Source organism: Streptomyces sp. NPDC088194 (assembly GCF_040702025.1).
Lineage (GTDB): Bacteria > Actinomycetota > Actinomycetes > Streptomycetales > Streptomycetaceae > Actinacidiphila.
Genome location: NZ_JBFBIV010000031.1, coordinates 56,801 through 102,022, shown reverse-complemented (window position 1 = coordinate 102,022; position 45,222 = coordinate 56,801). Strand labels below are relative to the sequence as shown.

The 45,222-nt window shown below is 73.3% G+C and carries 39 protein-coding genes and 2 pseudogenes; 19 read left to right on the top strand and 22 right to left on the bottom strand.

The window, feature by feature from the left end:
• Positions 1-101 precede the first annotated feature (101 nt).
• The 5 genes from AB0399_RS19295 to AB0399_RS19275 all read right to left on the bottom strand — a co-directional run bounded on the left by AB0399_RS19295 (position 102) and on the right by AB0399_RS19275 (position 4,238).
• A complete protein-coding gene (locus tag AB0399_RS19295) occupies positions 102-1,010 on the bottom strand; it encodes a helix-turn-helix transcriptional regulator (RefSeq protein WP_329372071.1) in 909 nt (302 codons plus the stop codon).
• A 101-nt stretch (positions 1,011-1,111) separates the two neighbouring features.
• A complete protein-coding gene (locus AB0399_RS19290; protein WP_329372069.1) occupies positions 1,112-1,369 on the bottom strand; it encodes a DUF397 domain-containing protein in 258 nt (85 codons plus the stop codon).
• Positions 1,370-1,527: 158 nt separating this feature from the next.
• On the bottom strand, positions 1,528-1,989 hold the full coding sequence (locus tag AB0399_RS19285; protein ID WP_329372067.1) for an MmcQ/YjbR family DNA-binding protein: 462 nt from the start codon (positions 1,987-1,989) through the stop codon (positions 1,528-1,530).
• Positions 1,990-2,114: 125 nt separating this feature from the next.
• A complete protein-coding gene (locus AB0399_RS19280) occupies positions 2,115-3,320 on the bottom strand; it encodes a chitinase (protein ID WP_366412121.1) in 1,206 nt (401 codons plus the stop codon).
• Positions 3,321-3,521: 201 nt separating this feature from the next.
• On the bottom strand, positions 3,522-4,238 hold the full coding sequence (locus tag AB0399_RS19275) for a beta-glucanase (protein ID WP_329372063.1): 717 nt from the start codon (positions 4,236-4,238) through the stop codon (positions 3,522-3,524).
• A gap of 276 nt (positions 4,239-4,514) precedes the next feature.
• On the opposite strand from AB0399_RS19275, the gene AB0399_RS19270 reads away from it, so the two are divergent.
• Positions 4,515-6,584: a SpoIIE family protein phosphatase gene (locus AB0399_RS19270; protein WP_366412120.1), complete on the top strand. Its 2,070-nt coding sequence runs from the start codon at positions 4,515-4,517 to the stop codon at positions 6,582-6,584.
• A 131-nt stretch (positions 6,585-6,715) separates the two neighbouring features.
• Here the strand turns inward: AB0399_RS19270 and AB0399_RS19265 are convergent, their stop codons facing one another.
• Positions 6,716-7,021, bottom strand: coding sequence for a hypothetical protein (locus AB0399_RS19265; RefSeq protein ID WP_328461017.1), 306 nt, complete (start codon positions 7,019-7,021; stop codon positions 6,716-6,718).
• A 286-nt stretch (positions 7,022-7,307) separates the two neighbouring features.
• Between AB0399_RS19265 and AB0399_RS19260 the strand changes: the two genes are divergently transcribed.
• From AB0399_RS19260 to AB0399_RS19245, 4 genes are all read left to right on the top strand, one after another.
• Positions 7,308-8,606 carry an extracellular solute-binding protein gene (locus AB0399_RS19260; RefSeq protein ID WP_366412119.1) on the top strand — a complete coding sequence of 433 codons (1,299 nt, stop codon included), beginning with the start codon at positions 7,308-7,310 and terminating at the stop codon, positions 8,604-8,606.
• Between the two features lie 15 nt (positions 8,607-8,621).
• Complete coding sequence (locus AB0399_RS19255) at positions 8,622-9,578, top strand: sugar ABC transporter permease (RefSeq protein WP_329372056.1); 957 nt, start codon at positions 8,622-8,624, stop codon at positions 9,576-9,578.
• A complete protein-coding gene (locus tag AB0399_RS19250; protein ID WP_328461023.1) occupies positions 9,578-10,396 on the top strand; it encodes a carbohydrate ABC transporter permease in 819 nt (272 codons plus the stop codon). The genes AB0399_RS19255 and AB0399_RS19250 overlap by 1 nt, the downstream gene beginning before the upstream one ends.
• Positions 10,397-10,521: 125 nt before the next feature.
• Positions 10,522-12,942, top strand: a complete 2,421-nt coding sequence (locus AB0399_RS19245; RefSeq protein WP_366412128.1) for a glycoside hydrolase family 3 N-terminal domain-containing protein — start codon at positions 10,522-10,524, stop codon at positions 12,940-12,942.
• A 520-nt stretch (positions 12,943-13,462) separates the two neighbouring features.
• Here the strand turns inward: AB0399_RS19245 and AB0399_RS19240 are convergent.
• Positions 13,463-14,227, bottom strand: a complete 765-nt coding sequence (locus tag AB0399_RS19240; protein WP_366412118.1) for a GNAT family N-acetyltransferase — start codon at positions 14,225-14,227, stop codon at positions 13,463-13,465.
• 932 nt (positions 14,228-15,159) lie between these two features.
• On the opposite strand from AB0399_RS19240, the pseudogene AB0399_RS19235 reads away from it, so the two are divergent.
• Both AB0399_RS19235 and AB0399_RS19230 read left to right on the top strand, forming a co-directional pair.
• Positions 15,160-16,054 (top strand): annotated as a pseudogene (locus tag AB0399_RS19235) (discoidin domain-containing protein); the annotation flags it as partial.
• A gap of 30 nt (positions 16,055-16,084) precedes the next feature.
• The gene (locus tag AB0399_RS19230; protein ID WP_366412127.1) at positions 16,085-18,232 is read left to right on the top strand and encodes a glycoside hydrolase family 3 C-terminal domain-containing protein; all 2,148 of its coding nucleotides are present in this window, start codon (positions 16,085-16,087) and stop codon (positions 18,230-18,232) included.
• Between the two features lie 134 nt (positions 18,233-18,366).
• Here the strand turns inward: AB0399_RS19230 and AB0399_RS19225 are convergent, their stop codons facing one another.
• Together AB0399_RS19225 and AB0399_RS19220 are read right to left on the bottom strand one after the other, a co-directional pair.
• Positions 18,367-18,966 (bottom strand): XRE family transcriptional regulator, encoded by a 600-nt coding sequence (locus AB0399_RS19225; RefSeq protein WP_329372050.1) that lies wholly within the window; start codon positions 18,964-18,966, stop codon positions 18,367-18,369.
• Between the two features lie 84 nt (positions 18,967-19,050).
• Positions 19,051-19,731 carry a maleylpyruvate isomerase N-terminal domain-containing protein gene (locus AB0399_RS19220; RefSeq protein ID WP_366412117.1) on the bottom strand — a complete coding sequence of 227 codons (681 nt, stop codon included), beginning with the start codon at positions 19,729-19,731 and terminating at the stop codon, positions 19,051-19,053.
• Between the two features lie 89 nt (positions 19,732-19,820).
• Between AB0399_RS19220 and AB0399_RS19215 the strand changes: the two genes are divergently transcribed.
• A complete protein-coding gene (locus AB0399_RS19215) occupies positions 19,821-20,498 on the top strand; it encodes an MBL fold metallo-hydrolase (protein ID WP_366412116.1) in 678 nt (225 codons plus the stop codon).
• Positions 20,499-20,551: 53 nt separating this feature from the next.
• On the opposite strand, the gene AB0399_RS19210 is transcribed toward AB0399_RS19215, so the two are convergent.
• Positions 20,552-21,433 (bottom strand): response regulator, encoded by an 882-nt coding sequence (locus AB0399_RS19210; protein WP_329372045.1) that lies wholly within the window; start codon positions 21,431-21,433, stop codon positions 20,552-20,554.
• 412 nt (positions 21,434-21,845) lie between these two features.
• On the opposite strand from AB0399_RS19210, the gene AB0399_RS19205 reads away from it, so the two are divergent.
• A complete protein-coding gene (locus AB0399_RS19205) occupies positions 21,846-23,477 on the top strand; it encodes an ATP-binding protein (RefSeq protein WP_366412126.1) in 1,632 nt (543 codons plus the stop codon).
• Positions 23,474-24,733, top strand: a complete 1,260-nt coding sequence (locus AB0399_RS19200) for a fused response regulator/phosphatase (RefSeq protein WP_366412115.1) — start codon at positions 23,474-23,476, stop codon at positions 24,731-24,733. The genes AB0399_RS19205 and AB0399_RS19200 overlap by 4 nt, the downstream gene beginning before the upstream one ends.
• A 113-nt stretch (positions 24,734-24,846) precedes the next feature.
• On the opposite strand, the pseudogene AB0399_RS19195 reads toward AB0399_RS19200, so the two are convergent.
• Positions 24,847-24,993 (bottom strand): annotated as a pseudogene (locus AB0399_RS19195) (crosslink repair DNA glycosylase YcaQ family protein); the annotation flags it as partial.
• 316 nt (positions 24,994-25,309) lie between these two features.
• On the opposite strand from AB0399_RS19195, the gene AB0399_RS19190 reads away from it, so the two are divergent.
• Positions 25,310-26,437, top strand: a complete 1,128-nt coding sequence (locus AB0399_RS19190; RefSeq protein ID WP_366412114.1) for a peptidoglycan bridge formation glycyltransferase FemA/FemB family protein — start codon at positions 25,310-25,312, stop codon at positions 26,435-26,437.
• Positions 26,438-26,533: 96 nt separating this feature from the next.
• Here AB0399_RS19190 and AB0399_RS19185 read toward each other — a convergent pair whose 3' ends face one another.
• The 3 genes from AB0399_RS19185 to AB0399_RS19175 form a co-directional block, all read right to left on the bottom strand.
• Complete coding sequence (locus tag AB0399_RS19185) at positions 26,534-27,739, bottom strand: sialidase family protein (protein WP_366412113.1); 1,206 nt, start codon at positions 27,737-27,739, stop codon at positions 26,534-26,536.
• Between the two features lie 204 nt (positions 27,740-27,943).
• A complete protein-coding gene (locus AB0399_RS19180) occupies positions 27,944-28,861 on the bottom strand; it encodes a dihydrodipicolinate synthase family protein (protein ID WP_329372034.1) in 918 nt (305 codons plus the stop codon).
• On the bottom strand, positions 28,861-30,456 hold the full coding sequence (locus tag AB0399_RS19175; protein ID WP_366412112.1) for a sialate:H+ symport family MFS transporter: 1,596 nt from the start codon (positions 30,454-30,456) through the stop codon (positions 28,861-28,863). Before AB0399_RS19175 ends, AB0399_RS19180 begins: the two co-directional genes overlap by 1 nt.
• 84 nt (positions 30,457-30,540) lie before the next feature.
• Here AB0399_RS19175 and AB0399_RS19170 point away from each other — a divergent pair, with 84 nt between their 5' ends.
• The 4 genes from AB0399_RS19170 to AB0399_RS19155 all read left to right on the top strand — a co-directional run bounded on the left by AB0399_RS19170 (position 30,541) and on the right by AB0399_RS19155 (position 33,839).
• On the top strand, positions 30,541-31,287 hold the full coding sequence (locus AB0399_RS19170; protein ID WP_329372031.1) for a FadR/GntR family transcriptional regulator: 747 nt from the start codon (positions 30,541-30,543) through the stop codon (positions 31,285-31,287).
• A gap of 57 nt (positions 31,288-31,344) precedes the next feature.
• Complete coding sequence (locus tag AB0399_RS19165) at positions 31,345-31,980, top strand: hypothetical protein (RefSeq protein WP_329372030.1); 636 nt, start codon at positions 31,345-31,347, stop codon at positions 31,978-31,980.
• Positions 31,981-32,123: 143 nt separating this feature from the next.
• A complete protein-coding gene (locus tag AB0399_RS19160) occupies positions 32,124-33,293 on the top strand; it encodes a substrate-binding domain-containing protein (protein WP_366412111.1) in 1,170 nt (389 codons plus the stop codon).
• A 60-nt stretch (positions 33,294-33,353) separates the two neighbouring features.
• Entirely contained in the window at positions 33,354-33,839 is a 486-nt protein-coding gene (locus tag AB0399_RS19155) for a GNAT family N-acetyltransferase (RefSeq protein ID WP_366412125.1), read from the top strand.
• On the opposite strand, the gene AB0399_RS19150 is transcribed toward AB0399_RS19155, so the two are convergent.
• The 3 genes from AB0399_RS19150 to AB0399_RS19140 form a co-directional block, all read right to left on the bottom strand.
• Positions 33,818-34,699, bottom strand: coding sequence for an acyl-CoA thioester hydrolase/BAAT C-terminal domain-containing protein (locus tag AB0399_RS19150; protein ID WP_366412110.1), 882 nt, complete (start codon positions 34,697-34,699; stop codon positions 33,818-33,820). The two genes, AB0399_RS19155 and AB0399_RS19150, sit on opposite strands and share 22 nt — an antisense overlap.
• A 28-nt stretch (positions 34,700-34,727) precedes the next feature.
• On the bottom strand, positions 34,728-35,294 hold the full coding sequence (locus tag AB0399_RS19145) for a sugar O-acetyltransferase (protein WP_366412109.1): 567 nt from the start codon (positions 35,292-35,294) through the stop codon (positions 34,728-34,730).
• 69 nt (positions 35,295-35,363) lie between these two features.
• The gene (locus AB0399_RS19140) at positions 35,364-35,984 is read right to left on the bottom strand and encodes a glyoxalase (RefSeq protein WP_366412108.1); all 621 of its coding nucleotides are present in this window, start codon (positions 35,982-35,984) and stop codon (positions 35,364-35,366) included.
• 176 nt (positions 35,985-36,160) lie between these two features.
• On the opposite strand from AB0399_RS19140, the gene AB0399_RS19135 reads away from it, so the two are divergent.
• Positions 36,161-36,718, top strand: a complete 558-nt coding sequence (locus AB0399_RS19135; RefSeq protein WP_366412107.1) for a MarR family transcriptional regulator — start codon at positions 36,161-36,163, stop codon at positions 36,716-36,718.
• Positions 36,715-38,469 carry an MFS transporter gene (locus AB0399_RS19130; protein WP_366412106.1) on the top strand — a complete coding sequence of 585 codons (1,755 nt, stop codon included), beginning with the start codon at positions 36,715-36,717 and terminating at the stop codon, positions 38,467-38,469. The genes AB0399_RS19135 and AB0399_RS19130 overlap by 4 nt, the downstream gene beginning before the upstream one ends.
• A 38-nt stretch (positions 38,470-38,507) precedes the next feature.
• Here the strand turns inward: AB0399_RS19130 and AB0399_RS19125 are convergent, their stop codons facing one another.
• The 4 genes from AB0399_RS19125 to AB0399_RS19110 form a co-directional block, all read right to left on the bottom strand.
• A complete protein-coding gene (locus tag AB0399_RS19125) occupies positions 38,508-38,885 on the bottom strand; it encodes a DUF427 domain-containing protein (protein WP_328461063.1) in 378 nt (125 codons plus the stop codon).
• Between the two features lie 59 nt (positions 38,886-38,944).
• On the bottom strand, positions 38,945-41,008 hold the full coding sequence (locus tag AB0399_RS19120) for a translation factor GTPase family protein (protein ID WP_366412105.1): 2,064 nt from the start codon (positions 41,006-41,008) through the stop codon (positions 38,945-38,947).
• Between the two features lie 203 nt (positions 41,009-41,211).
• Complete coding sequence (locus AB0399_RS19115) at positions 41,212-42,192, bottom strand: patatin-like phospholipase family protein (protein WP_366412104.1); 981 nt, start codon at positions 42,190-42,192, stop codon at positions 41,212-41,214.
• Positions 42,193-42,327: 135 nt separating this feature from the next.
• The gene (locus AB0399_RS19110) at positions 42,328-42,621 is read right to left on the bottom strand and encodes a hypothetical protein (RefSeq protein ID WP_329372012.1); all 294 of its coding nucleotides are present in this window, start codon (positions 42,619-42,621) and stop codon (positions 42,328-42,330) included.
• 123 nt (positions 42,622-42,744) lie between these two features.
• Here AB0399_RS19110 and AB0399_RS19105 point away from each other — a divergent pair, with 123 nt between their 5' ends.
• Positions 42,745-43,413 carry a helix-turn-helix domain-containing protein gene (locus AB0399_RS19105; protein ID WP_366412103.1) on the top strand — a complete coding sequence of 223 codons (669 nt, stop codon included), beginning with the start codon at positions 42,745-42,747 and terminating at the stop codon, positions 43,411-43,413.
• A 27-nt stretch (positions 43,414-43,440) separates the two neighbouring features.
• On the opposite strand, the gene AB0399_RS19100 is transcribed toward AB0399_RS19105, so the two are convergent.
• A complete protein-coding gene (locus AB0399_RS19100; protein ID WP_366412102.1) occupies positions 43,441-43,947 on the bottom strand; it encodes a hypothetical protein in 507 nt (168 codons plus the stop codon).
• Positions 43,948-44,173: 226 nt separating this feature from the next.
• Between AB0399_RS19100 and AB0399_RS19095 the strand changes: the two genes are divergently transcribed.
• On the top strand, positions 44,174-44,920 hold the full coding sequence (locus AB0399_RS19095) for an FCD domain-containing protein (RefSeq protein ID WP_329372005.1): 747 nt from the start codon (positions 44,174-44,176) through the stop codon (positions 44,918-44,920).
• Positions 44,921-45,222 lie beyond the last annotated feature (302 nt).

Genomic DNA, 45,222 nt, shown 5'->3' with positions numbered 1-45,222 from the left:
AAGGACCTTGGGAGCCAAGGTCCTTGGCGCTCGACGCGTTCCGTCCGCCTGCGCTCTCTCGTTCCGGCCTTCGCTACGGCCGTCGCTCCAGCGTTCGCTCGTCAGCGGAACTTCTTGATGTGGTCCTGGATGCGGCGGACGGTCGCGCGCTGGCCGAGCGAGGCGATCATCAGCCGATCGAAGCCCTTGACGTGCTCGTCGACCTCGTGCTCCTCCTGGAGGTAGAGGCCGCCGCCGGAGCGCTCGATGTAGACGATGTCGGGGAGTTGGCCGTCGGCGAAGTCGAAGATCGTGGTGGTACCGACCTGCACCGGCAGGTTGGGCCGGTTCAACTCCACCAGGTTGAAGCCGATGTCGGGGTCGTCGGCCAGGGATATCAGGTGTTCGAGCTGGCGGCGCATGCCCTCGCGGGAGCCGTACGGGCGGACCAGGGTGACCTCGTCCAGCACGCACAGCAGCTTCTTGCCGGGCGAGCGCATCAGCCGCTGCTGCCGCATCGCGCGCAGCTCGATGATCCGGTCGATGTCCTGCTCGCTCTTGCCGGGCGAGTTGGCCCGGATCAGGGCGCGGGTGTACTCGGCGGTCTGCACCAGGCCCGGCAGTTGGGCGATCTCGTAGCTGCGGATGCGCTGGGCCATGTCCTCCAGGCTGACCAGGGTCTGGAGGGTCTTGGTGGAGACGTCGCTCCACGCGTCCCACCAGCCACGCTCGTTGGCGGCGCGGGCGAGGTCGAGCAGCAGGTCGCGCTCGGACTCGTCCCGCACGCCGTAGACGTCCAGGAGGCGGTGGAGGTCGGCCTCCTTGAAGTCGTGCCGGCCGTTCTCCATCCGGCTGATCTTGGACGCGGAGTGGCCGATCTGTCGCACGACGTCCTCGGCAGTGAGGCCGAGCGCCTGCCGGCGCTGCCTCAGCGTCTCACCGAAGATCATCCGTTGCGCGGTCGGCGCCCGACCGGACAGGTCGTGGACGTTGCGGGCCCCACGCGGACTGCGAGACGGTTGAGCTGGCACGGTCGGTCTCCTTCTCGGGGCGAGGCACCCCGTATGGGTCACCTATCGTGCCGTAGCGCTCACAATGCGGAGGGCCCGACGTCACATCTGGCTGGATCTCGCTACTCGACGGCGAACTCGCCACGGGCGGTACCTGCCACGAACGCGCGTACCGCACTGCGGCTGAAGGTCAGAATCGGACCGTTCCTGTCCTTCGAGTCGCGGATTCCGACCGTTTCCTGGTCGAGTTCCGCTACCTCGACGCAGTTGCTCTCATGGTTGCTGTATGAACTTTTTCGCCAACTCACCACGGTTTCGGCCATGTTCGGCCGAGGCCGCGGAGCAACCTGGCGCTTCGCGCCTTCGTCCCGACCGGTCATCGTTCTCCTCCTCGCAGTGGGGGTGATCGAATTCGGCCGCACGTGCAATTGCACATCGCCCGGCCACCTTTACATGATGGCCGGGCCGCACCGGTTTCATGCGCCGCACGGGCGTACTCCTGCCCCAGGGGGGTCTTTACGGTCAACTCCCGCGCGGCTCAGGGGACGAGCGGTGTCACGGCGGGGGTGAGGAGCGTGAGGCGGTCACGGGTGGCCTTGGGCAGGCCGGCCACGACGCGGGAGTAGGAGTGCGCGACGAGGTCGTCGATCTCGTCCGGGGGGATGGTGCCGTCGAGCGCCACGGTGTTCCAGTGCTTCTTGTTCAGGTGGTAGCCGGGGGTGACGGCCGCGTAGTGGTCCCGCAGGTGCAAGGAGAGCGCCGGGTCGCACTTGAGGGAGACGGACGGCGGGTCGGCGTCGGGGCTGAGGATCGCGAAGACCTTGCCCGCGACCTTGTAGACGTCCACGCCGGGGCCGAACGGGTTCTCCTCGGTGGTCTCGGGCAGTTCGAGGGCGAGCTCGGCGATCGCGTCCGGCTCCACCGGCGGATACGGCGCCGGGGCCGCGGAGGCGTCCGCACCGTCGTCGTCGCCGTGGCCGTCGCGTGCGCTGGTCGCCATCGGTCCGTCCTTCCGGGGTCGGCACTGGGTGCGCGGGTCGGCGCGCGTTCACGCTACAGGGCGGCACCGACACACCGCCCGGACCGCCGCTCCGACCCGGGAGCGGGGGTCCGGGCGGTCCTCGTTCAGCGGCCCTGGAGCGACTTCACGTTGTCCCCGAAGGTCCACCCCTGCGAGCCGTCCCAGTTCAGTGACCAGGTCATCAGGCCCTTGAGCGCCCCGCCGTAGGAGTTCCACGCCTGCCCGACCAGGTCCGGCGCCATGTAGCCGCCGCCCGCGCCGGGTTGCGCGGGCAGGCCGGGCACCTGCTTGTCGTAGGGGACCTTGATGGTGGCGCCCTGGACGGTCAGACCGTTGTTGAGGCAGGTGGTCTGCGCGGTGAAGCCCGCGACCGTGCCGGCCTCGTAGGAGTCGCCGGAACAGCCGTACATGCTGCCGTTGTAGTACTGCATGTTGAGCCACCACAGCTGGCCATTGTCGGCGTACTTCTTCACGATCGGCAGGTAGGCGCCCCAGATGGAGCCGTAGGTGATGCTGCCGCCGGTGACGTAGGCGGTCTCGGGCGCCATGGTCAGACCGAAGCCGGCCGGCATCTGGGAGAGCACGCCGTCGATGATGCGCTCCAGGTTCGCCTGCGACGTGGAGAGGGTGCCGATGTTGCCGCTGTTGGTCAGGCCGGTCTCGATGTCGATGTCGATGCCGTCGAAGTTGTACTCCTTCAGGATCGGCACCACGGTGGCGACGAAGCGGTCCGCGACCGCGCTGGAACTGAGGTCGATGCCCGCGGCGGCGCCGCCGATCGACATCAGGATGGTCGCGCCGGCCGCCTTGGCCTGGCACATCTCGGCGGGCGTGGGCACCTTGACGCCGGTGTCCATGCCGTCCTGCCACAGCACGGTGCCGTCGGAGTCGATGACCGGGAAGGCCGCGTTGATCACGTTGTAGCCGTGCTGGGCGATACGGCTGTCGGTGATCGGTATCCAGCCCATGCCGGGGTGGACGCCGTTGGCGGCGCCGTCCCAGTTCTCCCAGTACCCCTGGAGGACCTTGCCTGCGGGCTTGGGCTTGGTGGCGCAGGTGTCGTCGGCGGGCGCGGCGGCGGCGCGCGTCGACGGGGAAGCGGCGGTGGCGGTCCTGGCGCCTGTGGCGACTGTGGCGGCGGCCCTTTCGGTGGCGGCCTTCGCGGCGGCCGTGCTGACGGTGGCGGTGCGGGTCGGGGTCGAGGTCGGGCTGCTGGCCTGCGTCGCCGCCGCGAGCGGCAGTTGCGCCAGGCAGGCCGCCGCGAGGCCGGCGCCGAGCAGGCGCAGCCGGCGGCCGTGGGTAGCGGGCATGTGTGCTCCTTCTCTCGCCGCGGACCGCGGGTCACCGAGCCGGTGGGGGCGGCCGTGACGGCCCGGGCTTCGGAGTGAGGTGGAGATACCGGTGTGACGCATGGGCATCACGTGGTGGCCCGGATCGTAAAGTGGTCTCGACCACCCGTCAATAGGTCTGGACCAAAGCCGGGTTGGCGGATGCGGGCCGGACCGCTGCGCTCAGCCCCGGCCGCCGCCCGGGCGGCGGACCTCCAGGTCGGTGCACTGCCAGCTCAGTTCGCGCACCCCGGGGCCGGGCGCCGGGTGCCCGTACGCGCCCGCGGAGACGCTGATGCAGACCACCAGCCAGGCACGCCACCGGGTGCCGACGCCCTTCCCGTCGTCGTAGACCGTCCGGCCGTCGACCTGCCAGCGCACGCTGCCGGCGCCGAGGAGGACGTCCAGCCGGAAGGGGCGGCCGGGGGTGACGACGCCGTCGGCGTAGTCGCCGGCGCCGCCGACGTGGTTGGTCAGTTCGAGCAGGTGCGGATTGGTGGAGTGGTACTCGAAGGCGTCGACCTCGCCGTGGCCGGGCTGCGAACGGCCGGTGGACAGGTCGCGCCCCCACGTCCACAGCGCGGGCCAGGCGCCCGGCGTGTCGTCCACGACGCAGGTCGCGGAGAGCTCGTCACCGGGCAGCAGTTCGAAGCCGCCGGGGGCGTACTCCGTGGAGACCAGGTCGGTGTGCCAGAGGCCGGCGCCGGCCGCGCGGGCCCGGAAGACGCCGGCGACGGTGGGGCCGTAGGAGGGGCCGATCTGGTCGAGCTTGTTGTCACCGGGGTTGCGGCCGTCGGGCGGGTAGGCGGAGGTGCGGCCGACCGCCCAGGCCGAGCGGTCGGTGAAGGGGGCGGCGAACACGACGGGCGCCGGGCGCGCCCCGGACGGCGGGACTGTCATGGGTGCACTCCAGGATGGCGGCCATTACTCCCAGTCAACGCCGGTCACGCCCGGTCGGGACAGCGGCGCGTGGACGTGCGTCGCGGGCGCGCTCTCCGCGGGACGCGCCCCCGGCAGCGGGCCGCCGCCCTGCGGTGCGGCGCGGGTGCGGGGAGCATGGTCCCGTCAGAGCATGGGACGTAAGCGTACGATCGGGATCAAACCTACCGAAAAGTGCGGCCATGGCCGGCGAGCGGCGCGCACCCGGCAGGGGCGAACACGAGCGAAAGGGCGCGGATGGGCGGTGAACCGGACAGGCCGGCTCAGGACCGCGACGAGGACGCCGAACTCCGGCAGATCGACGCGCTCAACCGGTTGCGCACGGGTCCCGCGGGGCCCGACGAGCAGGAGCCCGAGGCACCCGACGGCGCCGAGCCTTCCCCCGACCGGCCCGCGCCGGACGCACCCCTGATCGAGTCCGTACCGGCGAGCGGGTCCGAGCGCCCCGGCCCGCGCGACCGCGCGGAGGACGCCGCCGAAGAGGGCGCCGCCGAAGGCCCCGCCCCCGAAGACTCCCCCGACGATTCCGTGGGACACTCCGCCCGCCCCACGGCCGCCGGCTCCCCCGGCACCTCCGGCTCCCCCAGCTCCGGCTCCCCCAGCGCCCGCTCCCGCCACCGCGACGCCCTCCTCGTCGACGCCGGCTCCACCGTCGCCGACGCCGGCTCCCTGGACGAGGCGCTCAAGGCCCTCACCGCCCTGCACGCGCCCGACTTCCCCCTCGACGGCCAGGCCGTCTTCGGCATCAACGGCGACTTCCTCACCAAGCTCGCCACGCTCGGCTTCCGGGCGACCGGCCCCGAGCGGATCTTCCGCATGCCGGTGTCGACGGGCTACCCGGCCGCCGAGGTGGTCCGCACCGGCCGCCCGGTGTTCCTGGCCACGGCCGACGAGTACCGGCGCCGCTTCCCCGTCACCTATCCGCTGACCGCGCCGAAGGGCCGCAGCTCGTGGGCGTTCCTGCCGCTGATGAGCTCGGGGCGGCTGAGCGGGGTGTGGCTGGCGGCGTTCCGCTCGCCGGTGGCGTTCACCGAGGACGAGCGGACGCTGCTCACGGTGACCGCGCGGCTGCTGGCCCGGGCCCTGGAGCGCACCCGCACCGGGGAGGCCGAACTCGCGCTCTCCCGCGGCCTGCGCAGCAGCATGGGCCGGGCCGGGCCGGCGATCAAGGGGCTGAGCGTGGCCACCCGCTACGTGCCGACCGGCGGCGGGCTGATGGTGGGGGGCGACTGGTTCGACAGCATCGAACTGCCCAGCGGCCGGCTCGCCCTGGTCATCGGCGACGTGCAGGGCCACGACGTGCACGCGGCGAGCCTGATGACCCAACTGCGCACCGCTGTCCACGCCTACGCCGCCGAGGGGCACGGCCCGGACGCGGTACTCGCGCGCGCCTCCCGGTTCCTCACCGCGCTGGACGAGGACCGCTTCGCGACCTGCATCTACATCGAGGCCGACCCCGACACCGGGTTGCTCCACCTCGCCCGCGCCGGGCACCCGCACCCGGTGCTGCGGATGCCGGACGGCACCTGCATGCTCAAGCACATCCCCGGCGGCCTGCCGCTCGGCCTGATGCCCGGCGACGACGACTACCCGGTGACGCTCATGGAGCTGCACGACCAGGAAGTCCTGATGCTCTGCACGGACGGCCTGATCGAGACCGGCGGGCACGACATGTACAGCGGGTGGGTGCGGGTGCGCGACGCGATGTCGCCGGGGCCGAGCGCGGACCTGGAGGCCATGGCCGATCGGCTGATCACGGCGGTGAACGGCCCGCAGCAGCCCGGTGGCGGCGTCCGGCCCGAGCCGGACCTGCGCCGCGCGGACGCCCGGCCGCGCAACGAGGACGACATCGCGCTGCTGCTGGTGCGCAGGGACTCCGGGCTGGCCAGGCCGGACGTGCGGGAGCGGCGCCTGGTGCTCACCATCGAGCAGGGCCGGGCGGAGAGCCTGTCGCAGGCCCGCGCCGAACTGGAGTCGCTGCTGCACGACTGGGCCCGGCCGGAGCAGGTGGACACGGCCGTGCTGCTCTCTTCGGAGCTGGTCGGCAACGTGCTGATGCACACCGACCAGTCCGCGGCGCTCGTCGCCGTGGTCACCGGGGAGCAGGGTCGGCGCACCCTGAAGGTCGAGGTCACCGACCGCGGCGACGAGTTGCCCCATCAGCGCGCGCCGGGCGAACTGTCCTCCTCAGGACGCGGTCTGGTCCTGCTCGACCTGCTCTCCGACGAGTGGAGCGTGCAGCCGGAGTCCGAGGGCAAGACGGTGTGGTTCGCCCTGCACGAGGACGCCGGCCCGGAAGAGGGCTGACGGCCCGCGCGGTGCGGGCCGTCGCATGATCCGCCCGCGCGGTGCGGGCTGACGCGTGACCTGCCCGCGCGGTGCGGGCTGACGCGTGACCTGCCCGCGCGGTACGCACCCGCGCACCGCCGGGCGGTTCGTCACGCGCCCTTGGGCGGGGTGTCGCCGGAGGCGGGTGTGCCGTAGGGCGGGGGAAGTTCCGCCTGCCGGCCGACCGGGCTGTCCTCGGGGCGGGTCCGTACCGCGCCCGGCAGCTCCGGGGCTTCGGCGGCGGGGGGAAGGTCGGGGGTGAGTAGCGGGTCGTGCGGGTGGTGCGCCGTATGTGCGGCGGGGGCGCCGTACGGGCCGCGGGGAGCGAGCGGGTCAGGGGGGTCGTGCGGGTCGGGCCACTCCGGTCGGTCCCGCCGCCCCCGCTGATGGTCTCTCTGGTCGTCTCCAGAAGTCATGCCCTTCGGGTACCCACCGGCGCTCCCGTAATCGGCCGCCGCCCGCTCCAACCGCTTCGGTTCCGAAACGATCGATCCCGCTGGCTACAGCTTTCGACGCCCCCTCCCGCGGCCGCCCCGCTTCCCACGCACCCCGCGATACCTGTGTGGCGTTACACCCCGACCCACACACCGTAACGCTTTGATAACCGCAGGCCGGAGGGTTGACCGGCTTTCCCACCGCGCTCTAGCGTCTGGGCGGCGCAGAAATTTCGGCATCGCCGCCGAAACATTCGAAAGGCACTCCATGATGAAGCGCGCTCGGTTCTCTCGTGCCGCCGCCGGTGGCGTGGTGCTCGCACTCGGGCTGTCCATGGCGGCATGCGGGGGCAGCAGTTCGGGGTCCGGCTCCGGCCGCATCCACGTCCTGGTCTACGGCGACGCGACGAACAAGGTGGAGAAGCAGATCGTCGCCACCTTCAACAAGACGTCGAAGGTCAAGGCGGTGCTGGATACCATCCCCGGCGCGGACTACCAGCAGAAGCTCCAGACGATCATCACCACCAAGCAGGCCCCCGACATCTTCTACAACTGGGGAGCCGGCAGCATCCAGCCGTTCGTCAAGGCCGGGTTGCTGATGCCGCTGGACAGCTTCATCGCCAAGGACCCGGGGCTGAAGTCCAACTTCCTTCCGTCGGTGTTCAACACGGCGGTCATCGACGGCAAGCCGTACGGCGTCCCGATGCGCGGCACCCAGCCGGTGCTGCTCTTCGACAACAAGAAGGTGCTCGCCGACGCGGGCCTGTCCGAGCCGAAGACCTGGGACGACCTGCTCAACGCCGTCAAGGTGCTCAAGGCCAAGGGCAGGACACCGATCGCGCTGGGCGGCGGCGACCAGTGGCCGACGCAGATGTGGTTCGAGTACATGTACGACCGCATCGCCGGCCCCGGCCTGTTCGAGAAGGCGCTCGGCGGCGACACGAGCGTCTGGAACACCCCCGACAGCCGCAAGGCGCTGACGATGCTCAAGCAGCTCGTGGACGCGGGGGCGTTCGGCGGCAACTACGACTCGGTGAAGTTCAGTGACGGCGGCTCCCCCGCGCTGCTGGCCACCGGCAAGGCCGGCTTCGAGCTGATGGGCTCGTGGGAGTACTCCACCGAGCAGGACGCCAACCCGGACTTCACCAAGAACGACCTCGGCTACGGCCCCTTCCCGAGCGTGCCGGGCGGCAAGGGCAACCCCGACGACGTGGTCGGCAACACCAACAACTTCTACTCGGTGCTGAAGAAGACCAAGTACCCGGACGCCGTCGCCCAGTTCCTCAAGCTCCAGTACTCGGACGAGTTCGTGAAGGCGCACCTGGCCATCGGCAACCTGCCGACCACCACCAACACCCCGAAGTTCCTGGACAGCGCGTCCAACCCGGCCTACCTGAAGTACCAGTTCGACATGGTCAAGCAGGCCCCCTCGTTCCAGCTCTCGTGGGACCAGGCGTACCCGCCGTCGCAGACCACGGCCATCCACACCGCCGTCCAGGAGTTCTTCGACGGCAAGATCAACGCCGACGGCTTCATCAAGGCCATGCAGGGCCTTTCGGCGTCCTGACCCAGGGACCACGCCATGACCACCACCTCGACCGCGCCGCCCGCCGCGCGCGGCGGGCGGGCCACCCGGCCCGCTCGCCGCCCGGCCCGGCGGTCCGGCTCCGCCGTGACCCGCCCGGGCCTTGCCTGGGCGGTCCCCGCCACCTTGTTCTTCGCGCTGTTCGCCATCCTGCCGCTGGTGCTGGTGGCGGTGCTCTCCTTCACCAGCTGGGACGGCCTGGGCGCGCCCGAGTTCGCCGGCCTGGACAACTGGCGCGCGCTGCTGCACGACCACACCATGATCCAGAGCCTGTGGCTGAGCGTCCTGATCACCGTGCTCGGCGTCACCGTGCAGACCCCGCTGAGCATCCTGCTCGGGGTGTGGGCGGCCGGCAAGCAGCGCAACCGCGCCGTGCTGTCGGCGGTGTTCTTCGTCCCGCTGCTGCTGTCGGCGACCGCGGTGTCCGTGCTGTGGCGGGCCCTGCTCGACCCGAACTTCGGGGTGCCCGCACAGGCCCGCTGGCTGTTCGGCAACGGCAACCTGCTGGGCATGCAGTCCGGCGCGATCGGCGTGCTGGTCTTCGTCGGCGCCTGGCAGTACACGCCCTTCCACACCCTCATCTACCAGGGCGCGACCCGCGCCATCCCGCAGGTCCTCTACCAGGCCGCGGCGATCGACGGCGCGGGCACCGTACGGCAGTTCTTCCACATCACGCTGCCGCAACTGCGCAACACCATGATCACCTCGATGATCCTGATGGTGGTCGGCGGCCTGACCACGTTCGACACGGTCCTGATCCTCACCCAGGGCGGCCCCGGCACCGACACCACCATCAGCGCCTACTACATGTACGAACAGGCCTTCAAGAGCTTCGACTTCGGCGGCGGCGCGGCGATCGCGCTGGTCCTGGTGCTGGTCGCCACCGTCATCTCGCTGGTCGTGGTGCGGGTCTCCGGCTACGACCGGATGCGCAGCAGCTCGGAGGGTCTGTGATGAGAAGCCGCCCCAACTTCCTGGCCGGACTCGGCTCGCTGGTCTGGCTGTTCCTGGTCGGCCTGCCGCTGTACGTCATGCTCGCCGCGACCCTGCGCAGCCGCGACGACTACGCCCAGCAGGGCCCGCTGTCCTTCCCGAAGCACTTCACGCTGCACAACTACACGCAGGACTTCTCCAACGGCTTCGGCCGGTACTTCTTCCACACCCTGCTGGTGACCGCCGCGGTGGTGGCCATCGTGGTGCTGCTGGTGCCGCCGCTGTCGTACGCGATCGTGCGCGGCCGCGGCCGGATCACCACCGGCGTCTTCCGGCTGTTCCTGCTCGGCCTCGCGGTGCCCGCGCAGGCGGTCATCGTGCCGATGTTCTACGTCATCAACCGCGCCGGTCTCTACGACAACCTCGCCGGGGTGATCCTGCCGACCGCGGCGTTCTGCCTGCCGGTGAGCGCCCTGGTGCTGACCGGGGTGATGCGCGACATCACCCCCGACCTGTACGAGGCGATGGCGATGGACGGGGCCCCGCAGTGGCGGGTCTTCGTCCAGCTGGTGCTGCCGCTGTCCAAGGGCGGGCTGTCCACGATCGTGGTCTTCTCCGCGCTCCAGGCGTGGAACGGCTTCCTCTTCCCGCTGGTGCTGACCCAGTCCGACTCCTCCAAGGTGGTCACCCTGGGCCTGTACGACTTCCAGACCGAGCACGGCGTGGACATCCCCGGCCTGCTGGCCGCGGTGGTGCTGTCGATGCTGCCGATCCTCATCGTCTACCTGTTCGCCCGCCGTGCCCTGGTGCAGGGGCTGATGGGCGTCGGAGGAAAGTGACCGACACCGTGCCCGAACAGACCGTGCCCAAAGAGACCGCCCCGGGAGACACACCCGCGCCCGTCGCCCGCTGGCGGGACGCCTCCCTGCCGCCCGCGGCCAGGGCCGACGCCCTGATCGCCGAGATGACCCTGCCGGAGAAGGCCGCGCAGCTGTACGGAATCTGGGTGGGCGCCTCCGCCGAAGGCGGCGAAGTCGCCCCCCACCAGCACGAGATGGAGGAACCGGTCGCCCTCGATGAGCTGCTGCCGCACGGCCTGGGCCAGCTCACCCGGCCGTTCGGCACCGCACCGGTCGACCCGGCGCTCGGCGCGCTGTCGCTGCTGCGCACCCAGCGCCGGATCATGGCCGCGGGCCGGTTCGGCATCCCCGCGCTCGCCCACGAGGAGTGCCTCGCGGGCTTCGCCGCCTGGGGCGCCACCGCCTACCCGGTGCCGCTGGCCTGGGGCGCGACCTTCGACCCCGCGCTGGTGCGCACCATGGCCGAGCGGATCGGCCGCGACATGCGGGCGGTCGGCGTGCACCAGGGGCTCGCGCCGGTGCTGGACGTGGTGCGCGACCCGCGCTGGGGCCGGGTCGAGGAGACCATCGGCGAGGACCCGTACCTGGTCGGCACGATCGGCACCGCCTACGTGCGCGGGCTGGAGTCGGCCGGGATCGTCGCCACCCTCAAGCACTTCGCGGGCTACTCCGCCTCCCGCGCGGGCCGCAACCTCGCGCCGGTCGGCATGGGCGGCCGGGAGCGCGCCGACGTCATCCTGCCGCCGTTCGAGATGGCGGTGCGCGAGAGCGGCGTCCGCTCGGTGATGCACGCCTACACCGACACCGACGGCATCCCGTCGGCGGCCGACGAGCAGTTGCTGACCGGGCTGCTCCGCGACACCTGGGGCTTCACCGGGACCGTCGTCGCCGACTACTTCGGCGTCGCCTTCCTCCAGACCCTGCACGGCGTGGCGGGCACCCTCGGGGAGGCGGCCGGCGCGGCGCTCGCGGCGGGCGTGGACGTCGAACTGCCCACCGTCAAGGCGTACGGCGAGCCGCTGCTCAAGGCGGTCGCCGGCGGACGGGTGCCGGAGGCGCTGCTGGACCGGGCGGTGCACCGGGTGCTGGTGCAGAAGGCCCAACTCGGGCTGCTGGACGCGGGATGGGACCCGGTGCCGCAGGTGCTGGCCGGGCGCGTCGACGGGGTGACCGCTCCGGGGCGGGCGCCGGCGCAGGACAGCGCGGAGACGGAGACGGGCGCGGATTCGGATACGGATTCGGGCACGGGTACGGCGGTCGGCGCCGGCGACGTCAACAACCCGGACGCCTCCGTGTCGGCCGCGGGCGCGCTGTACCGGGAGGCGCTGCGCGGCAGCGTGGACCTGGACTCGGCCGCCAACCGGGACATCGCCCGCCGGGTCGCCGAGGAGAGCGTGGTGCTGCTGCGCAACGACGGCACCCTGCCGCTCCACCGGCCGGGCGTGATCGCGGTCATCGGCCCCAACGCCGAGACGCCCACCGCGGTACTCGGCTGCTACGCCTTCCCCATGCACGTCGGGGTCCAGCACCCGGAGGTGCCGGCCGGCATCGAACTGCCCACGCTGCGCGAGGCGTTGGCGGCGCAGTTCACCGACAGCCGGATCGTCGCGGCGGCAGGCTGCGGCGTGGACGACCAGGACACCGGCGGGTTCGCCGAGGCGGTGCGCGCGGCCGCCGAGGCGGACGTGGTGGTACTCGCCCTCGGCGACCGGGCGGGGCTGTTCGGCCGGGGCACCAGCGGCGAGGGCTGCGACGCGGAGTCGCTGGCGCTGCCGGGCGTGCAGCAGCAACTCCTCGACGCGGTCCTGGACACCGGCCGCCCGGTCGTCCTCACCCTGCTCGCCGGACGGCCGTACGCGCTCGGCCGCGCGGTGGACGAGGCAGCCGCCATCGTGCAGGCGTTCTTCCCCGGCGAGGAGGGCACCGCGGCCGTCGCAGCCGTGCTCGCCGGGCAGGTCGAGCCGTCCGGGCGGCTGCCGGTGAGCGTGCCGAGCCGGCCGGGCAGCCAGCCGACCACGTACCTGGCCGCGCGGCTGGGCCGGGCCAGCGAGGTCTCCAACGTCGACCCGACCCCGGCATACGCCTTCGGGCACGGGCTGACGTACACCACCTTCCAGTGGACGGACCTGCGCGTCGCGGAGTTCCAGGCCGGCACCGACGGGGAGGTGCGCTGCTCCTTCACCGTCCGCAACACCGGGCGGCGCGAGGGCACCGAGACGGTCCAGGTCTACCTGCACGACCCGGTCGCCTCCGTGGTACAGCCGCAGCAGCGGCTGGTCGGCTACCGGCGGCTGCGCCTCGCGCCGGGTGCCTCCGCGCGCGTGGAGCTGACCGTGCCCGCCGACCTGGCCGCGTTCACCGGCCGCGACGGCCGCCGCGTGGTGGAACCCGGCACCCTCGAACTGCGCCTGGGCGCCTCCAGTACGGACCTGCGGCTCACCGTCGTCTGCACCCTGACCGGGCCGCCCCGCGTGGTGGACCACACCCGCAGGTTGCACCCGGGCTTCACGGTGGACCGGGGGTAGTCGACAGGCGCGCCGGTGCCCCCTGTCCGTGCCGGGCAGGGGGCACCGGTGTGCCGTGCGACCGCGGGCCAGGCCGGGCCGCCGGCTCGGCAACGTCCGCCCAGCGACCTCGGACCCCAGCGGCGCAGCGCACGCCGGCCGGGCCAGTCGCCGAGGAACTGCCCGGCCCGCACGATCACCACGATGGTCGCGACCGTGATGTACACGATCGGCCGGTCGTTCCGCTGGAAGCCGCAGGTGACCGCGAAGTCGCCCGGCCCTCCGCCGCCGAACAGACCCGCCTGCGCGGACATGTCCACGATGGCGACGAAGGGGGACGTGCAGCCCGGGACGATCGGCCCGAGCGCCTCCGGGACCGGCGCCGTCACCAGGATGCCGATCCGCCGGGTGCCAGGGCGCACTGGCCGCCCGCCGTGCCGCACAAGCGGGTGCGGGAACCGTCGGCTCACGATCTTTGCGTACGGGCTGCGCGCGGCGCCGTCGGAGCCGGCACCGCGCGCGGTTCCCGCAACTCGCCCGCTTACACCTCCAACGCCATGTAGAGCCGCGTGCCCTGCGGGGAGTAGCCGAGCCGCTCGTAGACCCGGCGGGAGCCGTCCCCGGAGTACTCCAACCAGACCGATTCGGCGCCCTGTTCGAACATCGCCGCGGTGAGCGCGGCGGTGACGGCGGCGCCGATGCCGCGGCGGCGGAAGGCGGGCCGGGTGCCGATGCCCGCCAGCTCAGCGGTGCCGACCGCGGGCGCGGAGCAGGAGCCACCGCCCGCGCAACCGCCGTCGGGGGCGCTGACGAACCGCACCGCTCCCCCGTTCTCCTGGGTACGCCGCAACCGGGCGACGCCCTCCGAGGACGCGGCGAACTCCCCCTCGAACGCCTCGGACAGGGCCGCGTCGATCGCCGCGTACTCCTGCTCGGTGGTCGGGGCCGCCACGAGGGGCCCGGTCAGGCTCCCGACGGACGGCGGCATGCTCAGCGCCCCCGGCTCGCAGACCAGGTACTCGTGCACCGCCTCCACGCCGAACCCGGCGGCGCGCAGCGCGGGTTCGACCTCGGGTGCGCGGTCGGGCGCGAACTCCAACCGCGGCTTGAGCCCGCGGTCACGGAACGCGCCGACGAGAGCGGCGACATCCGCCGCGGTCGGCTCGGCGCCGGGCAGCGGGGTGGCGTAGTTGACGTACGGGCTGGAGGTGGCGGGGTCGAAGCCCACGACGAAGCCTCCGACCTCCATCGCCGCAGGGCGGCGGCGGAGGTTGGCGACGGCGAAGTTCTGGACATTGGTGCTCACGATGATGTGACCTCACGAAAACAAACACGGTGGAGCGCTCTCCCGCATGGCGGTGACCGAGCGATCGGCGGTGCCGGCGGGAAGGGCGCGTTGCTGCCTGGCCCGGCGAGGTGCCGGGCGGGCCGTCCCCCGCGCGAGGGCGACCGGCGGTGCGGGAAGCACCGCGGCGAAGGACCGCCGCACGCGAAGCGCGCGGCGCGAACGGAGGCCGCTGCTCGACGGGGAGCAGGAGCGGACCGCTCAGCGCGTACGGCGGCCGCTGCGGGACGCCGGAGCCATGGACTTCATTCCCAACCGTGTGTGAGGACCCGGGACCACAACGGCCGCCGGGCAGGCCCGACTCTGCCACGGCGGCCGCCGGCGGCGCAACGCGATTACCCGCGGGACCCGGATGCGGCCTGCCCCGGCCCGGTCCGGCCCGGTCCGGTGCAGTGCGGGCCGGTCAGGTCCCGCGGTGCCGAAGTGGCCTCGCCGCGCGGCGCTCTCGGCGGGCGGAACGGTGAACGCGGTCCACCCGCACCCGACTTCGGCGTGCGGCGGCGCCCACCCGCCGTACGGCGCCGGCGCCGGCTCCGGCTCCGGCTCCGGCTCCGGCGACGCCACGGCAACAGCACGGCGTGCCCGGCGTGCGCGCCACCGGCACCCGGTCGCGCTGCCGGACCTTGGCCGTACTTTGGTTGTGCCTTTACCGTGCCCGACGTATTGACAGTGGTTCGGGCCCTCCCACAGACTCCCCGGAGAGCGCTCTCCGACCGTGTTCGAGCATGGGCACGGTCCCGTGAGTCCGAGTCATCCCCCCAGCCGCGTGGTGCCGTCGCCCGGCCAAGCGACGGCGCCGCCGCGGCACGAGGCCACCCCCACGTGGAGCTGCCATGCGCTTCCTTTCCCGTCTCCTCGGACGTGCCGGCCGGCACCGACCGGCCGTCGCCGCGATGGCCGCGACGGCCCTGGCGGCCGGCTGCCTGGTCGGCACCACCGGCGGCGCCGCACACGCCGCCGACAGCCTGCTCTCCCAGGGCCGCCCGGCCACCGCCTCCTCCACCGAGAACGCCGGCACCCCGGCCTCCGCGGCGGTCGACGGCGACGGCAACACCCGCTGGTCCAGCGCCGCTTCGGACCCGCAGTGGCTCCAGGTCGACCTGGGCGCCACCGACACCATCAGCTCCGTCACCCTCGACTGGGAGACGGCCTACGGCACGGCGTTCCGCATCCAGGTCTCCGACGACGCGCAGACCTGGACCGACGTCTACTCCACCAGCACCGGGACCGGCGGCGAGCAGACGCTCGCCGTAAACGGTTCCGGCCGCTACGTGCGGATGTACGGCACCGCCCGCGCCACCGGGTACGGCTACTCCCTGTGGGAGTTCAAGGTCTACGGATCGGCCGGCGGCGGGGGCGACGGCGGGACGACCGGCGGTGGCACGGACCCGGGCGGCGGGGACTTCCCCGGCACCGTCGTCTCGGCGTTCAAGCAGGTCACGGCCTCCTCGTACGAGGGCGGCAACGCGCCCGCGGCGGCGCTCGACGGCCGTACCACCACCCGCTGGTCGAGCCTGTACACCGACGACCAGTGGCTCCAGGTCGACCTCGGCGGCACCGCCGCGGTCAGCGGTGTGGTGCTCGACTGGGAGTCGGCGTACGGCACCGGGTACCACATCGACGTGTCGGACAACGGCACCGCGTGGACCCCCCCTCTACACCACCACCTCCGGCAAGGGCGGCATCGAGAAGCTGCCGCTCACCGGTTCCGGCCGCTACATACGGCTGGTCGGCACCGCCCGCGCCACCGGATACGGCTACTCCCTCTGGGAGTTCCAGGTCTACGGCACCGTGGACGACCAGGCGTCCACCCCGCCGATGCTCTCCGGTCCGACCAAACCCCCCGCCACCACCGGCCAGTTCGCGCTGTCCGCACCGGCCGACAAGGCGATGGTCACCAACACCCGCAGGCCGCAGCTGTCCTGGGCGGCGGTCCCGGACGCGGCGCACTACGAGGTGTGGATCAACATCAGCCGCACCGACTACGACTTCACCGCATCGGGCAGCCTGCTCGACCTGTACACGAAGGTCGCCGAGCCCACCGGCACCGGATACACGCCGAGTTGGGACATCACCGACCGCTGGACGTACAAGTGGTACGTCGTCGCGGTGAGCGGGTCGGGGGCGAGAACCACCTCGGACATCCGCCGGTTCAGCGTCTACCTGCCGGACGTCGAGCGGGCGGACGACGGCGTCAACGTGGTCGACGGCGCCCGCGACCTCAACAAGGACGGCACGATCGAGCCGTACGAGGACTGGCGGCTGCCGGTCGACACGCGGGTGAGCGATCTCCTCGGGCGGATGACGCTGGAGGAGAAGGCGTACCAGATGTTCTACAACGTGCAGCAGTACCCCATGTCGGGCTGGCACTTCGGCCCGGCGCAGCCCGCCGACCTGAACGACGTGCTGATGTCGACGGCGGCCACCCGGCTGGGCATCCCACCGGTGTCGGCCGGCGACACCACCGCGGGCTACCAGACGACGTATCCGCTACAGAGCACGCTGGCGGCGGGGAAGGACTACCCGCTGGACTACCGGTTGGGGAACATGCAGCGGGAGGAGGAGCTGGAGGTCGGGGCGCGCGGCACCCTGTCGCCGCTGGCGGAGGTCGGCACGAAGGTGCTGTATCCGCGCATCCAGGAGGGCGGCGGCGAGAACGCGGACGTGGCCGCGGCCCAACTCAAGGCGCTGGTGGCCGGTTTGCAGGGCGGCCCGGAGCTGAACCCGTCCTCGGTGCTGGCCACCGTGAAGCACTGGCCGGGCGAGGGCGCCGGCGGTGAGGCGGGGATCGTCTACGACGCGGTGACGATCAAGTACCACATGATCCCGTTCAAGGCCGCGATGGACGCGGGCGCGGTGAACATCATGCCGGGCTACGCGGGCAGTTCGTATCTCGACCCGGGCGGCCCGGGTGCGGGCGACAGCGCGAAGATCCTCGACTACCTGCGCCAGAACATGGGTTACACCGGTCTGATCACCACCGACTGGCTGCCGTCGTCGGCGTGGATCAACGCGGCCAACGCCGGCTCGGACGTGATGGGCGGCGCCGACCCGGGTGCGGCCGACTTCACCATGGCGAGCTTCGAGCAGCAGGTGCCGCAGGCCCGGATCGACGACGCGGTCGGCCGCATCCTGAAGCTGAAGTTCGAGTTGGGCGTCTTCGACCACCCCTACGGCGACCCGGTCAACGGGCCCTACCGGTTCCACCAGCCGAGCTATGTGGCGCTGGCGAACCAGGCGTCGCGGGAGTCGGACACGCTGCTGAAGAACGACGGCGTGCTGCCGGTGAAGCTCGACGCGGGTGACAACGTGGTGGTGGCCGGCGACCGGGCCACGGACGGCGCGTCGTGCTGCATCTGGTCGAGCTACTTCCACCCGGACTACGGCTCGCTGGACATGCTGGACGCGATCAAGCAGAGGGCCGCGACGGCCGGGGTCAACGTCTACCAGGACACCGGTCCGAACCCGAAGCTCGCGATCGTCGACGTCGGCGAGCCGTCCTACACCCACGCCACCGCCTGGCCGGACACCCAGCCGTACCTGCCGGCCGACCAGCTCGCCCTGATCCGGAACTTCAAGAACCAGGGCATCCCGGTGGTGGTCGTCCTCACGCTGCCCCGACCGATCGTGATGAGCGACTGGAACGACCTCGCCGACGCGATCGTGGTGACCTACCGCGGCGGCGAGGAGGTCGGTCCGGCGACGGCGAGCCTGCTCTTCGGGGACTACACACCGCACGGGCACCTGCCCTGGCAGTTGCCCAGGAGCCTGGACCAGGTGCTCAAGCCGGGCGGCGGCGACACGCAGGCCGACGCCAACGAGGCGTGGGACCTGCCGTACGACCTCGGCGCGACGGACGCCGAGCGCGCGGACATCCGCGCGAAGATCGACGCGGGTCAGACCGTGCCGACGACGTACGGGAACCCTCTGTACCCGTACGGGGCCGGCATCACGAGTTGGGGGTGAGCGCCGATCCCGGGTGATGGTCGGACGAGATGAACGGTGGAGCGCTCTCCGGGGCCGGCTCGCGAGCCTGCCCCGGGGGCGCCGCCGCCCCGCCGGGCCGGGTCGGCTCGGGCCCGGGTCGGCTGGAGGCCGGATCAGCTCGGGTCGGGGACGGAGCGGGCCCGGAGATGGACGCGTTCGCCCTGCGGCCCGAACAGGGCGAGGAACTCCACCGGTCGGTCGCCGGCATTGGCGAACCCGTGCGGGGTGCGGGTGTCGAACTCGGCGGCCTCCCCCGCGGTGAGGATCACGTCGCGGTCACCGAGCGCGAGCCGCAGCCGGCCGGAGAGCACGTACAGCCACTCGTAGCCCTCGTGGGTGCGCTGCTCCAGGCGGCCGTCCACGTCGGGACCGCCCGGCTGGACCGGCATGATCTGCTTGTACGCGTGCAGGCCGCCGAGGTAGTGGGTGAGCGGCACGAAGGTCTGGCCGTGGCGGGTGAAGGGCCGCGGATGGACACGCGGGTCGCCGGTGGCGGGCGCGCCGACGAGTTCGTCCAGCGGGACGCCGTACGCCTTCGCCAGTGGCAGCAGCAGTTCGAGGGTGGGTTTGCGCCGGCCCGACTCCAGCCGGGACAGCGTGCTCAGCGAGATGCCGGTGGTCTCGGCGAGCTGGGCGAGGGTGAAGGCGCGGGCGTGTCGCAGGCTGCGCAGCCGCGGACCCACTCCGGCGAGGACTTCGTGCAGTTCGGCCATATCCCGTATGTGCCATTGCGGCAACATTCTTTGTCAAGTTCCGCCGCGCGGAACCCCGACGCCCGGCACTGCGGGAGCGCCGCGTCAGCCGAAGAGGGGGAAGCGGTCCGCGTCCGGGCCGAGCAGGCGGCGCTCGGCCGGGGTGAGGGGGGTACGGCCGGTGGCGGCGCGGGCGTAGTGCGCGTCGGTCCACTCGACGGGCACCGGGCGGCCGAGCAGCCCGTCGAGGCTGGTGCGGGTGGTGGCCAGTCCGGCCGCCGAGGGCCCGGCAGCGCCGGGCAGGTCCGTGACGAGGTCGAGATGGTGGACGGTGGCCTCGATCGTCAGGGTGCGGACGAGGTCCGCGGCGGTCAGCGTGTGCCCCTGGGTGGCCACCAGCCCGCCGGGGTCGGCCGCCGCGGCCGCGTGCACGGCGGCGGCCGCCGTCTGCGCGTACAGCTCGCGCAGCTGGCCGAAGTCGAGGAACATGCTCGCGCTGACCCGCGCCCAGCGGCGGCCGTTCGCCGCGCCGGCGGTGCCCGGCTGCCAGCCCTGCCAGTACGTCACGGCGTCGCGGTCCGCGGGTCCGGGAGCCGGGGTGTGCAGGGCGACCAGGCCGCGCTGGGCGTCGGCGAGGCAGTGGAAGACCAGGTCGCGGACCGCCCAGCCGGTGCAGCCGGTCGGCTGCCACGACTCCCGCTCGCCGAGGTCCGCCAGCACCGCGGTGAACGCCCCGTACGCGGCGCGCAGCGCGTCCACCGCGGTCGTGTTCCGCTCGTCCGCCATCCGGCCAGCCTACGGGTCCGCACGGAGTTCCCGGTGAGCCGTCGGCGAACGGCGCCGCGCCCGCCGGAGCGGCCGTGCAGGCTGGACGCATGGATGTGATCGAGGTACTGCCGAGGCTGCGCATGCTCCGTTTCCCGGTGGGCGCGGCCTACTTGTGGCGCGACGACGACGGCGGGCTGACCCTGGTCGACGCCGGGACCGCGGACTGCGCGGAGGGGATCGGGGAGGTGCTGGACGGCGGGTTGCGGCGGATCGTGCTGACGCACTGGCACGAGGACCATACGGGTGCGGCCGCCGAACTGGCCGCCCGGCACGGCGCGGAGGTGGTGGCGCACCGTCTGGAGGCACCGGTGATCCGGGGGCGGGTGGCCGGATCACCGCCCGTGCTGGAGGAGTTCGAGGTGCCCATCCGGGCGGCCGTCCCGCCGCTGCCGCCGGCCCCGCCGTGCCGGGTGGACCGTGAGGTCGACGACGGCGACCTGCTGGACTTCGGCGGCGGGGCGGTGGTCGTGGCGGTGCCCGGGCACACGGACGGGTCGATCGCGCTCCATCTGCCCGGCCCCGGCGTGCTGTTCACCGGCGACGCGGTCGCCAACGCCGGCCGGACGATGCTGGGCGTCTTCAACACCGACCGCGCCCGGGCCGTCGCGTCACTGCACCGGCTCGCCGGACTGGACGCCGCCACCGCGGTCTTCGGGCACGGCGACCCGATCGCGCACGGCGCGGCGGCGGCCCTGCGGGCGGCGGCAGCAGCAGCGACGGAGTGACGGCGGGACGAGGGTCGGCGTTCCGCCCCCGCAGCCGCTCCCCGGCCTCGCGGCTACTCCTCCTCGCGGCTGGGGACGGTCGCGGTCTCCAGGAAGAACTCGTCGATGCGGCGCACCGCCTGGAGGAAGTCGTCCAGGTTGACCGGCTTGGTGACGTAGGCGTTGGCGTGCCGGCTGTAGGCGGCGGTGATGTCGTCGGGGGTGGAGGAGGTGGTCAGCACGACGACGGGGATCGGGCCGAGCTGCGGGTCGTCCTTGAGCACGCCGAGCAGCTCGCGTCCGTTCATCCGGGGCATGTTGAGGTCCAGGACGATCAGGTCGGGGCGCGGGTTGTCCGGCGAGCGGAGGTATTCCAGCGCGGTGATGCCGTCCGTGGCACGGGCGATGGAGCGGACCATGCCCTTGTCGTTCATGGCCTCCTCGATCAGCAGCGCGTCGGCGGCGTCGTCCTCGACGAGCAGGACGTGGTAGGAGCGGTTGGGCATGAGGGCGTTCACGAATGCGCTCCTGGAGGTCCGGGCGGGCAGGGGCCGGGTGGGTTGATCGGCGAGGAAGACCAGGCCGGGCCAGCGTCGGCGCGCGCCCTGGCGGGTGATGCCCCAGGCGCTGCCGAGTTCGGGGTAGCCGGCTCCCTGCCGGGCGGCGGCCGAAGCCGCTTGCGTGGCGCAGGAGTCGACGGCTCGTAGCAGATAGGACAGGGCGTGCAGCCGGGCCAGCGGTTCGACGGCCTGGCCTTCGGTGGTCTGGTGGTGGGCCGGGCCGCGCGGGGCGGCCCTGCCCGATCCGGTTCGGGTGTCGCCGAGGCGGCGTGTGCCCCGCCGGAGCGGTACGAACTCCTCCTCGGCGAGTCTGCGGGCGAGGTCCTCCACGGCGCGCTCTGCCAGCTCGGTGAGCCGGTCGTGTTCGGGTGGCAGGGAGGTTCGCTCGCTGGGCACTTGTGCACTCTATACGGGCGTGACCGTGATCGGACAACCCATGTTGTCCCACCAGTGTACTGTTGCCGCACTGCGACTGTTCGTGGTGCTAATTTTTTCGCTGACCGCCGCGCCCCGCGGCGGTCGACGTGTTCGACATGTTCGAGGAGCAGCCGTGGCCGGCGTTGTGCCGATACGCGACGACGGGCAGGATCGGTCGGTGCACACCGAGAGTTCGCCGCCGCAGCCGCAGCAGTCGGAGCCGGAGGCCGGGCCCGGCCCGACCGCCGCGACCGACCCGACCGCCGAGCCCGACCCGCCCGCCGAGCCCGGGACACCGGGCCCGGGACACCGGGCCCGCGTCCGCCGGCCGGTCCAGGACGGCTGGACCACCCGCCGGTGGCTGGTGGTCGGCACCTGCGCCGCGCTCACCGTGCTGCTGGTGCTCGCACTCGCCGGCGGCTGGGTCTTCGCCCGCTCCTCCCGCCTCACCGACAACCTGGCCAACTCCGACACGCCCGCCCTGGTGGCCGCGGCGCAGCTGGAGGACACGCTGATCAGCCAGGAGACCGGCGTACGCGGCTACGGCATCACCGGGCAGCGGTCGTTCCTCCAGCCCTACAGCACCGGTCTGACCGACCAGCGCGAACACACCGCGGTCCTGCGGACTCTGCTCGCGCACGACAAGGGGGCGAACGCCGACCTGGACACGCTGCTGGCCCGCACCGAGGTGTGGCAGTCCCGGATCGCCCGCCCGATCGCGGCGGCCGCACCGGGCGCCCCGGTGGCGCTGGCGACGCAGCGGGCCGAGGAGGGCAAGCAGGAATTCGACGCGGTACGGGCGGCCGCCGGCCGGCTGGAGCGGACGCTCGCCGAGCGGCACGACAAGGCCCGTGCGGACCTGCGGCGGGTGGACGCCGAGCGCGACTGGATCTTCGGCTTCATCGCGGCCGTCATCACCGTGCTCACCGCGCTGATCTTCGTCGGGCTGCGCCGTGGCGTGACCGGTCCGCTGGGCCGGCTCTCCGGTGACGTCAGGACGGTGGCCGACGGTGACTTCGGCCACCAGGTGGCGGCGACCGGCCCGGCCGACGTCCGCGCGCTGGCGGTGGACGTGGAGTCGATGCGCGTGCGCCTGGTGAAGGCGCTGGCGTTCAGCGACACGGTGCGCGGCCGGCTGGACGAGCAGGCGGCCGATCTTCGGCGCTCCAACGCGGAGTTGGAGCAGTTCGCGTATGTCGCCTCGCACGACCTCCAGGAGCCGCTGCGGAAGGTGGCGAGCTTCTGCCAGCTCCTCCAGCGCCGTTACGCCGACCAACTCGACGACCGCGCCGGGCAGTACATCGAGTTCGCGGTCGACGGCGCCAACCGGATGCAGACGCTCATCAACGACCTACTCGCGTTCTCCCGGGTGGGGCGGGTGCACGCCGAGTCCACCGCGGTGGACCTGGAGACGCTGTACACCAGGACCACGGACTCGCTGAGCCTCGCGGTCGAGGAGTCGGGCGCCGAGCTGACCCACGACCCGCTGCCGGTGGTCAGCGGCGACGCCACCCAACTGGGCATGCTGCTGCAGAACCTGCTCTCCAACGCGATCAAGTTCCGCGCCCCGGACCGCCCGCCGCGCATCCACCTGTCGGTGGCGCCGGACGGCGAGGAGCGGTGGGAGTTCGCGGTGACCGACAACGGGATCGGTATCGCGCCGGAGTTCGCCGAGCGGGTGTTCGTGATCTTCCAGCGGCTGCACACCCGCGACGCCTATCCCGGCAACGGCATCGGCCTGGCGCTGTGCAAGAAGATCGTCGACTTCCACGGCGGCGACGTCCGGATCGACGCCGACCACTCCCCCGGCACGCGGATCGTCTTCACGCTCCCGCGCCGCGCGGAACAACCGGCGCCGCAACCGGAAGCGGAGACGCAGGCGGCAGCGGAGACGCAGGCGGGTCCGGAGGCGCGGTCGGTGCGGGCCTCGCTGCCGGCGCAGTCGGAGCCGCAGCCGGAGTCGGAGCCGGAGTCGGAGTCGGACGGCGACAAGGACGCGGGAACGTCGGGAGCGGGGCTGTGACCGGTGACAACGCGGCCGTGGACGCCGCGTCCAGAGCACCGCAGTCCGCCGAGACGTACCGCGTGCTGCTCGTCGAGGACGATCCCGGGGACGCCCTGCTGGTCGAGGAGTACCTCTCCGACACCACGCTGAACGTACGGCTGCACTGGGCGCAGACCCTCGCCGACGCGATGGGGCGGATGGCGCAGGAGGCACCCGAGTGCATCCTGCTCGACCTGCACCTGCCGGACGCCTCCGGGATCGGCGCCGTACACCAGGCCCAGGCGGCCTGCCCGTCGTCGGCGATCATCGTGCTGACCGGACTCGCCGAGAGCCGGGCCGGCGCGGACGCGGTCGCCGCCGGGGCGCAGGACTACCTGGTGAAGGGCACGGTCACCGGCGAGCTGCTGGACCGCGCGATCCGGTACGCCGTGCACCGCAAGCACGCCGAGCAGACCACCGCGCGACTGCGGCTCAACGAGCAGCGCGCGCAGGAGAACCAGCGGCTGGAGCGGGGCCTGCTGCCGGTGCCGATGCGTACCGGGACCGCGGTGGCCACGGCGTCCTGCTACCTGCCGGGCCGCGAAGGCGCCCTGCTGGCCGGGGACTTCCTCGATGTGGTGGAGACCCCCGACGGGACCGTGCACGCGGTGATCGGCGACGTCAGCGGGCACGGCCCGGACGCGGCGGCGATCGGGGTGTGCCTGCGTATCGCATGGCGCACGCTGGTGCTGAGCGGGCACCGGGACGCGGACCTGCTCGGGGTGATCGAGCAGATCCTCGTCGCGGAACGGACCACGTCGTCGATGTTCGCGACGGTCGCGACGCTGTCGCTGACGCCCGCCACGGACGGCGCCGGCTGCCGGGTGGAGGTGACGCTCGCCGGACACGACGCGCCGCTGCTCATCGAGGCAGGCGGGGACGGGGACGGCGAGGCCGGTGCGGGCACGGCAGGCGCCCGACTCCCGCGCCGCACCAGCCAGATGGCCGCGCTCCCGGGCATCGCGCTCGGCCTGGTACCCGGTCTCGCGGACTGGCGGACCACCGAGTCGGAACTGCCCGGCAGCGGTTCCCTGCTGCTGTTCACCGACGGGCTCACCGAAGGCCATGTCGGCGCCGGCGGCGAACGCCTCGGCACCGAGGGCCTGGTGGCGTTGGTCGACGCCGCTCCCCCGCTCTCGGGCCGCCCGTTCGTCGACCATCTCGCCACCACCGCCCAGGAGATGGACGCGGGTCGGCACCTCGACGACATCGCGGTGCTGCTGCTCACCTGGTAGCGGAGGAGCGCGAACCTGACCCGCGGGCGCGCACCCGCACGCCCGCGGGCCCAGACCTTCACCACCGTGCGGCCGGGTCGGCCCCGCCGGCTCGCCCGCGGGGTGCCGCGCATGGCGGCGCGGCAGGCCGCGTAGTCCTCAGCGTGGACGGCGTGCAGGGTGATCCGCATCAGGCTCGCCTTGACGATCCGGCGGTCCGCGACCGCCGCGTCCAGGTCCTCTGGCGCGAAGTCCCGTACCCGGGTCCACAGACGGGACATACGGCGACGCGGCCGTCTGCGCCTGCACGGCGCAGATCCGGCGGACCGCTCCGGCCACGTCCATGTGCCGCCGTTCGAGCAGGAGTTGGCGGTCCGAGGTGACCAGGGTGAGCTGCCGCGCGGTGAGGCTCGTGCCGCCGCCGGCCTGGGGAACGGCGCCCTCCGCCCGGCCGGCGCACCGATCAACCGTTCGATTGCGTCCCGGCCGCCACCGGGCCGACCCGTCCTGGCCGTCGTACGCTGCGAGCACCGGCGCGACACGTTCACGCGCGGCCCTTCTTCGAGGCCGCGCAGGCGAAGGGCGGCTGACTTTCCGATGGCATCGACGACCTACACCGTTGCACCGATCAGCGCACGGCAGCACCTGGACTTCGTGGCGGAGCGGGGCACCGCGAGCCATATGCAGGTGCCGTCGTGGGGCGGGGTGAAGCCGGACTGGCGGGCGGAGAGCCTGGGGTGGAGCGACGACCAGGGGCGGCTGGTCGGGGTGGGCCTGGTGCTGTACCGGCCGCTGCCGAGAGTACGGCGGTCGCTGGCGTACCTGCCGGAGGGCCCGGTGATCGACTGGCACGCCGACGACCTGGACCGGTGGCTGGAGCCGCTGGTGGCGCACTGCAAGGCGCAGGGCGCGTTCGCGGTGCGGGTGGGCCCGCGGGTCGAGGCGCGGAGCTGGGACGCGGATGCGGTCAAGGCGGCGATCGCCGACCCCGGTGTCACCCGGTTGGGCGAGGCCGAGCCGACGTGGCAGGACCCGCGGGCGGGCGAGGTGCAGGCGCGGCTGCGGGCGGCGCGCTGGCGGCCGGCCCGGACCGGCGCGGACGGCTTCGGGGCGGGCCAGCCGCGGTTCGTGTGGCGGCTGCCGGTCGGGGGCCGGGCGCCGGAGGACATCCTGCGCGGCTTCAGCCAGCAGTGGCGGCGCAACGTGAAGAAGGCCGAGAACGCCGGCGTCAAGGTGGTCCGCGGTGACGCCTCCGACCTGCCGGAGTTCCACCGGCTCTACGTCGAGACCGCGCAGCGTGACGGCTTCGTGCCGCGCCCGCTGACCTACTTCGAACGGATGTGGAGTGCGCTGACGGCGGAGGACCCGGACCGGATGCGGCTGTACCTCGCCTCGCACGACGGCGACGTGCTGTCGGCGGCCACGATGCTGACGGTCGGCGGGCACGTCTGGTACTCCTACGGGGCCTCCACGGTCATGCGCCGCGAGGTGCAGCCGAACAACGCGATCCAGTGGCAGATGGTGCAGGACGCCTGCGAACTGGGCGCGTCGGTCTACGACTTCCGCGGCATCACGGACACCGTGGCGGAGTCCGACCCGCACCTGGGGCTGCTGCGCTTCAAGTCCGGTGCGGGCGGCGAGGCGTGCGAGAACATCGGCGAGTGGGACTTCCCGGTCAACCGGGTGCTGCACCGCGCGCTCGACGCCTACCTGTCACGGCGCTGAGGAGCGCGGGCCGGCCCGCGTACGGACGGAGCAGGTCCGCGATCGGATACGGTGCCGGCCCGCGTACGGATACGGGCGCGCGGGTCTCCTGCCCGGTCACGGCCGCAGCGCGCGCAACGGCAGCCGGGCGAAGGCGATCCGGTCGTACGCGGTGGCCGTGCCGGTCTCGTAGAGCAGGCCGACCTCGTCGGGGCCGGTCTGCACCAGGTCGCTGTAGCCGGCCGGGAGCCCGCTGAGGGTGTGGACGGATGTCCAGGTGCGGCCGCCGTCGGTGCTCGCGCGGACCGCCATGTCCGCGCGGGCGTCGGGGTCGGCGGGCCCGGCGAACAGCAGTGGCCCGGCGGCCGGTTGCAGCAGGCTGCCCTGCACGACCGGTCCGGCCAGACCCACTTGGGGCGCGTACGGCTCTTCCAGTCGCGCGCCGCCGTCACGGCTGCGGGCGTCGACCCGGACGCCGGGGGCGGTGCCGTTCTGGTCGCGGGCGTTGAAGTACACGGTGCCGTCGGGAAGTTGGGCGACCGCGGTCTCGTTGGCGTTGACCACGCCGTCCGGGGTGTCGTCCACGAAGCCGATCCGCCAGGTGGTGCCGCCGTCGTCGCTCAGCAGGCAGTGGCCGCCGTAGTACTTCGCCTCGGTGCCGACGTCGGTGGAGCCGGCCGGGGGCGCCGTCGAGTGGTTGGCGGGCGCCACCAGCCGGCCGCGGTACCGCCCGGTCTCCAGCGCGATCGCGTGGCCCGGGCCGGTGGCGTACCAGCGCCAGTCCGGGTGCTTCGTGGTCGCGGTGATCTCCCGCGGCGGGCTGAACGTCTGCCCGTCGTCCGTACTGTGCTGCACCCACACCCGGCGGCCGTCGGCCGCGGACGCCTGGCCGGACATGATCTCCGCCTCCGTCACTCCGGCACCGTTCGTGCAGGTCAGCAGCGTGATGTGGCCGGTGCGCGGGTCGACCACGGGGGCGGGGTTCCCATGCGTGTTCGTGCCGTCGCCGGCGACCACCGCCTGCGCGGCCCAGGTGCGGCCCCCGTCCGCCGACCGCTTCGCCACGACCACGGTCGTCGCGCTGTCCGAACTGCCGCTTCTGGCCTCGGCGAACGCCACGAGGGTGCCCCGCGCGGTGCGGACCACGGCCGGGATGCGGTACACGGCGTAGCCGTCGGCGCCCGAGGTGAACACGGTCGTCTCCGGCGCCGGTGTGGTCGCGCCGCCTTCCGAGGCGGCCACCGCCTTCGTGGACACTCCGGCCAGGCTGAGCGCTCCCGCGGCGAGCGGCAACACGATGAGTCTGCGACGGCTGAACGGCATGCTGACGGCCTCCTGTTGTACGTGGCACTGACGTGATGACGTTTCCCTGCGCCCCGGTGGCCGGTTTGCCGGTCACCCCGCGGGAGAACGGCCACCCTCAAAGGAGCGCGGGGAACTGCGCGACAAGCCGCAGCGCACCGCAAGGTGACCGAACCACCGCGAGGGACACTCACCGAGGCGGAGTCGTGCGAGCGGGCGGTCCCGTTACCGGACGGCCCCCAAGCCCGCAGCGGCGAGGTGGGCTGTGATCGCGGCGAGCTCGTCCGGGGTGAGGGGGAGCAAGGGCGCCTGGGTGCGGCCGGACCGGATGACGCCGCGGGAGGCGAGCGCCGCCTTGAAGGCGCCGAGCGCCGCGGACATCCGCCCGATCCTCCCTTGGTCGGGAATCCCGATGATGCCGAACAGCTCGGTGAGCCGCCGCTGTTCGGCCCGCGCGGCGGCATGGTCGCCGCGCCGGGCCGCTTCGTACAGCCGCACGTATCCGTGCGGATCGACGTTGCCGAGCCCGGGCACGATCCCGTCCGCGCCGCGCGCCATCGCGAGGTCGGCGAGCGTCTCGGAGCCGGTCAGGCAGCCCGCGCCGCTGCCGGCGGTGCCGTCCAGCACCCGCTGGAAGCCTTCGAGGTCGCCGGAGGAGTCCTTGACGGCCGCGATCACCTTGTCCTGCGCGAGGCTCACCAGCAGCGCGGAGGGCAGCTTGAAGCCGGTGTTGGCGGGGATGTCGTACGCGACCAGCGGCAAGTCGAGGGCCGCGTGCAGGAGTTCGTAGTGGGCACGCACCTCGGGCTCGGCGACGCCGACGTAGAAGGGCGCGGTGACCACCACCGCGTCGGCGCCGATCGCCTTGGCGCGCCGGGCGTGGTCCAGCACCCGCAGGGTCCCGGTGTCGATCGCGCCGGCCAGCACGGGAACCTGCCCGGCGGCGGTGGCGACCACCGTACGCAGGGCGATGTCCCGTGCGGTGTCGGTCAGTTGGGCGATCTCCCCGGTGGAGCCGCCGACGAACAGGCCGTGCACGCCGGCGTCGAGCTGGAACGCGGTGAGGCGTTCCAGCGACGCGGTGTCCACCTCCCCGTCGTCGGTCAGCGGGGTGCACAGGGGAGGGACGACTCCGTGGAACATCAGGTCCTCTTCGCGGTGTTGGGTTGGGCCGGTGCGGCGGGCGCGCCGGATTGGTGCCCCGGGCCCGGGCCCGCGCCCGTACCGGGGCCGGATGCGGGACCCACGTCGGATGCGGCGCCCGGGTCCTGACCCGCGGCCGGGTTCGGCGCGAACACCCCCTCCTGCTGCCCCTCACGCGGCGGCAGCCCGGCGCGTTCGGCACGGCGGTCGGCGGCGCGCTGGACGCGGACCGGCACGTTGAATCCGACCAGCAGGACGACCAGGGCGGTGAGCGCCACGCCGAGCACGGCGATGGAGGTGCCGAGGCTGAGCGGCTTCGCGAGTTTGGCGCCGAGGACGGGGGCGGCGGCGCCGCCGAGCGCGCCGACGTTGTAGCTGAAGCCGAGCGCGGCGGCCCGCATGTCCAGCGGGTAATGGTCGCTGACGTACTTCGGCAGCACCCCGGAACCGCCCGAGCCGGTGCCGACCAGCATGAACAGCAGCACCCACATCCACACGGTGTGGCCGGAGCCGAGCGCGAAGACGGGCACGACGAAGACGAGCGAGGCGGTCAGCATCCCGGTGTACGCGATCCGGGTGCCGAACCGGTCGCCGAGGTAACCGCTGAGCACGCAGCCGACCGCGTAGCCGCAACCGGCGTACAGCAGCGCGTTGGACACCTGGTCCGGGCTGTAGTGCAGCGAGGTCTTGAGGTAGGTCGGCAGCAGCGCCTGGAGCGGCCAGGAGTACAGGAACGCGCAGAACACGGTGACCATCAGCGCGACCACCACCGGCCACAGGCGTCCGGCGAACTGGACGGTCAGCGCGACGAAGCAGGCGGTGATCACAGCGACCAGCGCGAGGGTGACCGGCATGTTCTGGCCGCGCAGCACCACCACGAGGGCGACGGCGACGGCGAGGCACAGCACCACGTTGACCAGCCGTCTGCGGCCGCCGGAGAACAGGACGGCGGTGGCGCTGACCGGGCGCCGGCCGGAGTCGGCGGCCTCCTTCCACTCGGTGGCCTCCGGGAGCCTGCGGCGCAGGTAGATCGCGAGGACGACGGGCAGCACGCCGATCCAGAACAGCACCCGCCAGCTGCTGTGCGGCACGACCCACGCGTAGACCTTGGCGGCGAGCACACCGCCGAGCGGGTAGCCGGACAGGATCATGCCGCTGGCGGTGTTGCGGAGCTTCTTCGGCCAGCTCTCGATGAGGTAGGTGACGCTGGTGCCGTACTCGCCGGCCATGCCGAGGCCGACGACCATGCGGAACGCGAACAGCGACCAGTAGCCCCAGGAGAAGCCGCAGAGCACCGAGCCCACGGCGTACAGGGCGATGCTGAGCACCATCGCCGGGCGGCGGCCGAAGCGGTCGCCCAGCGCGCCGATGGCCAGGCCGCCGAACCAGCGGGAGACGAAGGCCGCGGACACCAGGGTCGCGGCCGTGACCGTGGAGAGGTGGAAGTCGTGCGAGATCTCGGTGAGGACCAGCGTGATGAGGACGAAGTCGAAGCCGTCCATCGCGTAGCCCAGCCAGGCCGCGGAGAACGCCTTCCAGTCCTGACGGGACAGTTCCGCACGCCAACGCAGCGGTGGTGCTTGTGAGTAGCTCATGCGGCTCGCATCCTCGGGAGCGGGTGAACGGTGAGGTTGGACGTGGGACGTCCGACGTCCTACGGTCCAGGTAACCTAGGCGCCATGGCAGCGCAGCGCAAGCCCCCCGTACCGGAGATCTCGCCGCCGGCCCGAGGCCGGCGACCCACCGTGCAGGACCAGATCACCGACCTGATCGTCGAACTGGACCTCGACCCGGGCGACCCGCTGCCCGCCGAGCCGGAGCTGATGCGCACCCTCGGGGTCAGCCGGAACTCCGTGCGCGAGGCGCTCAAGGGCCTCCAGGCGCTCGGCATCGTCGACATCCGGCACGGCTACGGCACGTACGTCGGCACCGCGCAGGTGCTGTCCATGGCGCCCGGGCTGCTCTTCCACTCCCGGCTCGCGGTGCGCCGCGAGAACCCCGGCGCGCTGCGCGACATCGTGGAGGTCCGCGCGATGCTGGAGAGCGGGCTGATCAGGCGCTCGGCCCTGGAGCTGACCGCCGCCGATCTCGACCGCCTCCAGGCCGAGTTGGACGCGCTGGCCGCCGACGGGGCGCCCGGCCGCGCCGACCACGACCGGCGCTTCCACGAACTGCTCTACGAGCCCCTCGGCAACACGCTCGCGCTCCAGCTCATCGCGCTGTTCTGGGGGGTGTACCGGCAGCTCGAACACGAGGTCGGCAAGCCGCGCACGGACCACGACCAGGTCGTCCGCCAGCACCGCAGGGTCCTGGACGCGCTGCGCTCCCGCGACCCGGGCGCCGCCGCGGACGCCATCGCCGAGCACTTCGCCGACGTCACCGCCCGCACCGACCGCTGGGCGGCGGAGCCGGCCCGACCGGCGTGACAGCCGTGCCGCCGCGGCCGCCGGGTGACTGTCGGTGGTGCGTCGTAGGGTCGGTACATGGGTGATCACGGAGCGTACGAACCCGACGGCGACGGTCCGCGGTGCGCGTGGTGCGCCGCGTCGCCCGGCGTGTGGGTGCACCGGTTGGACCCGGACCGCTCCCGGCACCGGGTGTACGGCAAGGAGCACATCTGGGCGCAGGAGCTGGCGCTGTGCGAGCGGTGCGAGGAGCTGTTCCTCGCGGGTGCGGACGAGGCGCTGGTCGCGGCCCACGAACGGACCTGGCAGCGCACGGCCCAGGATGTCGACGAAGGGGTCCGCGCACCCCTGGCCGCGCTGCGCCGGGCCGACCTCGGCGACCCCGTCCACCGCTCGCGCTGGCTGCCGCCCGGCGCCGCCGAACTCATCGCCCAGGGCTTCGCCCCCGCGGAGGAGCTGACCGGCAGCCCGACGGTGCCGCAGGCGTGGCCGGCCGCCCACCGCCGCACCCTCCCCGACACCCGCCCGGACCGGCTCACCGACCCTTACGTGCTGCTCCGCTCCCCCTGGCCCGGCACCCCGGTCCGCGACGTCCTCACGCTGCTCTGGCAGTGGCTCGAACCCCAGCACTACCCTGACGGCGACGCCGGCGCCTGGGAGCGCGACCGCATCCATACGTACCTCAGCCAGGCCGGCCCTCCCCCCTCCCCGTAGCCCCGGACGACCAGGGTCACGACACGGGCCCAGGGGACGCCCGGTGCGCCGCCGCGTGTAACGCGTTGAAACGCCGCCGTGGGCCTGGTGGGCTGATACGGGACGGCGTTAGGCTGCGCGGGTGAAACGGGAGGGTGTAACGCGTGGCTAGCGCGAGCGGGGGCAAGGCGACGGTCCGGGCGATCGCCGCCGAGGCGGGCGTGTCGATCGCGACGGTCTCGCGGGTGATGAACGGACATGTACGGGTCGCGCCCGACACCGAGAGCCGGGTGCGGCGGGCGGTGGCCCGGCTGGGCGCGCAGGCCCCGGCCCGGCGCGGCAGCGCTACCGGCGCGATCTACGTCCGCTGCCCGTACGTCCTGACCGACTACTTCGGGGTGATCGTCTCCTCGGTCGCCGAGACGCTGGACCTACACGGGCGCCGCCTGGTGCTCAGCGCGGGAGACGCGGCGCGGACCGCCCAGGTCCTGCCCGGGCTGCCGGACGACCCGGGCATCGCCGGCGCGATACTGATCGTGCCGCCCGAGCCCGAACGCGAGTTGGAGGCGCTGCGCGCGAAGGACTTCCCGTTCGTGGTGATCGACCCGCGCACCCCGCTGCCCCGGGACATCGCGTCGGTGTCGGCGGCGAACCTCACCGCCGCCCGCAGCGTCTCCGCGCACCTGGTGGAGTTGGGGCACCGCAGGATCGGGGTGATCGGCGGGCCGGGCGACTGGCTGGCGGGCAAGTCCCGTCTCGCCGGGCACACTTCGGCGCTCGCGGACGCGGGCGTGCTGCCTGCCCCCGAGCTGATCCGCTCCATCGAGCCCACCGCCGACTGGGGTTACGCCGCCGCCTGCGAACTCCTCGACCTTCCCGAACGCCCCACCGCCCTGGTCGCGTTCAACGACAAGGCCGCCGTCGGCGCGCTGCGGGCGGCATACGAGCGGGGTCTGCGGGTGCCGGAGGACCTGTCGATCACCGGCTTCGACGACATCGATCTGAGCCGCAGCACCGTGCCGCGCCTGACCACCGTCCGCCAACCCCTGGAGGAGATGGGGCGGATGGCGGTCTCCCTGCTGATGCGGCTGCTGGAGCAGCACACGGTGGACACGCTGCATGTGGAGCTGGCCACCCAGCTCGTCCTGCGCGGCTCCACCGGGCCGGCGCCCGGAAGCCCGGGAGGTCCCCGAAGCCCCGGAGACACGGGCGGAACGGGCGGCACGGGCAGCACCGACAGCGCGGGCAACGCGGACAGCACCGGCAGCGCGGGCAGCACCGACAGCGCGGCCGGCACCGAGCACCCGAACGCCCCGGACAGCCCGGCGCGTTGAGACGAGAGGAGGCCGGGGGCCGGCCGGACACGGCGCCGCACCCCCCATCCACCCATGCCCATCCCACGACTCCAGTTGCTCCGCCCCCACCACGCCCCCGCGGTGCTCGCCTTCGAGCGGGAGAACCGCGCGTACTTCGCGGCATCGGTGCCCGACCGGGGGGACGCGTTCTTCGCCGAGTTCGACGCGCGGTTCGCGCAACTGCTCGCCTACCAGGCCGCCGGGACCGACTACCCGCACGTGCTGGTGACCGCGGACGGCGAGGTGGTCGGCCGGGTGAACCTGATCGAGGTGGACGCCGACGGCTCGGCGGAGCTGGGCTACCGGATCGCGCAGAAGGCCGCCGGGCAGGGCCTGGCCACCGCGGCGGTGCGCGAGGTACGCGACCTCGCCGCCACCTCCTACGGACTCGTCACACTGCGCGCCCGGGTCACCCACGACAACCCGGCCTCGCGCGCCGTCCTCGAACACAACGGCTTCGTCCCCGTCGCCGCCCTGTCCCTCAACGGCAAACCGGCCACGTCCTACCGCTGCGCCCTGGAGTGACCCGGGCGCGGGCCGTGGAGGGCGTCGAGGATGTGCGGCCAGGCGGCAGCGCCCAGCAGCGCGTCGGCCTGCGGGGTGCCGCCGTAGGCGAAGTGCGGGGAGGGCCGGGCCGGGAGCTCGCCCGGGAAGACCGGGCGATGGCCCGCGTCCGGCCGGGCGACCAGGCGCACCGTGGCGCCTGCCGCGCGGCGCCGCACGGCCAGCCGTTCCGCGAAGGGCAGGGAGGGCCACATCGCGTCGTCCCCACCGGCCACGAGCAGCACGTCGGCCCGGGCGCGCTCCACCGGGATGTCGGCCGCCGGGAGCAGGTGCGGATACGTACGCTCGCTGAGCTCGTACCAGCCCCTGACCGCGACGGGTCCTGAACTCCCTTCGGGGGGAGCCCAGTTGTCGTCCATCGGGACGAAGGGCAGCGGGCGCCCCCGCCACGTCCAGGACGAGCGGTACGGCTGCTGCCGGCCGTCGGCGCCGGGGCCGACGTTGCACCAGACCCGCGAGGTGGGCGACAGCGCGACGACCACGTCCACCTGGGGCTCGTACACCGCGGTCAGCAGGGCCGCTTCGGCGCCCTTGGACAGGCCCAGGACGCCGACGCGCCGCGCGCCGCCGGCCCGGAGCAGGCCGACGGCCGCGGTGAACGTCTCCAGCGGGATCTCGCAGATCCCCGGTGGCTGCCCCGGGCCGCCGAACCAGCGCGGCGCCAGCGCCCGCACGCCCTGCCGGGCCAGCACCCGCGCCCGCTCCCGCTCGACGCGCCCGCTGGAACCGCCCAGCACCACGACGCCGACGTCGCTGCCTCCGCGCGGGCCGACCAGCACCCCTTCGTACGGGTCGGTCAGCTCCTGCTCCTCGACGTCCATCAGCGGGCGCCCTCGGCGCGGCTCCGGCTCACGCCTCGACGGTGCCGGCCAGGCGGCGGATGACGCGGGCCGGGCTGCCGACCGCGAGGACGCCGGAGGGGAGGTCCTTGGTGACGACCGAGCCGGCGCCCACCACGGTGTCGGCGCCGATGGTGACGCCCGGGCAGACGATCACCCCGCCGCCGAGCCAGACGTTGTCGCCGATGGTGATCGGCAGGGCCTTCTCCCATCCGGCGCGGCGCCGCTCGGTGTCCAACTCGTGGGTGGGGGTGAGTAGTTGGACGTTGGGGCCGATCTGCACGTCGGCGCCGACGGTGATCGGGGCCGCGTCGAGGAAGACCGCGTTGAAGTTGACGAAGGTACGCGCGCCGATGCTGATGTAGCTGCCGTAGTCGCACTGGAACGGCGGCCGGATGCCCACCCCTTCGCCGACGGAGCCGAGCATCTCGCGCAGCGCCGCCTGCCGCCGCTCGGGGTCGGTCGCCGTGTTGAACACCCGGCACAGCTCCTCGCGCCGCCGGGAGTCCGCGCCCAGTTCCTCGTCGTCGGCGATGTACCACTCGCCGGCCAGCATCAGCTTCTTGTTCTCACCCATGGGTCCCAGTCTGCCCTCCCCCGTCCCGTGCGCTCCAGGGGTTTGGGGCCTCGATGCCCGGCCGCCGCCTCAGCGCGAGGCGGCCTGCTCCCAGACGAAGCCGTCGGGGTCGGTGAAGGCGCCGCGGTCACCGCCCACGACGGCGAGGCGGTGCGATCCGGTGCCGTCGGGGGCGACGCCGGCGTCCTTGGCGAGGGCGCCCCGGCCGTACAGCGCCAGCTTGACCGGGCTCGACGGCGCCGCGAACTCGACGTACTTGCGGCCGAAGCTCTTGCCGACGGTCAGGCCGTGCTCGACGTAGAACTCCTTGGTCGCCTTCACGTCCTCGACGCCGAGCAGGAGCACGACCTGGTCGACGTCCCGGGTGGCCGGGCCCTTGTCCCTCTTCTCCGAGGTCGCGATCTTCCACAGCGTCCCGTCGGGGGCCCGGACGACGCCGCCATAGCCCCAGAACGACTTGGCGGCCGGCTTCACCGCCGTGCCGCCGGCGCCGACCGCGGCATCGACGAAGCCGTCGACGGTGGCCGGCCGCGCCACCGTGAGCGACAGCGTGAACCCCCGGAAGCCGGTCGTGGGGGCTTCGGCGGCCCTGACGCGGATGCGGTCGCCCAGGCCGAAGGCGGTGGCGTAGAAGTTCTCGGCGGCGGCGGGGTCCTCCGCCTCGATGATCACGGATTCGATGGAAGTCATGATGCGAAGTTATCCGCGGCCCGCCGACCCCCGCTTCTCGATTCCTGACCGGTCTGCTCCATTCGGCTCCCTTGCGTTCGGCGCCGGCCGGCCGGCTTCCTTCCGGTCGCGCCCGGACCGGATCGGTGGCCGATGGGGATATTCATCAATCAGGCTTATCAGTTACCCTTACTTTCGTGACCGAGGAACCGAACTCCCATGACACGGCCGCCGCCCTGCTGGACGGACTCGGCCTGCTGCTGCGGCGGATGCGCCAGATACGGATGGGCCCGGGCGAGCCCAGCGGCCCCGAGCGCACCGCCCTGGCGCGGCTGGACCGCGGCGGACCGGCGACCTCCGCGGAACTCGCCCGGCGGGAGCAGATCTCGCCGCAGTCCATGGGCGCGACCCTCGCGGCGCTCCAGGCCCGCGGCCTGGTCGAGGTGACGGCCGACCCGCAGGACGGGCGGCGCAAGGTGCTCTCCGTCAGCGAGGACGGGATGCAGGTGCTGCGCGACAAGCGCAGCGCGCGCACGGAGCTGGTCGCGGGCGTCCTCGACGCGCGGTTCGACCGCACCGAGCTGGCCCAACTCGCCACGACTGCACCGCTGTTGCTCCGGCTGGCCGAGCATGTCATACCGCCCGACGCGGACCCGCCAGGCGACGCGGACACCGGCTCCGCCACCCCCACCGGCCCCGGCTCCGGCACCTCCACCGACTCCGCCAGCTCCGCCACCCACGGGACGGACCGATGAGCGCCGCCGCGCCCGCGCCCGGGGCCAAACCGGCGGGCGACCGCTACAAGTGGGCGGCGCTCACCAACACCACCGCCGCCGTCTTCATGTCCTCCCTCGACGGCTCGATCGTCCTCATCGCGCTGCCCGCGATCTTCAACGGCATCCACCTGGACCCGCTGGCCCCCGGCAACATCGCCTACCTGCTGTGGATGATCATGGGCTACCGCCTGGTGCAGGCGGTCCTGGTCGTCACCGTCGGCCGGCTCGGCGACATGTACGGGCGGGTACGGATCTACAACGCGGGCTTCACGCTCTTCACCTTCGCCTCCGTGCTGCTGTCCTTCGACCCGTTCGACGCCGAGCACGGCGCGATGTGGCTGATCGGCTGGCGGCTGCTGCAGGCCGCCGGCGGCTCGATGCTCACCGCGAACTCCGCGGCGATCCTCACCGACGCGTTCCCGCGCGAGCAGCGCGGCTTCGCACTGGGCATCAACCAGGTCGCCGGACTGGCCGGGATGTTCATCGGGCTGGTGGCCGGCGGGCTGCTCGCGACGTGGGACTGGCGCGCGGTGTTCTGGGTGAACGTACCCGTCGGTGTCTTCGGCACCCTGTGGGCGCGGCGCAGGCTGCGCGAGACCGCCGGGCGCGGCGGCGGACGGATCGACTGGTGGGGCAACGTCACCTTCGCGGTGGGCCTGAGCGCGGTGCTGGTCGGCGTCACCTACGGCCTCCAGCCCTACCGCGGTCACACCATGGGCTGGGCGAACCCGATGGTGCTGGCCCTGATCATCGGCGGGGTGATGCTGCTGGCGGCCTTCGTACTGGTCGAGAGCCGGGTCGCGTCCCCGATGATCCAGCTCAGCCTGTTCCGGCTGCGCGCGTTCACCGCGGGCAACCTCGCCGGGCTGGCCATCTCCATCGGCCGCGGCGGCATGCAGTTCGTGCTGATCATCTGGTTGCAGGGCATCTGGCTGCCGCTGCACGGCTACGACTACTCCCGCACACCGCTGTGGGCCGGCATCTTCATGCTGCCGCTGACCGCGGGCTTCCTGCTCGCGGGGCCGGTGTCGGGGTACCTGTCGGACCGGTTCGGCTCACGCGGGCTCGCCACGTCCGGCGCGCTGCTGTTCGGGGCGAGCTTCCTCGGGCTGATGTGCCTGCCGATCGACTTCGACTACTGGGTGTTCGCGCTGCTGATCGCGCTCAACGGGATCGCGAGCGGGATGTTCGGCTCGCCGAACTCCTCCTCGATCATGGGCAGCGTGCCCGCGCACCTGCGCGGCGTCGCCTCCGGTATGCGCGCGACCTTCCAGAACTCCGGCACCGCCGTGTCGATCGGGGTGTTCTTCTCCCTGATGATCGCGGGCCTGGCCGGCAACCTGCCGCACACCCTGACCGCCCACCTCCAGCAGAACGGGGTGCCGCACGCCGCCGCCGCGCAGGCCGGCTCGCTGCCGCCGGTCGCGTCGCTGTTCGCCGCCCAGTTGGGGGTGAACCCGGTCGCCCACCTGCTCGGCCCGAGCGGGGTGCTCCCGAAGCTCACCCCGGAGCAGCGGCACGCCCTGACCGGCCGCGAGTTCTTCCCGCATCTGATCTCCGGGCCGTTCCACTCCGGCCTGACGATCGTCTTCCTCTTCGGCGCGGCTCTGGCCGTGCTGGCCGCGGTCGCCTCCCTGCTGCGCGGTGGCCGCGACGAGCCCGGCACCGGGCAGCAGGGAGACCAGGGGACGTCGACCGCCGAGGGCACGGCCTCCGCCCGGGCGTCCTGACCGCGCTCGGGCGTGAGCCGGCTCCGGAGCGAGCCGGCTCAGGCGTCCTGAAGCTGCTCGACCTCGACGTGCTTCGGGTAGAACGCCACGTGCCCGGCGATCGCGCCGACCGCGTCGTACGGCTCGCGGTAGGTCCACACGGCGTCGGCGATCGTGTCGTCACCGGTGACCAGCGAGTAGTAGGACGCGTCGCCCTTGTACGGGCAGTACGTGCTGCTGTCGGTGGGGGTCAGCGCGTCGGCTGCCACGTCGGCGAGCGGGATGTACTGGACGGCGGGGTAGTCGGCCTCCTGAAGGGTGAGGGCGCGGGTGGTGTCGGCGACGACCTTGCCGCCGGCGCGCACCACGACGCGGGCGGCCGTCGGCTCGACGGTGATGGGGTGGTCGGGGCCGGGCGTCTTGACGGGGCGTGCCATGAGGACTCCAGAACTCCAGACGGATGGACCGGGCTTCTTCCTTCGACAACCCCGGGCGGTCAGCCGCCATTCCCGCCGAACCCGGACAGCCGGCGCTGCACCTGGAGCAGGTACTCCTTGCGGTTCAGCGGGTTGTGGTCGGTGCGCGGCCGCTCGGGCACCCGGCCGGTGACCGGCTGGTAGTGGTGGAAGGCGCTCTCCAGGACCCCTTCGCCGCGGGTCAGGGTCGGCAGTTGCTGCTCCAGGTCGTGCACCCGGGCGGCGGGGATGTCGCCCTCCAGTTCGTATCCGCCGTCACGCGCCGTGGGGGTGCGGGGCGCGGCCCCGAGCCGGGCGAGCGCGGGCAGCATCGTGCCGAGCGCGTCGGCGGGCAGGTCGAGGCGGAAGCGGTGCATCGGCTCGTGCACGGTGGTGCCCGCCTGCCGCAGCGCCGCCAGCAGCACCAGCGGGGTCACGCCGCGGAAGTCCGCGCCGGTGCTGGACATGCTCTTGTCGAACGTGGCATGGGCGTGGCTCTGCCGCGGGCTGTAGCCGGAGTGCGTCATGGTGACCACGCAGTCGGTGACCCGCCAGCCGTACAGCCCCTGCTCCAGCGTCCGGCGCACCGTCTCCTCGACCGCGGCGAAGAACGCGTACGGCATCGCGCCCAGTTCCACGCCGAGCCGGAACCGCACCCCGCTGCCGACCGGGGCGGGCTCGACCCGCAGGCCGACCGTGGCCAGGAACGGGTTGCCGTCCTTCCCGTTGTACTCGACGGCCTCGCCGGTGCCGACCGGGCGCTCGATGTGCAGGGTGGTGGTCTGCCGGAAGTCGACGGCGAGCCCGAACTCGTCGGCCAACGTGGCCTGGATGACCTCCTTCTGCACCTCGCCGTAGAGCGACACCGCGATCTCCCGGCGCTGTTCGTCCCGGCGCAGGTCGATCAGCGGGTCCTGCTCGGCGAGTTGGGCCAGCGCGGCGTGCAGCGCGCCGCGCTCGGCGGGGCACCGGGCGCTGACGACGGTCTCCAGCGACGGTGGCGAGAAGTGCCGCTGCCGCTCATGGCCGGCGGGCGCCGCGCCGACGGTGTCGCCGATCCGTACCTCGCCCAGGCCCCAGATCCGGGCGATCCGGCCGGCCGGGACGCTGTCGCGCCGGGTGTCGGTGCCCGCGTCGAAGACGCTGATCGCGGTGACCTTGCCCGCGCCGGCCTCACCGGCCTCGCCGACTTCGCCGCCCGCGCGGTGCACCGGCAGCCGGTCGCGGGTGCGTACGGTGCCGGCCGTCACCTGGACGTAGGCGATCCGTTCGCCGGCCGCGCCGCGCTCCATCTTGAAGACGCTGCCGGCCACCGGTGCGGCCGGGTCGGGGCGCCGGGCGGGCAGCAGTTCGGCGATGCCGGCGATCAGCGCGTCGGTGCCGGCGCCGGTGACCGCGGAGCCGGCGTACACCGGGTGCACCTCGGCGGCGGCGGTCTGCTCGGCGAGCGCGGCGCGCAGCCGGGCGTGGTCGACGGCCGTCTCGTCGCGGACGTACGCCGCGAGCAGCCGGTCGTCGCGGCGGGAGAGCAGGTCGGCCAGCCGGGCGTCGAAGCCGGGGTCGGCGGCGGTGTACGGCAGCGCGGCGGCCTGCCGCGTGCCCTGGTCGCGGGCGCCGGCCATCGGGACGATGTCGGGGGTGAGGCGGTGCGCGACGGCGTCGAGGGTCCGGTCGAGGTCGGCGCCGCGCCGGTCGAGCTTGTTGACGAAGATCAGCGTGGGGATGCGCAGCCGGCGCAGGGTGCGCATCAGGATGCGGGTCTGCGGCTGGACACCCTCGACCGCGGAGACCACCAGCACCGCCCCGTCGAGCACGCCGAGCACCCGCTCCACCTCGGCGATGAAGTCGGGGTGGCCGGGGGTGTCGATCAGGTTGACGTCGGTGCCGCCGAGCGCGCCGGGCAGCGTGAACGACACCACGGCCGACTTGATGGTGATGCCGCGCTGCTTCTCCAGGGCGAGGGAGTCGGTGGTGGTGCTGCCCTGGTCGACGCTGCCGATCTCGTCGATGACACCGGCGGCGTACAGCAGCCGTTCGGTCAGGCTGGTCTTACCGGCATCGATGTGCGCCAAGATGCCGAGGTTGAGCGAGGGGAGCGATTGCACGAAGCGTCATGTCCTCGAGGTCGGGGGTGTGTCCTGACTGAGCCGGCATGACGGAACCGCGCATGATCATCGCTCCTGGGGTCGGTGTGCTGTTTCGGTTACCGGCCGATCACAGCAGAGCCGCCGGACGGCGGCAACGTGTTTTCCGGGTGCCGCGGACCCCGTCCGCGGCACGGCTCATCGGCCCGTACCGCTCCCGCCGCTCACACCCCCGCGCCGCTCGCACCCCCCGCGCTGCCCGCACCGCCCAGCAGCACGGCGGCGACGTCACCCGCTCGGGCGATTCCCTGCGCCCGGCCCGCCTCCGCCGCGGCCGGACGGCGCGCGGGGTCGAGGGGGTTGTGGCCGAACGCCCGGCGGGCGGCGGCGTCGGGGATGAGCAGCAGCGTGCGCACTCCGGTCCGGGCCAGGGCGGCGGTCTCCGCGGCGGCACCGGGGTGCGGGCCGGGCACGTCGGGGATGGGGGCGAGCACCACGGCCCGGGCCTGGCCCATGGCGAGGGCCGGGTTGGCGCCGGAGCGCACCCCGCCGTCGATCCAGTGCCGGCCGCGCGCGGCGATCGGCGGCCAGATCCCGGGCACCGCGCCGGACGCGGCGACCGCGCGGCGCAGTTCGACCCCGCTCGCCCGGTCGAAGTACCCCGTCTCGCCGCTGTCCGCGTCGACCGAGGCGATCCGCAGCGGGCGTTGCGGCCACGCGGCGGCCGGGAGCAGCCGGCCGATCTCGGCGAGCACCTCCTCCTCACCGGTCCGTACGGCACCGCGCCCGAACCGGCCGAGCCGGCGCGCGGAGCCCGCGGAGGAGCGGCTGCCCAGCGCGGCCCACAGATAGCGGGCGGTCAGCGCGAGGCCGATGCGCAGGTCGGGAGAGTACGCCGTCCCGTCGGTCTCCTGCGCGAACAGGTCGTCCGGCCGCTCCCCCGCGGTGATCCGCGCGCCGAGCACGGCGCCGGCGGACGTGCCGACGACCAGGTCCGCCGCCGTCAGGTCGCACCCGGCGTCGGCCAGGCCCTTCAGGACACCGATCTCCCAGGCCATCGCGGTGAACCCGCCCCCGCCGAGCACCAGCGCGGTGCCGTGCCCGCCGTCGGGTGCGTCGGGTGCGTCGGGTGCGGCAGCACCTTCGGGCGCGTCGGCTGTGTCGGGCGCGGCCGGCGAGTCGGGCGCGTCAGGACCTTCGGACATGGAGAACCCCGTTCCTGTGTCGAGCGGCAGCGCTTCGGACCTTTAAACGGGGAGCACTCCCCGTTTTCCGAGCGACGGTAGCAGCCGCGCCAGCGGTGGCAACGCCCGCCCCGCCAGGCCCACTTCGGGCGCGGGTCAGCCCAGCAGGACCGGCAGCGAGGCCAGCCCCCTGAGCAGGGCGCCGGTGCGCCAGGCCACAGCGGCCGGGTCCACGTCGAGGGCGAGGCGCGGGTGTTGCTCGAAGAGGACGCGCGGTGCGATCGCCGCCTCCGCGCGGGACGGCGGCGCACCCGGGCAGTGGTGGACGCCGTGCCCGCAACCGAGGTGGACGGGAGGGGCGCGGGGCCGGGCGGTTCGACCGCGGGCGGCGCAGCGTACGGGCAGGTCGCGGGCTCCTCCGAACGGACCGCGCCCCGGCCGCGCCGACATCGGGCCGCCCTCCGCATCGGGCCGCCACAGCACACGGCCGCCACGGCACAGGGCCGCCACGGCGCCGGACCCTCGCCGCGGCCGGCCCCCGCCCGCCCGGATCGCCTCGGGTACGGTGCCGGTATGGACCGCACCCGCCCGCACGGATCGCCGCAGGCCGAAGCGGCGCCGCGGCGGCGGGATGCCGCGCGCAACCGGGAACTGCTGCTGGCGGCCGCGCACGCGGTCTACGCCGAGCACGGCGTGGAGGCGCCGATCGACGTGATCGCACGGCGGGCCGGGGTCGGCAACGCCACCCTCTACCGGCACTTCCCCGACCGGGGCGCGCTGGTGGAGGAGGTCTTCCGCGAGGCGCTGGGGCGCATCCGGGAGCAGGGCGAGCGGGCCAGGACCGCCGAGGACGCCTGGGCCGGGCTGTGCGGCTACCTCGACGCGGTCTTCGCCATGCTGGCCGCCGATCGCGGCGCCAACGACCTGATGACGACCGGGCTTTCCGGTGTGCCGTCGCTCGACGCGCTGCACGCGCACAACCGCGAGACGCTGGCGGCGCTGCTGGGCCGGGCCCGGGCCGACGGCACCGTCCGCCCGGACGCCACCACGGAGGACCTGCTGCTGGGCCTGCTGGCGCTGGGCCGCGTCGTCCCCGCGCTGGCCTCCGTCGAGCCCGGTGCCTGGCGCCGCCCGCTCGCCCTGCTCCTGGACGGTCTGCGGTCGCGGACCGAAGCAGACCTGCCAGGGCCGCACTTGACGGAGCGTCAATTCGCTGCCGTGCTGGCCGACTTCCGCACCTGACCGGCGGACGCGGCCGGTCCGCCCGGGTCAACCGGACGGCGCGCCGGCCCTCGGCGGGCAGTCGTGCCGGGCGCCGGTCAGCCCCATGACGTTCAGCACCGGCTCCCCGTCGTCGGGGATCTCGAAGGTGAAGGTCGCGCCGCTGGGCGTGGCGGTGAGCGCGCACTGGCTGCCGAAGGTGAGGCCGGCGCACGGCTCCCAGGGGCAGCCGGCCCGGTCGAGGGCGTCCACCACGTCCCGGTGGGTGAGGTGAGCCGGGAACGCCTGCGACCTTCCGGGGACGGCGGAGGGCAGTTCGATCACGTCGCGCCAGGTCTGGACGCAGATCGGCGACCCGACTCTTCGGCAGCGGCAGACGGTCAGTTCGAGGTCGCCGTACGCGTACAGGCGCGGCCACTTCCCCGGCTCGCCCCTCGCGCCGGCGTCCCACGGCTCGCCGAAGGCCGCGGTCACCTCGTCCCAGCCGGCGCCGACTTGCACCGGTCCCCACCGGCCCGTCGTCGCCATGCCGGCCAGGATGTCGGGTATCGCCACGCGGAGATCATGGCATCCGGCCCGGCCGCACTCCCCCGCTTTTCCGGCCCGGCGCCACCAGCCGCCGTCAATGGCCCGTAATAGATCCATTACGGTCGCGGTACCCGCGGACCCGGGGCCGGGGCGGCGGCGGGCAGCTTCGGGGTGCGGCGGGCGCCGGTCCGGCCGACGGCGGGCGGTTCCGGGGTGCGGCACGTGGGCGGCGGATGGGCGGAGAATGGGACGCATGAGCGAGATGCCCGAGCCGGCCGGTGCCGGCACGCTGAGCGGTGCCGCGTTCTTCCGGCCCGTACGGGCCGGCAACGCGTTCGAGGAGACCGTCGAGCGGCTGCTCCAGGTGATCAAGCTGGGAGTGGTCGCGCACGGCGAACGGCTGCCGCCGCAAAGGGAGTTGGCGGAGCGCTTCAACGTCAGCCGGGTGACCCTGCGCGAGGCGCTGGGCTCGCTGGAGCAGGCCGGTTACGTGGAGTCGCGGCGCGGCCGTACCGGCGGGACCTTCGTCCTGCACCGGGCCGGCGGCCAGGACGGCCCGGGGCCGGGGCGGATGGCCGAGCGCGCGCCGGACGAGCTGGAGGACACCCTCGCCTACCGCCAGGCGCTGGAGATCGGCGCGGCCGAACTCGCCGCCAGCCGCACGCTGCGCCCCGAGGAGCGCCGCCACCTGGACAACCGGCTGCGGGACACGCACAGTTGCGACCCGGTCGACTACCGGCAGATGGACTCGCGCTTCCACCTGGCGATCGCCGAGCTGAGCGGTTCACGCTCGCTGGCCGCGAGCATCGCCGACACCCGGATGCGGCTCAACGACCTGCTCAACGCGATCCCGCTGCTGGAGCGGAACATCGAGCACTCCCAGGCCCAGCACGCCCGGATCGTGGCGGCGATACTCGGCGGCGACCCGGCCACGGCCCGCCGGGCAGCCGAGGAGCACCTGGCCGCCACCGCGTCGCTGCTGCGCGGCTTCCTCGGCTGAAAGGCGTTCCGGCCGTTCAACACCCGGCGCGGACAAGGCTCTTGACGGCGTACCTGGCGGAGTGAGACGGTCTCCCACCTAATGGACCAGCTTCATTCCATTGACCAGCTCGGGAGATGCCCCGGCCGCACCCGCGGTGCTCCGACCACGCCAACCTCCCCAGAAGGTGCCCATGTCTGTCCCCCGCCCACCAGACGACACCGAACCCTCCCCCACACCCTCTGACGCCGCCGTCCCCGCGCCCTCCGACACTCCCTCTGACGCCGCCGTCCCCGCGCCCTCCGACACTCCCTCTGACGCCG

What these genes read in the sequence shown, in the direction of transcription:
- AB0399_RS19150 (WP_366412110.1), bottom strand. Translation starts at nt 34,699, where the DNA reads ATGGACGTCGAGGAGCAGGAGCTGACCGACCCGTACGAAGGGGTGCTG.
- AB0399_RS19280 (WP_366412121.1), bottom strand. Translation starts at nt 3,320, where the DNA reads ATGCCCGCTACCCACGGCCGCCGGCTGCGCCTGCTCGGCGCCGGCCTC.
- AB0399_RS19140 (WP_366412108.1), bottom strand. Translation starts at nt 35,984, where the DNA reads ATGACTTCCATCGAATCCGTGATCATCGAGGCGGAGGACCCCGCCGCC.
- AB0399_RS19250 (WP_328461023.1), top strand. Translation starts at nt 9,578, where the DNA reads ATGAGAAGCCGCCCCAACTTCCTGGCCGGACTCGGCTCGCTGGTCTGG.
- AB0399_RS19095 (WP_329372005.1), top strand. Translation starts at nt 44,174, where the DNA reads ATGAGCGAGATGCCCGAGCCGGCCGGTGCCGGCACGCTGAGCGGTGCC.
- AB0399_RS19110 (WP_329372012.1), bottom strand. Translation starts at nt 42,621, where the DNA reads ATGTCGGCGCGGCCGGGGCGCGGTCCGTTCGGAGGAGCCCGCGACCTG.
- AB0399_RS19175 (WP_366412112.1), bottom strand. Translation starts at nt 30,456, where the DNA reads ATGAGCTACTCACAAGCACCACCGCTGCGTTGGCGTGCGGAACTGTCC.
- AB0399_RS19265 (WP_328461017.1), bottom strand. Translation starts at nt 7,021, where the DNA reads ATGACTTCTGGAGACGACCAGAGAGACCATCAGCGGGGGCGGCGGGAC.
- AB0399_RS19220 (WP_366412117.1), bottom strand. Translation starts at nt 19,731, where the DNA reads ATGGCGGACGAGCGGAACACGACCGCGGTGGACGCGCTGCGCGCCGCG.
- AB0399_RS19130 (WP_366412106.1), top strand. Translation starts at nt 36,715, where the DNA reads ATGAGCGCCGCCGCGCCCGCGCCCGGGGCCAAACCGGCGGGCGACCGC.
- AB0399_RS19115 (WP_366412104.1), bottom strand. Translation starts at nt 42,192, where the DNA reads ATGTCCGAAGGTCCTGACGCGCCCGACTCGCCGGCCGCGCCCGACACA.
- AB0399_RS19185 (WP_366412113.1), bottom strand. Translation starts at nt 27,739, where the DNA reads ATGCCGTTCAGCCGTCGCAGACTCATCGTGTTGCCGCTCGCCGCGGGA.
- AB0399_RS19255 (WP_329372056.1), top strand. Translation starts at nt 8,622, where the DNA reads ATGACCACCACCTCGACCGCGCCGCCCGCCGCGCGCGGCGGGCGGGCC.
- AB0399_RS19190 (WP_366412114.1), top strand. Translation starts at nt 25,310, where the DNA reads ATGGCATCGACGACCTACACCGTTGCACCGATCAGCGCACGGCAGCAC.
- AB0399_RS19225 (WP_329372050.1), bottom strand. Translation starts at nt 18,966, where the DNA reads ATGGCCGAACTGCACGAAGTCCTCGCCGGAGTGGGTCCGCGGCTGCGC.
- AB0399_RS19260 (WP_366412119.1), top strand. Translation starts at nt 7,308, where the DNA reads ATGATGAAGCGCGCTCGGTTCTCTCGTGCCGCCGCCGGTGGCGTGGTG.
- AB0399_RS19180 (WP_329372034.1), bottom strand. Translation starts at nt 28,861, where the DNA reads ATGTTCCACGGAGTCGTCCCTCCCCTGTGCACCCCGCTGACCGACGAC.
- AB0399_RS19145 (WP_366412109.1), bottom strand. Translation starts at nt 35,294, where the DNA reads ATGGGTGAGAACAAGAAGCTGATGCTGGCCGGCGAGTGGTACATCGCC.
- AB0399_RS19125 (WP_328461063.1), bottom strand. Translation starts at nt 38,885, where the DNA reads ATGGCACGCCCCGTCAAGACGCCCGGCCCCGACCACCCCATCACCGTC.
- AB0399_RS19290 (WP_329372069.1), bottom strand. Translation starts at nt 1,369, where the DNA reads ATGACCGGTCGGGACGAAGGCGCGAAGCGCCAGGTTGCTCCGCGGCCT.
- AB0399_RS19105 (WP_366412103.1), top strand. Translation starts at nt 42,745, where the DNA reads ATGGACCGCACCCGCCCGCACGGATCGCCGCAGGCCGAAGCGGCGCCG.
- AB0399_RS19285 (WP_329372067.1), bottom strand. Translation starts at nt 1,989, where the DNA reads ATGGCGACCAGCGCACGCGACGGCCACGGCGACGACGACGGTGCGGAC.
- AB0399_RS19270 (WP_366412120.1), top strand. Translation starts at nt 4,515, where the DNA reads ATGGGCGGTGAACCGGACAGGCCGGCTCAGGACCGCGACGAGGACGCC.
- AB0399_RS19230 (WP_366412127.1), top strand. Translation starts at nt 16,085, where the DNA reads ATGCTCTCCGGTCCGACCAAACCCCCCGCCACCACCGGCCAGTTCGCG.
- AB0399_RS19275 (WP_329372063.1), bottom strand. Translation starts at nt 4,238, where the DNA reads ATGACAGTCCCGCCGTCCGGGGCGCGCCCGGCGCCCGTCGTGTTCGCC.
- AB0399_RS19245 (WP_366412128.1), top strand. Translation starts at nt 10,522, where the DNA reads ATGACCCTGCCGGAGAAGGCCGCGCAGCTGTACGGAATCTGGGTGGGC.
- AB0399_RS19215 (WP_366412116.1), top strand. Translation starts at nt 19,821, where the DNA reads ATGGATGTGATCGAGGTACTGCCGAGGCTGCGCATGCTCCGTTTCCCG.
- AB0399_RS19165 (WP_329372030.1), top strand. Translation starts at nt 31,345, where the DNA reads ATGGGTGATCACGGAGCGTACGAACCCGACGGCGACGGTCCGCGGTGC.
- AB0399_RS19170 (WP_329372031.1), top strand. Translation starts at nt 30,541, where the DNA reads ATGGCAGCGCAGCGCAAGCCCCCCGTACCGGAGATCTCGCCGCCGGCC.